This is a genomic window from Streptomyces spiramyceticus, assembly GCF_028807635.1.
GTDB lineage: Bacteria > Actinomycetota > Actinomycetes > Streptomycetales > Streptomycetaceae > Streptomyces > Streptomyces spiramyceticus.
Window position 1 is genome coordinate 2447364 of record NZ_JARBAX010000001.1, and the last position, 57671, is coordinate 2505034.

The following is a 57671-nucleotide window of genomic DNA, read 5'->3' on the forward strand; positions in this document are numbered from 1 at the left end:
CCGGGTCCTTGACCGGGTCGGAGCCGAGATTGCCTACGGTGACGACGAGTTCGCGGGTCGGCGGGGCGCCGAACCAGGTGAGGACCGAGCCGGATCCGTCGAGCCTGGCGGCCGCGAGTACGGCCAGTCTGCCGCCGGCGCCGGGCTGCGGCAGCGGTTCTACGGGGTGGCCCGCCACGTCGAATACGGCGTCCACGGTGGCTTGTTCGCCGGTGACCGTCGCGACATGCACTACGCAGGGGCACGCCTTGGGCGGTTCGGCCACCGGCATCTTCTTGCTGAAGGCGCCCTTCGCGTCGGTGGTCACTGCGCGGCCGTCCGAGTTTGCGCAGGCGTTGGTGCCGCCGATTACGCCGCCGGCCGGGGTGGCCTGGCCGCAGATCAGCATCATGAGGAGGGCTTTGGGGCGCCAGCCGTTGCCTTTGACCGTGATGTCGCCGCCCTTGCCCGCCTCCGTTTTGGAGAGGGTTACTTGGGGTTCTGGGTCGGCTGCTGTTGCTGTGGGGAGTGGGGTAAGGCTCAGGGCCAGGGCGAGGGTCAGCGCTGCCAGCCATTCGGCGGGGGTGCGGTGCGGTGGCGCCGGGGTCGGTGCCGTTCCGGGGCGGCCTTTTTTGGATGCCGCGCGGGGGTGCGGTGCCTTCGGGGTCGGTGCCGTTCCGGGGCGTCTCCTCGGGTGCCGAACGGGCGGGGGGGTGCTTTTGTACGCCGCCCACTCTGTGTTCGACACCCTGCGGGGAGCGCCCCTGCACGTCCCCTCCCGCAACCCCGCTTGCCTGGCGGCGTGGGGCTCGTCGTTCTCGGGGGCGGGGTTGCCGGCGGTCACGTTGCTGCTCCTGCCTTCGCCAAGTGCCGTTCGGGGGTTGCCGTTTCGGTGGTCGGGTATGCGGGGCTGCGGCGTACGAAACGCACTGCTGCGGCGCCTGCCAGCAGCGCCGTAAGAGTTACCGGGGTCCAGGGGACGAAGGTTGCGGAGGCTGTCGACGCGGCGGGTGCGGCGCCCGGGGCGGTCGCGGTCAGGCGTACGTCCACCGAGTCCAGCGCCGGGGCGTCCGGCCAGGATTCCGTGAGCTCTACGCGCCGGCCGGGGAGCAGATTCAGCCGGAGGGTGCGGGCCTTGCGGTGCAGTACCTCGCCGAAGAGGCCGTCGGCGTGGACGGTGAGGCTCGGGGTGAGTGCGGTGTTGCCCCGGTTCACTAGTGCGTAGTGGATGGTTTGCTCGCTGATCGTGATGTCCTCCACCGTGAGCGCCGCCAGCCTCGGGCCGCTGACGCGCAGATGGACTCGTACGCCGGCCTCGCGGCCTCCGCCCGACGCGACGATCGTGCCCGGGTGGTCGCCGGGCGTCGCGCTCTGCGGCACGGTGACCGTGAAGGGGACCTCCGCCCGGGTGCGGGGCGGGATCTTCACCTCGTCCGCCGCGAGTGCGATCCACGCTCCGGTCCGGGTGTTGTGCGCGCCTCGGAGTTTGAGGGTGCGGGGCTTGCTGCTGGAGTTGGTCAGCGACAGCTTGTCCTCCAGTACGGTGCCGGCCGCGCCCTCCAGGTAGAAGTACGGCCTGCCGTCACCGCTCGGAGCCACCTTCCACCCCTCCGCCGCGGCATGGGCAGGGGTGGCCAGGACGGCGGCGCACAGCAGTGCGGCGGTGAGGAGGCGGACGGCACAGTGCGGCGACGGCATGGGCGGCTCCCGAGTACGGCGGCTTACGGGCGTACGGCCGGGGCGGCTCAGCCCGTGGGCCGCTGTCCGCGCCGGGTCAGCCACAGCGCACCTGCCGCCCCGGCCAGCAGCACGGTGCCGCCGAGCGTGCCGAGTGCCAGGGCGGAGTCGAGGGGTCCGGTCTTCGGCAGCTCGCCGGGCGCGTCCTGCGAGGTGCCGCCCGAGCCCTTGACGTCCAGTTCCAGTGACGGCTCGGGGCTGTTGGAGGGGGTGCAGGTGGTGGTCGTACCCAGAGCCTTGATGGTCAGCACGGACGCCGTGAAGGTGACCTTTCCGGTCTTCCTGGGCGTGTACGTACCGGTCAAGTCGGTTATTTTGATGGGGGTGTTGGCCGGGACGGCAGCAGGGTTCGGTGGGCCCGACACCTGCACTGTGCCGCTCTCCGCGCCGCCCAGCTTGATGACCGCGCTCGGCTTCATCGCTCCCTTGCCCAGCTCCACGGGGCTGGACGAGACGCCCTTCTGGAAGGACATGGTGAGCTTGTAGCCGCTGCCGCTCTTGACGCCCTTGATGTCGATCGGGGAGACGGCTCCCTTGTTCCCGATCGGCGTCTTGCACTGGTAGTTGACGTCGACGACGTCGGCATGGGCCGCGGGGGCGCCCAGCAGCACCGCCGAGCCCGCAACCGCTGCCGCCAGCGCGAGAGTTGTCCGCTTCTGGTACGACACCTCGTGTTCCCCTTATGCCGGAAGTTACTGACGACACATCAGATTGGGCGTCAAGGTACGCCTGGGGCCTTGCCGAGGGAAGACAAAGTGCACGCCGGATCGGCGTGCACTTCCGATGATTGCGAACCGCCGGTAACCCCGTGCGGGAACTGGGGTTCGGAGTCGGCGGGGCTAAATGGGAGCGGCGAGTTCCGCCCAGACCGTCTTGCCCGTGGCCTCCGGCTCCCGTACGACACCCCAGTCCAGGCACAGCCGCTGCACTATGAACATCCCGTGCCCGCCGGGCCGTCCGGCCCGGTGCGGCGTACGGGGCGCAGGCTGACCGGCGCCGCGGTCGATGACTTCGAGCCGCAGCACCTTGCCGTCGCACGTGACGCGCAGTTCCTCCGGCCCTTCGGCGTGCAGGCAGGCGTTGGTGACCAGTTCGGAGACAACCAGCAGGACATCCTCGGCAGCGGCACGCCGCTCGGCCGTCTCGGCGGGGAGCCAGCCCCACTCGTACAGCGCCTGGCGGGTGAAGTCTCGGGCGAGCGGCACAATGCCGCTGGCACTGCCCAGTGCCAGGGAACGCACCTGACCGGCGGCGGACACGGCTGAGGCAGAGCCGTGGCTCGCCGACTCTGGGCCGAGGTCGCCCGGCCGAGGCTGCCGGGTGGTGCTCATCAGCGCTTCACCTCACCGATTCGCCAATTCATCAATTCATCGCTGCAAGGACATGGGGGCCTTCGGGGCCCCCAGGGGTAGACGGAGTCAGAGTCCTCCTGCCCGACCGAACGGTGAGAACACCCACTTTTTCGGTACGGACGACGTGACACGGATTACTCAACCGGCCGGAAGTCAGTCTTCCATCGCGGCTTCGAGCGATTCATGCACGGTGAAGACGGCCTCTGCCCCGGTAATTTCGAAGACCCTGGCCACTACCGGCTGCATGCCGGCCAGATGGACTCCTCCCCCGGCCGCTTCGGCCTTGAGGCGGGCGCCGAGCAGCACATTCAGCCCGGTCGAATCACAGAACTCGAGTGACGAGCAGTCGATGACCAGGCGCGTACGCCCGGCCTCGAGCGCACTCTCCAGAGGCTCACGCAGCAATTCGGCGGTGTGGTGATCAAGCTCACCCGCCGGTGTGACGATTTCGCTCCGGCCCTCGGTCCGAACTGCGACCCGGAGTCGACCCCGGTTCGCGCTGCCGACCGTCCCGCGCTCCATGCCCGTCTCGTCTCTCTTCGCAGTCGTGACTGTCATTGACGTGCCAGAACCCTACGCCTTCTGCACGCCGACCGGTACTCGAAGTACCACACAACCCCTACCAATACGGACATATGGGACTTGCAAGTCCTGGGTAAGAGCGGGTAGGCCTAGTAGGGACACAACCAACACGACCGGCTTTGGAGGCGCCGCACACCGCACGCACATGTATCGGCATCGGCAGCCATATGCCGAGAACGATGGAGGAGACCATGTCACCCCGGCTCGACGAATCGCGAACGCCGCTCCCTGTGCAGCCGCCCGCGCCGTCGACAACCCCGCCCGAGCAGATCGAGACCGGAATCGAGGGGCTCGAAGGGCTCCCCGAGATCCCGCCGTACGACGAGGTGGGGCCGCTGGATGCCAGGGCCCTGTCGAAGACGCTCTTTGGGCGCCTCGAATCCCTCGAAGAGGGAACGCACGAGCATGCGTACGTACGCAACACACTCGTCGAACTGAACTTGGCCCTGGTCAAGTTCGCCGCTTCCCGGTTCCGCTCCCGCAGCGAACCGATGGAGGACATCATCCAGGTCGGAACGATCGGCCTGATCAAGGCGATCGACCGCTTCGAGCTCAGCAGGGGCGTCGAATTCCCGACCTTCGCGATGCCGACCATTGTCGGCGAGATCAAGCGCTTCTTCCGCGACACCTCCTGGTCGGTCCGCGTCCCGCGGCGCCTCCAGGAACTGCGTCTCGACCTCGCCAAGGCCGGTGACGAACTCGCCCAGCAGCTCGACCGCGCCCCCACCGTGGGCGAGCTGGCGAAGCGCCTCGACCTCACCAATGACGAGGTCGTGGAGGGCATGGCCGCGAGCAACGCGTACACCGCGAGCTCGCTGGACGCCCAGCCCGAGGAGGACGACTCGGAGGGTGCGCTGGCCGACCGTATCGGCTACGAGGACCATGGCCTCGAAGGCATCGAGTACGTCGAATCGCTGAAGCCCTTGATCGCCGAACTGCCTTCGCGCGATCGCAAGATCCTCTCGCTGCGCTTTGTCGCGAATATGACGCAGTCGGAGATCGGCGAGGAGCTGGGCATCTCGCAGATGCATGTGTCACGACTGCTCTCGCGCACGCTGAACAAGCTGCGGAAGGGCCTGACGGTCGTGGAATAGGCACGCGTGCGGTATGCGGAATACCGAACGCTGAATGAGGGCCTGCCCCGGGCGATATCCGGGGCAGGCCCTCTTTCATGGCTCGCCTACCCCGTTCCGCGTCGCCCAGTGCTCTTGTGCCCTAGGGCTTGCGGGCGCCGTGCTGCCAGACCGCGGTCACCAGGGGTACGCCCGGGCGGTAGGCGAGGTGGACATGGCTCGGGGCGTCGAGCAGCGCCAGGTCGGCGCGGGCGCCGGGGGCGACGCGGCCGACGTCGGTACGGCGCAGGGCCTGGGCACCGCCCGCTGTGGCCGACCAGAGGGCCTCGTCCGGGGTCATCCCCATGTCGCGTACCGCCAGTGCAATGCAGAACGGCATGGAGCTGGTGAAGGACGAGCCCGGGTTGCAGTCGGTGGACAGTGCGACGGTCGCGCCCGCGTCGATGAGGCGGCGGGCGTCGGGCCAGGCGGCTCGGGTGGAGAACTCCGCTCCGGGGAGGAGGGTGGCGACCGTACTGCCGTTCGCGAGGGCGTCGACGTCCGCGTCGGTGAGGTGTGTGCAGTGGTCGGCGGAGGCGGCGTCGAGCTCGACCGCGAGCTGGACGCCGGGGCCGTAGCTGAGCTGGTTGGCGTGGACCCGGGGGGTCAGGCCCTTGGCCTGGCCGGCGGTGAGGATGGCGCGGGCCTGGTCGCCGTCGAAGGCTCCCTTCTCGCAGAAGACATCCACCCAGCGGGCGTACGGGGCGCAGGCGTCGAGCATCTCGCCGGTGACCAGGGCGACGTACGCCGCCGGGTCGTCGGCGTAGTCGGGCGGGACGATGTGGGCGCCGAGGTAGGTGACCTCGTCGGTGTGCTGCGCCGCGATGCGCAAGGCGCGGGCCTCGTCCTCGACGGTCAGCCCGTACCCGGACTTGGTTTCGAGGGTGGTCGTGCCCTGGCTGAGGGCCTCGGCCAGGTACTTGGCGACGTTGGCGCTCAGCTCCGCGTCGGTGGCGGCGCGGGTGGCGGCGACGGTGGTACGGATGCCGCCGGCGGAGTAGGCGCGGCCCGACATACGGGCGTTGAACTCCTCGGTGCGGTCGCCCGCGAAGACGAGGTGCGAGTGCGAATCGACGAAGCCGGGGATGGCGGCGCGACCCTGTGCGTCGTACACGTCGTCGGCGGCGGGGGCACCCGCGGCGGGGCCGACCCAGGCGATGCGGTCGCCGTCCATGACGACGGCGGCGTCCTGGAGGAGGCCGAGGGGGGTGTCGCCGAGGGCGGGGTCGTTGGTGACGAGGGTGCGGATGTTGGTGACGAGGGTGGTGCGGGTGGTCATGGTGCGTCTCCTGTCCTGACGATTGATACTGGGCGGCCGGCGCCGTGCGCGGTGTCGGGCGATGGGGGGATCCGCTGCGCGGGGCGGCTGTCCCCTGCCTGCCCCTTCCCGACCCTGGGGCGAGGCCGCGGGCCCCGGAGGATGCGCACGGGCGCGGCGCCCATGCCATAAGCGGGGCGGGTGCCCCCACTTCCGACGGCCTGGGGGCCGACGGGCGTGCCCACGCCCTGGGGCGGCGAGGTCGGCACGGGACCTCTGACGCCCAAGGGCGGATGAACGCAGCACCCACCCGGTGTGGCCAGCGGCCGACGGGCGCAGCGCCCGCAGCCTCTGGGCCCCGGGGCCATAGGGGCGCGGGCCCCACAGCTGTGGGGTTCGCCCGGCAGCCGGTGGCCGCGTCGGGCCTGTGGGGGCCATTGGTGGGCGGTTGGCCGCCGGAGTCGTGAACTTCCGCGGCCCTCCCCCCGTGGGTGGGCCGGGTCGGGCAAGGCCTGGCGCGCAGCGCCGGGGGTGTGTTCCTCCCCGCCGCGCGCAAGGTCATCCGTGCACTGCTGCGATCGCCTTTGCCAGGGCCGCCGGGACCGAGTCGATCATCGTGTGCGCCCCGTCCCGCACCACGTGCCGGCCGCCCACCACCGTGTGCCGTACGTCCGCCGCCGACGCCGCGAACACCGCCGTCTCCGCGCCCAGCCGTGGCAGCGGGCCCGCCGTCCTCACCGTGTCCAGGGCGATCGTCGTCAGGTCCGCCAGCGCCCCCGGCTCGATCGTGCCCGCGTCGTGCCAGCCCAGCGCCGCGTATCCGTCGGCGGAGGCCGCGCGGATCAGGGCCGCAGCCGTCCAGTGGCCCCGGGTGCGCGAGCGCAGGCGTTCGTTCAGTTCCATCGCCCTCGCCTCTTCGAGGAGGTCGATCACCGCATGGCTGTCGCTGCCCAGGGACAGCTTGGAGCCCGCCTTCTGCAGGCGCGTCGCCGGGCCGATGCCGTCCGCCAGGTCGCGTTCCGTCGTGGGGCACATGCACGTGCCCGTGGAGGTGGAGCCCAGCAGCGCGATGTCCTCGTCCGACAGGTGCGTGTTGTGGACACCTGTCGTACGCGGGCCCAGCACCCCGTGGTCCGCCAGCAGACGGGTGGGGGTCAGGCCGTGAGCCACCAGGCAGGCGTCGTTCTCGGCCGTCTGCTCCGAGAGGTGGACGTGCAGCGGGGCTTCCCTGGACTGCGCCCAGGACGCGACCGTCGAGAGCTGGTCGGCGGGTACGGCGCGTACCGAGTGGATCGCCGCGCCGATCCTGACGTGGTCGCTCTCCTTGAGCAGCGAGGCCCGCTCGGCCCACCCCTCGGCGGTGCCGTCCGAGAAACGCTGCTGGTGGCGGTTGGGCGCCACACCGAAGCCCGACGAAAGGTACGCCGTGTCGAGGAGCGTGATGCGGATGCCCGCCTCACCGGCCGCCGCGATCAGCGCCTCCCCCATCGCGTTCGGCTCGGCGTACGGCGTACCGCCGCTGCCGTGGTGCAGGTAGTGGAACTCGCCCACCGCCGTGATCCCGGCCAGCGCCATCTCGGCGTACACGGCACGGGCGAGCTCGAAGTACGACTCCGGGGTGAGGCGGCACGCCACGCGGTACATCACCTCGCGCCAGGTCCAGAAGGTCCCGGAGCCGACCTGGACGGTGGAGCGCAGTGCCCGGTGGAAGGCGTGCGAGTGGGCGTTGGCCAGACCCGGGATCGTCAGGCCCCGCAGGACCGTCGCGCCGGGCGGCGGCGCGGGAACGTCCTTGCGGACGGCCGTGATCCGGCCGTCCGTGAGGTCCAGGGCCACGCCCGGCTCGACAAAGGGGTCGAGCCAGGCGTGTTCCAGCCAGTAGGTCACGTGCACGCGAGCCCCTCCAGTACGTCGGCGAGTGCGATGACCCCTGCGACGCAGTCGTCCTCGGCGGCGTACTCGGCCGGGGAGTGCGAGATGCCCGTGGGGTTCCGTACGAACAGCATGGCGGTCGGGACTGAAGCGGACAAAATACCCGCATCGTGTCCCGCGCCGGTGCCCAGAACGGGGATGTCGCGGCCGAGGATGCGCGCGAGCTCGTCGCGCAGGGCGTGTTCGAATTCGACCACCGGGGTGAACGACTCACGCGTGATGCGCAGGTCGATGCCCGCCCGGGCGGCTTCTGCCTTTGCCGCCTGTTCGATGGCCGCGATCACCTGGTCGAGAGTTGCCTGGTCAGCGGCGCGGGAGTCGAGCCAGCCCCGGACCAGGGAGGGGATGGCGTTGACCCCGTTCGGCTCGACGGAGACCTTGCCGAAGGTGGCCAGGGCGCCGGTGAGCTGCGCCTCGCGGCGGGCGGCGATGACCGTCTCGGCGTACGTCAGCATCGGGTCACGGCGGTCCTCCAGGCGGGTGGTGCCCGCGTGGTTGGCCTCGCCGTGGAAGTCGAACCGCCAGCGGCCGTGGGGCCAGATGGCGGATGCGATGCCGACGGGGTGGTCGGTGCCCGCGGCGGAGCCGCTGTCAGACACGGCCAGGGCTCGGCCCTGTTCCACGTGCAGCTCGATGAACGCGCCGATACGGGAGAGGCGCTCCGGGTCCGGGCCGATGGTGGACGCGTCGTAGCCCGCGGCCTCCATGGCCTGGGGGAGGCTGATTCCGTCCGCGTCGCGGAGCTCGTGGGCCTTTTCGGGCGTGAGCTGCCCGGCTGCGAGGCGGGAGCCCACACAGGCCAGGCCGAAGCGTGCGCCCTCCTCGTCGCCGAAGTTGGTGATGGCGAGGGGCTTGGTGAACTCCGCTCCCCTGCGGCGGAGTTCGTCGAGGGCGGCGAAGGACGATACGACGCCCAGGGGGCCGTCGAAGGCGCCGCCGTCGGGGACGGAGTCGAGGTGGGAGCCGGTGACTACCGCGTCGCCTGCGAGGGGGTCGCCCTGCCAGGCCCACTGGTTGCCGTTGCGGTCTACCTCGTAGGTCAGGCCTCGGGATTCGGCCTGGGCGCGGAACCAGGTGCGGCAGTCTTTGTCGGCCTCCGTCCAGGCGTAGCGGCGGTAGCCGTTGGAGGTGGCGTTGCGGCCGATTGGGCGCAGCTCCGCCCACATTTCGTGGAACGAGGTGGAAGATCCCCCAGCCCCACCCCTTCCCGAAACCGGGGGCACCCCGGGCCCCGTGGGACGTGCGGGCACCGTTGTGCCCACCCGTTCCGCCCCAGCGGAACGACTGCCCACAACAGGGTGGTTCGGAGTCACTCGCCCTCCCGCATCGGGATGCGTACGCCCTGCGCGTCCGCCGTGTTTTCCGCGATGTCGTAGCCCGCGTCCACGTGGCGGATTACGCCCATGCCCGGGTCGTTCGTCAGTACGCGGCGGATCTTCTCGCCCGCAAGCTTCGTGCCGTCCGCGACCGAGACCTGGCCCGCGTGGATCGAGCGGCCCATGCCTACGCCGCCGCCGTGGTGGATCGAGACCCAGGACGCGCCGGACGCGACGTTCACCATGGCGTTGAGCAGCGGCCAGTCGGCGATCGCGTCGGAGCCGTCGAGCATGGCCTCCGTCTCGCGGTACGGGGAGGCCACCGAGCCGCAGTCCAGGTGGTCGCGGCCGATGGCCAGCGGGGCGGCGAGGGTGCCGTCGGCGACCATGTCGTTGAAGAGCGCACCGGCCTTGTCGCGCTCGCCCTGGCCGAGCCAGCAGATGCGCGCGGGCAGGCCCTGGAAGTGGACGCGCTCGCCGGCCATCTTGATCCAGCGGTGCAGGGATTCGTTCTCCGGGAAGAGGTCCAGGAGCGCCTTGTCCGTCTTGTGGATGTCGGACGCCTCGCCGGACAGCGCCGCCCAGCGGAACGGGCCCTTGCCCTCGCAGAAGAGCGGCCGGATGTACGCCGGCACGAAGCCGGGGAAGTCGAACGCCCGTGAATAGCCCGCCAGTTGCGCCTCGCCGCGGATCGAGTTTCCGTAGTCGAAGACCTCGGCCCCCGCGTCCATGAAGCCGACCATCGCCTCCACGTGACGCGCCATCGACTCCCTCGCGCGCAGCGTGAAGTCGGCCGGCTTCTCGGCGGCGTACGACGCCATGTCGTCGAAGTCGACACCGAGCGGCAGGTACGCCAGCGGGTCGTGCGCCGAGGTCTGGTCGGTCACGATGTCGATCGGGGCGCCCTCGGCCAGCATCCGCGGCAGCAGGTCCGCCGCGTTGCCCAGCAGGCCGATCGAGAGCGGCTTGCGGGCGTCACGCGCCTCCACCGCCAGCTGGAGCGCGTGCTCCAGGCTGTTCGCCTTCACGTCCAGGTAGCGGTGCTCGATGCGGCGCTCGATCGCGCGCGGGTCGACGTCGATGCAGATCGCGACGCCGTCGTTCATCGTCACGGCGAGCGGCTGGGCGCCGCCCATGCCGCCGAGACCGGCGGTCAGGGTGATCGTGCCCGCGAGGCTGCCGCCGACCCCTTTACCAATTGAATGCAGCTTGGCCGCGACCGCCGCGAAGGTCTCGTACGTGCCCTGCAGGATTCCCTGCGTACCGATGTAGATCCACGACCCGGCCGTCATCTGGCCGTACATGGTCAGGCCCAGCGCCTCCAGGCGCCGGAACTCCTCCCAGTTCGCCCAGTCGCCGACCAGGTTGGAGTTGGCGATCAGGACCCGCGGGGCCCATTCGTGCGTCTGCATCACGCCGACCGGACGCCCGGACTGGACGAGCATCGTCTCGTCCTGCTTCAGGGTCTTCAGCGTGCGCACCATCGCGTCGAAGGAACGCCAGTCGCGCGCCGCCTTGCCCGTGCCGCCGTAGACCACGAGCTTGTCGGGGTGCTCGGCGACCTCGGGGTCGAGGTTGTTCTGGAGCATGCGCAGGGCGGCTTCCTGCTGCCATCCCAGGGCGCTCAGCTCCGTACCGCGCGGCGCCCGTACGGGTCGGGGTCCTGACATGGTGTGCCTCCTCGATCACGAGTGTTGCATCGTCTATTCACATCCTGTCCAGATGAATAGAACTAGTCAATACGTCGGAGCGCTCTGCGCCGGATCACACCGGGTGATTGGCTGAGACACATGCCTTCGGACATCAGCGGCCCCGCCCGCCGAGAGCAGGCCGTACGCGCCGCCGTCGAACAGGGAGTCGTCGGCCTCGACCACCCCATCGTCGGCCTCTTCGACATCACCGGCATCCGCGCGTCCGCCGCCGCCCTGCGCGCGGCGTTCGCCGAGGTCACCCCCACCGGCACCCCCGTCCTGCACGCCTTCGCCGTCAAGGCGACGCCACTCGTGCCCGTCCTCAGGCTGCTGTACGAGCACGAGGCCATCGGCGCCGAAGTCGCGAGCCCCGGCGAGCTCGCCCTGGCCCAGGCCGCCGGCGTCCCCCCGGACCGCACCGTCCTCGACTCCCCCGCCAAGACCACCGCCGAGCTGCGCCAGGCACTGGCACTGGGCATCGCGGTCAACGCCGACAACGCCCAGGAACTGGCCCGTATCGACTCCCTGATCGCATCGGGCCCCGCCTCCCTCTCCCCCATCGGCCTGCGCGTGAACCCGCAGATCGGCGGCGGCTCCATCGGCGCGCTCTCCACCGCCACCGCCACCTCCAAATTCGGCGTGGCGCTCCGCGACCCCGGCACCCGCGACTGGGTCGTACGGACCTACCTCGAACGGCCCTGGCTGACCCGGGTCCACACCCATTCCGGGTCGCAGGGCCTCTCCCTGGAGCTGATGGCCCAGGGCGTGTCGGCGGCCTACGACCTCGCCGAGGAGATCAACGCGGCGGCCGGCCGGCAGCAGGTCGACACCGTAGACATCGGCGGCGGCCTGCCGGTCGAATTCACCTCCGACGCCGAGACCCCGACGTACGCCGATTACGCCCGCCTCCTCAAGCAGCAGGTGCCCGGCCTGTTCGACGGGCGCTACGGCCTGGTCACCGAATTCGGCCGCTCCCTGCTCGCCAAGCACGGCACGGTCCTCGCCCGTGTCGAGTACGCGAAGACCTCGGGGGCCCGCTCCATCGCCGTCACCCATGCGGGTGTCCAGATCGCCACCCGCGCCGTGTACGCGCCCGAATCCTGGCCGCTGCGCATCGCGGCGTACGACGCGAAGGGCCACCCCAAGCCGGGCCCGGCCGTCGCGCAGGACGTCGCGGGACCGGCGTGCTTCGCGGGCGACCTGCTCGCCGAGAACCGCTCGCTGCCGCTCCTCGAACAGGGCGACTACGCTGCGGTGCTGGACACCGGCGCGTACTTCATGGCCGCGCACTACGCGTACAACAGCCTTGCCAGACCCGGCCTTTACGGCTTCACGACCACCCGCGAGGGGACGCGCTTCAGCGTCGTACGACCGCCGCAGAGCCTCGACGAGATCGTCGCCGAGTCGGGGGGCGCGCACGCCGACGCGCTGCTGAACCCGTAGTCGGCCACGCATCACCCGAGCCACGTGGGGAAGAACCTGCCCAACCCACCCGGGGAGGTCCACTTGTCCACATCCGCCGCTACACCACCACCGGCATCAGCACCACCAGACGACGAGACACCCCTCAAACGCGCCCTCGGTCCCAAGCTGCTGATCCTGTTCGTGATCGGCGACATCCTGGGCACCGGCATCTACGCCACCACCGGCAAAGTCGCGGGGAAGGTGGGCGGCGCGCTGTGGCTGCCGTTCGCGATCGGCTTCGTCGTGGCGATCCTGACGGCGGCGTCGTACGTCGAACTCGTCGGCAAGTATCCGAAGGCGGCCGGCGCCGCGCTCTACACCCAAAAGGCCTTCAAGGTCCCGTTCTTCACCTTCATCGTCGCCTTCATGGTGATGTGCTCGGGCCTCTCGTCCGCGAGCGCCGCCGCCCGCGCCTTCAGCGGCGACTATCTGGCGGAATTCACGGACGCCGTGCCGCCGACGCTCATCGCGATCCTGTTCATCCTGGCGCTCGCCGCGCTCAATCTGCGCGGCGTCTCCGAGTCGGTGAAGACGAACGTGGTGCTGACGCTCGTCGAACTGACCGGCCTGACAGTGATCCTCGTGATCGGCGCGTACGCCGTGATGACGGGCGGCGGAGAGCCTTCGCGGCTCGGCGAGTTCGAGGCCAGCGGCACCGGTTACGCGCTGCTCACCAGCGTGCTCGGCGCCACCGCACTCGGCTTCTTCGCCTTCGTCGGCTTCGAGGACTCCGTCAACATGGCGGAGGAGACGAAGGATCCGCACCGCACCTTCCCGAAGGCGATCTTCATCGGGGTGGCGGTCACCGGCACCATCTACGTCCTGGTCGCGCTCATCTCGTCGCTGCTCGTCGACTACACGGTGCTGGAGAAATCCAGCGGCCCGCTCCTCGAAGTGGTGAAGGCGGGCGGTGTCGACTTCCCGCCCAGACTCTTCGCGCTGATCGCGCTGTTCGCCGTGACCAACTCCGCGCTGATCAACATCATGATGGCCTCGCGCCTCTGCTACGGCATGGCGAACGAACGCATCCTGCCGCGCGGCATGGGCCGGGTCCTGGCCAGGCGGCGTACACCGGTCGTCGGCATCGTCTTCGTCTCGCTGCTCGCCGTCGGCCTGGTGTCCACGGGCGAGATCGAGGGTCTGGGCGACACCACGGCGTTCCTGCTGCTGTGCGTCTTCGCCGTGGTGAACGTCGCCGTGCTGGTCCTGCGCAAGGACCGGGTCGAGCACGAACATTTCCGTACGCCGACGGTCCTGCCCGTGCTGGGCGCGATCACCGCGATCATCCTGGCCAGCCCGCTGGCGGACCGCCCGGCGGACGTCTACATCCGGGCGGGCGTGCTGCTGCTGATCGGCATCGGTCTGTGGGGGCTCAACAAGGTGGTTATAAAGGCACGCGGGGAGGAGTGAGGGGGCTGAGGTAGGGGCCTGCGGCGCTTTGTTCCTCTACCCGCCCCTTCCCGATGCTCCAGACTGACACTTCTGGAGTGATCAGCCCATGGTGGCATCCTCGCGGTCCATTGGTGGCTCCTTCGTCAGGGGGACGGTGCAGTCCATTTCGGCCCGCCGCAGACGTCGTCCACCGGCCAACTTGTTCAGTCGCACGATCTGTCGGGGGCCCTAGCCCAATGGCAGTCCGAGACCTTCGACGGCGCGCCGCTGCGGACCCATTCAGCGCGCAAATAGTGCAGCGTCACCGTGATGGCCGCCGCGGCGGCCACCCTGCCGATGGTCACCATCCGGCAGCCGCATATCCAAGCCGCCGTAACAGCGCCGAATGCGGCGACGGAGCCGGTGCGCATCAGCGGTCGCCCGCCGATGGGGCGGGCGACCGCTCTCATCCTTCTCGCCGTCGAGCGGCCGCCCGGCGGACGACTCCGTTACGCGGAGGGGATCACTCGTCTCAGTTCAATCACCCGTCCTGGGTGGGTAAGCCACACTTCCTGACCGCGCGGACTGACGGTCAGTCCGAATGCGTCAGCGGTCGGCGAGCCGAGACCCACGTAATCCTGGTACGCCGTCTCGATGTCCCACCACAGGTCTCGCTCGCCGTACTGCCACGCCTCGCCGGCCTCGGCACAGGCGCCCGAACCTGCCTGGTCCATCAGCCACACGGTGATCGTGCCGTCCTCTTCGGCGTGGACCATCGAGACGCCGGGCACCCGAGCGCCCGCGTAGATGGAGAAGCCGACGGTGAGCAGGAGCCGAGGGTCAATGTTGGTGTCACTGCGGCGGCCCGGTCCTTCGGCCAGCGGTGGGCGTGCGGGGGCTCGGTGAGATCTCATCGGCATGTACGACACACCGCCCCGGAATGGGCCTGACGCGATGCCTCCCTCCTGGATCGACAGCTGGACGATCGCGCCGCTCCAGAACTCCCCTGTCGTAGGCGCGACCAGAACGCCGCCCGGTTTCACCTGCCGCACCAACTCATGCGGTACGCGGCGCAGTGCGCACGTGGAGATGAGCCGGTCGTACGGCGCTTCGTCCGCATAGCCGTGCTCGCCGTCGGCCACCACCACCGTGGGCGCATAGCCCAGGGCCGCCAGGTTGTCCTTCGCCTGGTGAGCCAGAGGCGGGTCGATCTCCAGGCTGAAGACGTGCTCGTCGCCCAGGCGCTCGGAGAGAAGCGCCGCGACGTAACCGGTAGCGGTGCCGATCGCCAGCACCTTGGTGCCGTCCTCCACATTCAGGTGCTGAAGCATGGTGGCGACCATCCCGGGGTGGCTGTTGGAGGACGTGGCCACCCCGGGACCGTCGGCCGCCCCGTCGTCGATCTGGGTCACCACCGGCTCGTTGCTGTAGACGAGCTGCCACCACTCAGCCTCCGTGCTGACCGGCTCGCACCGCTCCGGCTCCTGGCGCCAGACCGTCGGTGGGATGAAGCGGTGGCGAGGGACTCGCTCCCAGACCTCGCGCCAACGCTCGGACAAGAGGCCCTGCTTGGCCAGTAACTCGACGAGCGCGGCGTGCTGTGGGTGCACCTGCACGGTGCTGCCCACCGTCAGTCCCCCGCCTGGCTGGTGACCTTGGGCGGCGGTCCGTCAGGGGACGGCGGAGGGGGCGGTGGGGTCCATGGTTTGTCGGAGGGCGGGCCAGCGTGCTTACCGTCATCGGACATGTGACTCTCCCGGTTCGATGTGATGGGTGAAGAGGCCTGCCTCGTCCGTCGACCTATCCAGGGCGTGGCAGCCGAGGCAGGAGTCAGGTGGCTCAGCTCGCAGGACTGCGGCCTGCCTCGCCGATCGGATTGTCGAGAGCCGGGGTGACACGCCAGAACGACGTCTGCACGGCCCGATAGCCGCGATGCCCTGGATTTAGGCCGGTGTGCTTGAGTGCCCAGATCTCAGCCGGCAGCCGCGAGCCGACAACACAAGCCGGGCTCTCCCCGCACGTCGTGCACTCCACGTCGTGCAACGGCTGCTGCGGTGCTCCGTCCTCCGTATCAGCGCCGAGGGTCCAGTCCGCGGCTCGAATGATCGCCTTGACGGTCACCGCGCCCCCTCGACGAGTCGCCGGTGGCCAAGGTCGATCAGCTCGGACACGGCATGAGGTGAGCACAGATCGCCGGCGCTCTTCAGGGGGACCGACCAATACGGGTCGCTCGTCTCCAGCGTGGTGCGGTCTGTACGCGGTACGCCGAGCCACGCCCCACCCCCTAGGCACCTGGCGAAGGGCGAGCGCCACGCCTCTGTAGTCCTTGGCGGCACCAGTGCGTAGAACCAGCGGTGCGGATCATGGATAACCGGGCCGTCGAGGACCTCTCCGAGGAATCCATCGATCACCGCCCAGTCGTTGCTACGTGCTGCGGCGCGCACCACCTCGGAAGGAATGCGCACGGCGTCGAACAGGCCGCCCACCCGAAGCATCGCGGGGGCGCCCGTGTCCCACTCCAACTGAGCTTCCTCCGGCGAGGGCAGTGTGCAAGCAAGCCAGTCGGCGGCACGCGTTCTCACCCCTTCCGTGCTCACGGTCGGCCCCCCAGGAGGCGTGAGGTGGCCCCGAGGGTGATGGCGCTCGGAAGACTGTCGAGCAATCGCGTCAACGTCGCGTGCAGACCGCGAGCTTCGACGAGGGAGAGGACAAGGTCGACGTCACCCTGCGGCTGGTCGAGGCGAAATAGAGCAAGCGGTAGCCGAACCTCGCCCGTTCCGCTGTCACTTGTCGCGGTTGCGGCTCGGCGCGGGGATGCGTGCCAGGCTTGGACGGTCATACGGCCCCCGATCGGCGGACTTTGATGGGCCGTCACCGTAGAGCCGTATCCGCCTGAGCAGGGGGACAGCCTGTCCCCCTGCCCCCAACGGACCCCCTACACGGCGGCTCTGATGCCGACCTTCTCGGCCAGTTGGTCGGCCGCAGGGCGCAGCGCGCGAGGAGCTGTCCGCCAAAGCTCGGCCGCCACCGTCCTCGCCGACGGGGTGTAGGCCACGGTTTCCTCGCCGATCTTGTGAGCGATCTCCATTACATGCAGAGCAGCGGTGCAGTCACCGCGCTGAAGATGACCGCGGGCGACCTCAACCCACAGCCGGGCGCGGCGCTCTGTCGACGGCATGATGTCCGGGTCGAGATCGTCAGCGAGAGCCAGTGCTTTGCCGGACGCGCGCAGATCCGTTGCCACCGAGATCGCGTGGAAGTCGACGTTGGCGCGGCCGAAGACTGTTGAGGGATGGACGTACGCGGACGGCAGGGACTTCGCGACCTGGTCGCCCGCATCCCAGTACCGCCAAGCGTCGCCCTCTCGGCCGTCGCGGGCGCAGGTGACGGCGGCGTGCAGCTGCAGGGCGCCGTAGATACCGCGCCAGTCGTTCGGAGCGCCGTCGAGGTGTGGCCGTATCAGGGCCGCCGCGTCCATGACCACCCTGAGCGCCTCTTCGGGATAGTCCGTTTCGCGGAGGATGTTGCCCATGTTCCAGGCGGCGGCCGCAATGGCGGCGGGCTGGTCCGCCTGCTGCGCTGCAGCCAGCGCCCGGTCAGCAACCACCCACGCGAGTTCGGCCGGCGCCACGTATGCGGTGGCTTGCCCGGTGAGGCGGTAGACGTCGGCGAGGGTGACCAGGGCGGCGCGGCGTTCGTCCCCTTCGAGCGTGCGGGCGGCGGCCTCGGCGTCGCGGATCAGGTCCGGGAGAAGGGCTCCCACCTCGGTACGGTTGTGCTTCGACGTGTGCCACAGCTTCCAGGTCTGATCGACGCGTCCCTGGAGAGATGCGATGGCCATCGGCTCCGGACGGTTGGCCGACAGACTGCGGCCCATGACGGCAGACCAAATACCGGGCATGGCAGGGTGGTTGAGCCGACCGAGCGGCACAGGCTGCGTCACCTGCGAGGAGCCGCCGGTGATGATCGACAAGTCCGAGACCTGAAGGGCTGCGGCCAGTCGCATCAGTAGGCCGTGGGAGCGGAGCGGCCGATCGCCTGACTCGATCTTCTTGAGCCAGTCAGGGCCGCGACCGCACAGACCCGCGAGGACAGGGCGCGACATGCCTCGGGACTCTCGCAGTAGTCGGATGCGCTCGCCGGTGCTGAGGTCGGTGGGGATGTCCACAGGTGCCCCTTCGTCTGGCCGGTGCCGTCTCGGCCAGCGTACGGCCGCCAGGTGTGCAGAAGGGAGCGTGGCGATGCGCTCCCCGCAGAAGCCAGCCGACGCGGGTGCGTGAAGAGGATCAAACATCTTCGTCGTCGTCTTCGTCTGACACTCTCTGACTCTGGGTGACAACGACGGTGCGGGTGACTGTCCCGCCTTGATTCTCGTGGGGCGGCTTCTGTTCCATGACCCTGAGCCCCCGAGCCCGTCGCGAATCCGCGGTCCACCCCGTGGACGAGCCCGACCAAAGAAGAGTCCCGAGCGCTGCGCATCTGAGGAACCGGGTCACGGCTCGTGTCGGTGTACACACGCACCGGGGGACGCCGACAGGAAGGCCACGGTGTGGTGTCCTGCTTACTTCCAGTCTGCGACCTCGTAGGAGGCCTTCGCATTGTGGGAGTTGCCCGGGATGTTCGCCCAGGCGAGGCGGTCGGCCTTTGCGTAGATGACGCTGAAGCCTTCTTCAGCGCCGACTCGCCACAGCTTCCCGGACTCGAACTCGTACACGTACTGGCCTGCGTCCCCGGCGGCGCTGCCGTTGCCCCACACGAGGTGATCGTCGGTGGAGCGCAGGAACATCGTGGATGGCCCGGCATGGCCGAGTTTGAACGTGACGGCGTTGTTGGTCTTCAAGTCGAGCGAGTAGAGCCTTGAATTTGCCTGTTCGGGGTTGGCGATGACCCAGTTCACGCGTGAGGATTTCACGGAGAGCGTGGAAACCTCCTGGCCCGCGGTGAGTGGGCCGCCTGCGACCAGCCTGTCGGTTCCGTTCGCCTCCCTCTTCCGGATCTCGAAGCGGTCCTTGGGGAAGCCGGGTGCAATGTCTGCCGAGCGGACATAGAAGAGCGTGTCACCCACCGCCCGGGGCAGCTTGGCGTGGTCAACAGCCGTTTCCAGGCCCGAACCGCCGGTCAGCTGCCGCGCCACCACCTTGACTCCGAACTTCGGTTTGCCGGAGGTCTGGTAGGTGGTGGCCCAGAACGCCTTGGACTGGCCGAGAGACACAGCGGAACTGCCTGAGGGTTCTGGCATCCCCTGCTGCCTGCCGCTGACAGAGGCGGAGTCTCCCAAGAGGGTGGTGGTCTTGGTGCCTGGATCGTAGGCAAAGACGCACCAGTCGAAGGCGTACAGATTTGTGCTGGCGGACTCGACCCAGGCAACGGTCCCGTCGCGTTCGTCGGCGTAGACGGCCTGGCGAGGAGTGTTGCGGCACGTGCCGTTCTTGGCGGCGGGGAAGGGGGAGAAGGACGTCGCGTCCTGGAGGCCAACTCGGCTCTGGCCGATGCGGACTACACCGTCAGTGCTCTTCGGTTCTGAGTTGGCGGCGGCCACCAGCCGACCGGATGCGGTGATGTCCAGGATGTTCGTCGTGAGGCCCGCACCCAGGTTGGCCTTGGGCGCGTAGCGCGGGTCGTACTGTCGGCCCGCGCTCGCCGACCGGGCAGTGTCTGTGCCGATCTCGGATGTCAGGTTGAACGATCTCCCTGCCGCAGGCTTCGTTGCCGTAGGTGCGGTGGGCCGGGCTGAGGGGGTGTCCCCCGCCGGCGGGCGGGGACTTTCCTCACTGGTACAGGCGGTCAGCCCGACGAGCAGGATCACGATGGGCAGCGCCGGGCTGACTCGCATGTTAGTAGGCGTATCCGTTCGACTGGAGGAAGTAGCTGGTGAAGTTGCGGGTGTTGTACGCGAACGTCTTGCTCACGCCGTTCCACACCGTTGTCGAGGGATCTGCCCACTTACTGCTTGAGCCGTTGGAGGTGTAGCCGTAGGCGGTTATCCAGTGACCGATCGTCTTGTTGACCGGATGGCCGTTGTAGTGCCGCCCGTTCGCGAACTCGACGGTGTCCGCAGCGATCGGCATACCGTTGCCGCCGATGCTGTGGAGCATCGTCTTCACGGCGTTCGTGGGTGTCGGCGAAGGGACCTGCACGTACCAGTTCTGCCCCCGCCACCGGTTGATACCCGTGACGAACTTCTTGGTTCCCCAGTCGGTCACGCGCGCGTTCGCGGTGTTCATGTGAGCGCTGTTCGCCAGGTTCTGCTGGCTGAAGGCATTGTTGTTGTAGCGGCTCCTGATCGACCCGTTCACGCTCTTGATCATCATGGCTGCGGTCGCCGGCCCGCAGAAGTAGCCTGTTGCCTGACCGTAGTGCCTCAGCGACAGCGTGCGACTACTGGGCGCCGCGGTGGCGGCATAGGGCGAAGCGGCGTTGAGCTGGGCTGCGCCCTGCTTGTCCAGCCCATATTTTTGAAGGAACGTCTTCTCCCGCTCGGCGTACTCCGCCTTACTGCTGCGACCCTCGTGGGCACTGAACCACGCGTCGGTCAGCGCGATTTTCTCCTTGGCCTGCGCGGACAGCTCCTTGCCCTGCTGCGGGCGGGAAACGTCGCCGCCCGTGTAATTACCGACGATTCCGCCGTGGGGTCCTTCCTCGGCGTGCGCTGCCGGAGCGATCACCATTACCGACCCGACAGCAGTGGTAGTGCAGATGGCGGCGATAATTCCGGATCTTAATTGACGTGGGACCCTCATTAGCGCTTTCCCCCTTTGCGTAGACCTAGCGGTGCCTGTCATTCAGAGGACTGCATGAACAGAGCATCCATGTGGCCGCTCGTCGTCCAACACCCTCTGTAGACCACAACGAAGCCAACACCTCGTGCGCCTTGACCGTCAACTGCCTTTGCGCTGGTCCCGGCACACCGCAACTTCACGGAAGCAGTAAATTCGCGTCACGGGAGTTCTAACCGGAAGTTCTAATTGATGCAGGAATCGGGAGGTTGCGCGAACGAGGGAGAGGCAAAGGGAACCTGCCATCCAGTTTCTCCGGCCCACCGTCGCGCATTGGGTGGCGCAATCTTGCCCCCCGTTTATGCCTCAAAGTCCAGCATCACAAAAGGGCGAAAAATCATTAAAGGTGCATGTGGTCGGTCGCCGACAACTCCTACAACTTCTGGCCATGCCTGATGGAAGCGACCGGCGACATGGGCGATTTCCATCAACGCCCGGCTTCCGTTTTTTCCAGCTTTCACCGATGCCTGTCCCGAGGCGGAGGTCGGCGAGCAGCGAACTCAGCCCTGACGGACACTCGACTTCAGGAGTCCTTGATGCGGCGTTTCCGGCTTCGCATCGCCACATCACGAACAGGCACCTGGCCACAGGGCACGTCGTGTCCGCCATCGCCCTAAGCGCCGACTGCCTGGGGGTAGGGGAAGAGAGAAAGCTCCGCCCGGCACGTCGGCACGCCTAATCCACGAACAACCCCCGCGCCGCCGCCTTCGCGTCGAACTCCTCCAGCCGCGCCTGCGCGTCCGGCAGGTCGTCGCACATCGCTTCGAGCAGCACCCGCCCCAGCAGCATCGGCGCGCACGCCGTGTCGAAGGCCAGGCCCGTGCCGACCGCCGCCGGGATCAGCAGGTCGCTGTGCTTGGCCACCGGCGCGAAGGCGGAGTCGGCGACCGACACGACGGTCAGGCCCTGCGTCCGGGCGTACGCCAGTGCCTCCACGACCTCGCGCGGGTGGCGCGGCAGCGCGAAGCACAGCAGCGCGGTGGCTCCCGCCCGGCGCGCGGCGTCGATGCGGTCGGCGAGCATCGTGCCGCCCTCGTCGAGGAGGCGTACGTCGGGATGCACCTTGGCGGCGAAGTACGCGAAGCCGCGGGCCTGCGAGGAGGCGGCGCGCAGGCCCAGCACCGGCAGGGGGCGGGACGCGGCGAGGATGCGGCCGGCCTCCTCCACGGGGCTGGGGTCGGCGAGCAGTTCGGCGAGGTGGCGGAGGTTCTCGATCTCGGCCTGGACCGCCTGCTGGTACTCGTTGTACGCATCCTCGCCCCGCGCCGCGGCCTCGGCGGGGGCGACGTCGCGCAGGTGCTTGCGCAGCGCCGGATAGCCGTCGAAGCCGAGCGCGACGGCGAAGCGGGTGACGGACGGCTGGCTGACCCCGGCCAGTTCGGCGAGCTCGACGCTGGACAGGAACGGCACATCGGCGGCCTTGCGCACCATGCAGTGCGCGATACGCCGCTGGGTGGGCGTGAGCCGATGCCCTTCGAAGAGCTGCTGCAGTCGTGCGGCAGGGCTGTCGTTCATGCCGTCCCCCTCAGGAAGTCCACCACCACAGTCTTACCTCGGGCATTGGCATTTATTCAGCCAACCCGAGACCTGCATGACCATATACAGGCGCGGTGGTGGAGGAAACCTGCCCCTCGGGGCGGAGCATAAGAGGGAAGTCCGCGTACGTCCGGATCAATACGTCCGGATCAATGCGTCCGTATCAAGGGGCCTCGGGAGTCACCACTGACCGTGGTTGCCGCTGTCCCGCCCGCCCTGGTAACCGCCGTCGACGGACTCGCGCCAGTGCACGACGACGTTACGGACGATGAAATTGTCGATCTGACCGCCCGACGACTGGCCGTGCTGGACCTGGATCGTGTTCCGCCCCTGCCGGAGGATGCCACGTTCGATCGGGTCCATCCAGGTCTGCCAGAGGACCTGCCCTCTGGCCCCTCTGGCGATGTCGAACTCGGCCAGGTCCCTGTCGTTGACGAGAATCCGGTGGTTGTTGAAGTCCACCCCGTAGACCTGGATCACCAGGTAGCCGTCCCCCACGGGGTCCTTGTCGATCTCGAACGACTCCAACGACGTCTGGTCGCCCATGAACCGTGACGAGCCGGGATCGAAGTTGGAGGGGGGTGTGCGCGTGCCGATGCGCTGGTTGAAGCGGATCATCCTGAAGTCGGATCGCGTCTCCATACTGAGCCTTCGTCCTTCCGGTGCGGGGGAGCCAGGCTGCAGTTCTGCCGGCCCGAGTTCATCCTTGGCCAGGCCTCCACGGCCCGCCAGCCGTGGCCCCCGAAGGGGTTATGCCTGGCAGCCCCCGTGCGCGGGATCAGGCGCGGATAACTTCCACGCCCGCCTCGGCGAACCGGTCGGCCATCTCGTCGGACACCGCGGCGTCCGTGACCAGCGTGTCCACCTGCTCCGTCGCACAGATCCGGGCGAAGGCCCGCTGACCCAGCTTGGTGGAGTCGGCGGCCACGACGACGCGTCCCGCGCGCTCGCAGAGCAGCCGGTTGATGGCCGCCTCGTCCTCGTCGTGGGCCGTGGCCCCGTGGACCGCGTCGAAGGCGCCCACGCCGAGGACCGCGGTGTCCATCGTGATCTGACCGAGGACTCCGCCCGCGAGCGGGCCGATGAGTTCGTACGACTGCGGGCGCGCGACCCCGCCCGTCACCACGATCTTGAACTGCGGCCGGATGGCCAGCTCATTGGCGATGTTGAGCGCATTGGTCACCACCGTGAGGGCGGGCGATCCGGTGGCCAGATCGGGGCGCGCGGCAAGGGCGCGGGCGACCTCGGTGGTCGTGGTGCCCCCGGTGAAACCCACCGCCTCGCCGGGCGAGATGAGTGCCGCGACGGCCGTGCTGATACGCCGCTTCTCCGCCGCGCGCCGGGACGTCTTGTAGCGCAGGGGGAGTTCGTACGAGACGCCGTGAACGAGCGCCCCGCCCCGGGTACGTACCAGCATCTGCTGTTCGGCGAGCTGGTCGAAGTCGCGCCGGATGGTGGCGGCCGACACGTCGAGCGCCGTCGCCGCCTCCTCGACGTCCAGCCGGCCCTGCTCGACCAGCAGATCCAGCAGTGCTTTCCAGCGGGCGTCGCGGGACATCCGCAGCTCCATTCCTCGACCGTTCGATGTGACACTAGCGCACCGCCACATGCTTGAAGTTGCGCGAAAGATGCGTATATCTTGCAGGAACGAGCATTCGGACCAGGGTGGGAGTACGGCGTGAGTCATGTCGAGAACGAGTTGGCGAGCCAGCCGGAGTGCTGGAACCGGGCCGCTGAACTGGCCGCGAGCCTGAGCGGCACGCTCCCGGCGGCGGGAGAGCGGGTGGCGATCGTGGGCTGCGGAACCTCGCTCTTCATGGCGCAGGCCGCGGCGGCGCTGCGCGAAAGCTCCGGACACGGCGAGACGGACGCCTTCGCGGCCTCCGAGTTCCCGACCGGCCGCCGCTACGACCGGGTCGTCGCCCTCACCCGCTCGGGCACCACGACCGAGGTCGTCGAACTCCTCGCGGCACTGCGCGGGCGGATGCCTACGACTGCGGTCACCGCCGACCCGGACACGCCGGTGATGTCGGCCGCCGACGACGTGGTCGTACTCGACTTCGCGGACGAGAAGTCCGTCGTACAGACCCGGTTCGCCACCACCGCCCTCACCCTCCTGCGCGCGCACTTCGGCCTGCACTCGGAGGCCGTCGTGGACGACGCCAGGGACGCGCTCGCCGAGCCGCTGCCCGAATGGCTGGTGGGCTGCTCGCAGTTCACCTTCCTCGGCCGGGGCTGGACGGTCGGGCTCGCCTCCGAGGCCGCGCTCAAGATGCGGGAGGCCGCGCGGTCCTGGACCGAGGCGTACCCGGCCATGGAGTACCGGCACGGCCCGATCAGCATCTCCACCCGTGGCACGGCCACCTGGATGATCGGCGACGCCCCCTCGGGCCTGGCGGACGAGGTGCACGCCACCGGCGCCATGTGGGTGGCCGGCGGCCTCGACCCGCTGGCGGAGCTCGTACGGGCGCAGCGCCTCGCGGTCGCGGTCGCGGCGGCCCGCGGGCTCAACCCGGACAGGCCGCGCCACCTCACCCGTTCCGTCATCCTCGCGGGAGCCTGACGATGCCTCTGGCCGAGACCGGCGCCCTGGTCGCCGAGGCCGCCACGAACCGGCACGCGGTGGCGGCGTTCAACATCATCACGCTGGAGCACGCGGAAGCGGTCGTCGCCGGAGCGGAGGCCGCGGGCGCCCCGGTGATCCTGCAGATCAGCGAGAACGCGGTGAAGTTCCGCTACGGGCGGGTCCTGCCCCTGGCCCGCGCGGCGGCGGCCGCGGCCCGGGATGCCGGGGTGCCCGTGGCGCTCCACCTGGACCACGTCAAGAGCGGCGAGCTGCTGCGGCAGGCGGCCGACGCCGGGTTCAGCTCCGTGATGTTCGACGCGGCCCACCTTCCGTACGAGGAGAATCTCGCCGCCACCCGGTCCGCCGCCGCATGGGCGCACAGCAACGGCCTGTGGATCGAGGCCGAGCTGGGCGAAGTCGGCGGCAAGGACGGCGCGGAGCCCCTGGACGCACACTCGCCCGGGGCGCGCACGGACCCGGAGGAGGCCCGCGCCTTCATCGAGGCGTCGGGCGTCGACGCGCTGGCCGTCGCGATCGGCAGCTCGCACGCCATGACGTCCCGTACGGCGGCACTGGACCACGCACTGCTGGCCAGGCTGGCCGACGCTCTCGAAGTGCCGCTGGTTCTGCACGGCTCTTCGGGCGTGCCGGACGGCGAACTCTCGGCGGCGGTCGCCGGAGGAATAGCGAAGGTCAACATCGGTACGGCCCTGAACATCGCGATGACCGGGGCGATTCGCGCGTACCTGGCCGCCAATCCGAAGGCGGTCGACTCCCGTACGTACCTCTCGGTCGGCCGGAGGGCGATGACGGCCACGGCCACCGAGCTGATCGGCGTACTGCGGGCGGGCTGACGGGGACCTGCGCATCCGGGTGAAGACAGGGCCAAGATCTTTCGGGCAGGTCGTCGGCGGATACGACATGGTGCACCGGCTCGTGGCAGCTGCCTGTGAAGCGATGCCGGACCTGCTCCGAGAGGACTCGACCATGCCCGTACCGTCCGCGATCGACCATCACGCCGACTCGTACAGCCTGGCCCACGCCTACTGGCTGGCCCAGGCGTCGGATCTGGCCTACAAGAGCGAGGCCGCCATCGAGGAGCGCGCCGGGAGCTGGGGCTTCGACCGGGTGCGTCATCACCACACCCGGTTTACGCCGCCGTTCCCGCTTCAGGACACGCAGGCGTTCACGATGGCCAGCGACCACATGATCATCACCGCGTTCCGCGGTACGGAGCCGGCGCAGATCCGGGACTGGCTCTCGGATGCCACGACGCCGCCCTGGCCCGGGCCGGGCAAGACGGGTTACATCCACTACGGCTTCGGGGAGGCGCTCGAATCCGTCATCCCGGACGTGAAGGACACCCTCGCGGAGCTCCGTACCAACGGGCAGAGCGTGTGGTTCACCGGCCACAGCCTCGGCGGCGCCCTGGCCATGCTCGCCGGGGCGCGGATGTATCTGGAGGAGCCGCGGCTGCACGCGGACGGCGTCTACACCTTCGGCCAGCCGCGCACCTGCGACCGGCTGCTTGCGGCCGCGTACAACAAGGGCTTCAAGCAACGCATGTACCGCTTCGTCAACAACAACGACATCGTGCCGCAGTTGCCCCCGGAGCCCGCGTACACCCACGTCGACCACCTGCGGTACATCGACTCCAGCGGCAGGATCCGCGAGTCCATGACCGTGCTGGGCGGGCTGGCCGACCGGGCCAAGGGCATGACCGCCGACCCCTTCGCCCCGGCCGCCGACGGCCTCCGTGACCACTCGATCCACCAGTACATCCGGGCGCTGGAGAAGAACCTCACCTGATCCGGGAGCACGGCCGTTCGGCTTCCCCCCGGGAAGAAAGGGGGGGTAGCCCCACTGCCACGCGCCGCGCCCGCTCCGTAAATTGGGTGCATGGAAGCCCGCGACCCTGAGCTCAAGAAGGAACTCGACGCCACCTTGCACGCGCGCAAGGAGCTCGGGCCGGACTACGAGTCCGCACTCATCGAATCGTTCCTGGAGAAGGTCGACCAACGCCTCGACGGTACGGTCGACCGCCGCGTACGCCGTCAGCTGGCCGAGCAGCAGATGGTCGTCGCCAGGGGCAGCACCAAGCCGGCGCAGAGCGGGGAGTCGAGCTTCGGGGAGCGCTTCGGCTTCGGCGCGATCTCGCTGGTTCTGGCCATCCCGCTGTCGGCGATCGGTGTCGTGAACGCGGACCTCAAGGGCCTGATCGTCGCCTGGGCCGGCATCGTCGGCGTCAACGCGGTCCACGCGGCGCGGGGCTGGCCGTGGATACGGCGGACCCGGGAGAAGTCCGACTGGGAGGACTAGGACACGCCCTGGTGTCCCGCCGGGGCGGGGCGGGGCGGGGCGGGGCGGGGCGGGTCAAAAAATACCGCGGGGACCGCCGCACCCCCGGTTGCCCAGGGGGCGGGACGACGGCGGTCCCCGCGGGACACGGTCCGGGTCAGGGCCGGTCTCCGCGTCCAGGCGTCCATGGAGGTCCGGGAGCCGCTCCGGTTGTCCTTGACGCCGACAACAACCAATGTGCAGGACGCGTGTTAAGCCGGTGCTGCGCGGACGTGTCGCGCTCGTACCACTTTTGCGAAGCTACGCCCTCACCGCGCCGTCGCTGCGGCCTCGTTGAGGTTCGCCACGGCCTCGCACGGTTCGCTACGGCTTCGCCAGGAAGGCCAGCAGGTCCTGCCTGCTCACCACACCCGTCGGCTTGCCCTCGACCAGCACGATGGCAGCGTCGTGCTGCCCCTTGCCGCCCAGTACGGACATCAGGTCCTCCACCGGCTCGCCCGAGCCGACCTGCGGCAGCGGCGCGCTCATGTGCTTCTCCAGCGGGTCGTTCAGCGACGCGCGCTGCGCGAACAGGGCGTCGAGCAGGTCCCGTTCGACGACCGAGCCGATGACCTCCGCGGCCATGACGTCGGGGTGGCCCGCGCCCGGCTTCACGATCGGCATCTGCGACACGCCGTACTCGCGGAGCACCTCGATCGCCTCGCCGACCGTCTCCTCCGGGTGCATGTGCACCAGCTTCGGGATGTCGCCCTCCTTGTGCTGCAGGACGTCGGCGACGCTCGCGTGCTGGCCCGACTCCTCAAGGAAGCCGTAGTCCGCCATCCACTCGTCGTTGAAGATCTTGCTCAGGTAGCCGCGGCCGCTGTCCGGCAGCAGTACGACGACCACGTCGTCCGGTCCGAGCCGCTCCGCGACGCGCAGTGCGCCCACGACCGCCATGCCGCAGGAGCCGCCGACCAGCAGGCCCTCCTCCTTGGCGAGACGGCGCGTCATCTGGAACGAGTCCTTGTCCGACACGGCGACGATCTCGTCCGTCACGGTCCGGTCGTACGCCGAAGGCCAGAAGTCCTCACCGACGCCCTCGACGAGGTACGGCCGTCCCGAGCCGCCCGAGTACACGGAACCCTCGGGGTCGGCCCCGATGACCTTGACCTTGCCGCCGCTGACCTCCTTCAGGTAGCGGCCGGTGCCGGAGATCGTGCCTCCGGTGCCGACGCCCGCGACGAAGTGGGTGATCTTCCCGTCCGTCTGGTCCCACAGCTCGGGACCGGTGGTCTCGTAGTGCGAGCGCGGGTTGTTCGGGTTGCTGTACTGGTCGGGCTTCCAGGCGCCCGGCGTCTCTCTGACCAGACGGTCGGAGACGTTGTAGTACGAGTCGGGGTGCTCGGGGTCGACCGCCGTGGGGCATACGACGACCTCCGCGCCGTACGCGCGCAGCACATTGATCTTGTCCGTGGACACCTTGTCCGGGCAGACGAAGATGCACTTGTAACCCTTCTGCTGCGCCACTATGGCGAGCCCGACACCGGTGTTTCCACTGGTGGGCTCGACAATGGTGCCGCCTGGCTGGAGCTCGCCGCTCTGCTCCGCCGCCTCGATCATGCGCAGGGCGATCCGGTCCTTCACGGACCCGCCAGGATTGAAGTACTCGACCTTGGCCAGGACTGTTGCCTGGATGCCGGCCGTCACGCTGCCCAGCCTCACAAGCGGGGTATTGCCGACGAGGGTGATCATCGAGTCGTGAAATTGCACGGTGGTCTCCGGGGTCTCCGTGATGGTGATGCCAGCGTATGCGGCTCACGACCCTCGGTTCACCTCAAGGCGAGATTGAAGAACGCCCACTACCGGGCAGTAAGCACTTGTGCGGGAGGCTCGAAGGCTTCGAGGAGGTGGCTGCGACTGTGTCGAGAGCGAGGGTGGCACGGCGGATCGCCGCTGGCGCGGCGTACGGAGGCGGCGGCATCGGCCTGGTCGGTGCCGCCGCGGTGGGGATCTTCCTCGCGGAGGTCCAGCTGGCGAAGCGATCGGTGGGGGGCGGGCGGGCGCCGGTTCCGCCACCGGCGGACGGGATCTACGGCATGCCCCCGCCTGGGCCCGGGCAGTCCGCGGATCCGCCGCTGCGGCTGGCCATGCTCGGCGACTCGACGGCGGTGGGCCAGGGCGTGCGGCGGGCCGGACAGACGCCGGGGGCGCTGCTGGCCTCGGGGCTCGCGGCGGTGGCGGAGCGGCCGGTCGAGATGCGCAATGTCGCGCAGCCGGGGGCACAGTCCGACGACCTGGAGCGCCAGGTCACGGCGCTGCTGACGGATCCGGCGCGGCGGCCCGACGTCTGCGTGATCATGGTTGGCGCGAATGACGTCACGCACCGGATGCCGGCCACGCAGTCGGTCCGTTACCTCGTTTCGGCGGTACGCCGCCTTCGCGCGGCGGGGGCGGAAGTAGTCGTCGGGACCTGCCCCGACCTGGGCACGATCGAGCCGGTCTACCAGCCGCTGCGGTGGCTCGCCCGGCGGGTGTCGCGGCAGCTCGCGGCGGCGCAGACGATCGGCGCGGTGGAGCAGGGCGGGCGTACGGTGTCGCTGGGCGACCTGCTGGGCCCGGAGTTCCAGGCGAACCCGCGTGAGCTGTTCGGACCGGACAATTACCACCCCTCGGCGGAGGGTTACGCGACGGCGGCGATGGCCGTCCTGCCCACGCTGTGCGCGGCGCTGGGCCTGTGGCCGGAGACGGACCGCCTGGACGCCACGCGCGACGAGGGCATCCTGCCGGTTGCGAAGGCGGCGGCGGAGGCGGCGTCGGCGGCCGGCACGGAGGTCACGGCGGCCCGAGCCCCCTGGGCCCTCCTGAAACACCGCCGCCGCAGGCGCCTGCCGGCCCGGACGGAGCCCACGGAACCGGCGACACCGGACGCGGCGCGGGGGTGAGGGGCGGGGGTGCGGTGTGGCGGGTGCGGTGCGGTGCGGCCGGGGTCGGCGGGTGCGGGTTGCCTGCGGCGCAGTTCCCCCTACCTGCCCCTTCCCGAAACTGGGGGCAAGCCCCCAGACCCCGTTTGTCCTCAAACGCTGGACGGGCTGAACATTTACCAGAAACTGAGCGGGCGCTTAGAAAAGAGGTCCGCATCACATGGTCCGGGCGGTGACCCGGGCCATACGTGCGGGTAACTTCCCAGACAGCCCTGCATACTCGCCCCCTCATGGAGCCGTGATGACCGAAGCCGTGATCGTCTCTGCCGCCCGTTCGCCCATCGGCCGCGCCTTCAAGGGTTCGCTGAAGGACCTGCGGCCCGACGACCTGACCGCCACCATCGTTCAGGCCGCCCTCGCCAAGGTGCCCGAGCTCGACCCGCGCGACATCGACGACCTGATGCTCGGCTGCGGCCTCCCCGGCGGCGAGCAGGGGCACAACCTGGGGCGGATCATCGCCGTACAGATGGGGATGGACCACCTTCCCGGCTGTACGGTCACCCGCTACTGCTCCTCCTCCCTCCAGACCTCCCGCATGGCGCTGCACGCCATCAAGGCCGGCGAGGGCGACGTCTTCATCTCCGCCGGTGTCGAGATGGTGTCCCGCTCCGTCAAGGGCAGCTCCGACGGCATGCCCGACACCCACAACCCGCTCTTCGCCGACGCGGAGGCCCGTACCGCCGCCGTCGCGCAGAGCGAGGGCTCGGACTGGCACGACCCGCGCGAGGACGGGCTGGTCCCGGACGCGTACATCGCAATGGGGCAGACCGCCGAGAACCTCGCCCGCCTCAAGGGCATCACGCGCGCGGAGATGGACGAGTTCGGCGTACGTTCGCAGAACCTCGCCGAGCAGGCCATCAAGAACGGCTTCTGGGAGCGCGAGATCACCCCCGTCACGACCCCCGACGGGACCGTCGTGTCGCAGGACGACGGCCCGCGCGCCGGCGTCACCCTCGAAGGCGTCCAGGGCCTCAAGCCCGTCTTCCGCCCCGACGGCCGCGTCACCGCCGCCAACTGCTGCCCGCTGAACGACGGCGCAGCCGCCCTCGTGATCATGAGCGACACCAAGGCGCGCGAGCTCGGCCTGACGCCGCTCGCGCGGATCGTCTCGACCGGCGTCTCCGGCCTGTCCCCCGAGATCATGGGCTACGGCCCCGTCGAGGCCAGCAAGCAGGCACTGAAGCGCGCCGGGCTGACCATCGGCGACATCGACCTCGCCGAGATCAACGAGGCCTTCGCCGCCCAGGTCATCCCGTCCTACCGGGACCTCGGCCTCGACCTGGACAAGGTCAACATCAACGGTGGCGCCATCGCCGTCGGCCACCCCTTCGGCATGACGGGCGCCCGCATCACCGGCACGCTGATCAACAGCCTCCAGTTCCACGACAAGCAGTTCGGCCTGGAGACGATGTGCGTGGGCGGCGGCCAGGGCATGGCGATGGTCATCGAGCGCCTCAGCTGATCACGCGGCCCCCCGTCGGGCGCCTCGTCGCACCCGGTTCGTAACCCAATCTCCCCCAGGATGTGATCTATCTCCTGGGGGAGAGGCATATTCCCAGGTCAGCGCCCATTCGGGGCTAAACAGCCAACCAAAAGACCTGTCCAATTCGTGACGTAATGCACTGACAGGTGGCGCAGGCCCACGGCAAGCTGCTGTAGGAAGTCGGGGGATCGATGAAACCGGGAGTAAGTCAGTGAGCGCCATGTCTATTGCCCTGCTGCTGACCACGGCCGCTGCCACGGCCGTGGGCGCCGCTGCCCTGCACGCTGTCCACGGACTGCGCAGGCAGGTCACCGCCCTGCGCACCGAGCTGACGGCCGCCGCGTTCGGCCGTGCCGGAGCCGCCGTCCCCCAGCAGACCCGTGCCGCCGAGGCCGACGGCATACGGGCCGCGGTCGCCGAAGCACTCGCCGAGGAACGTGAGCGCGAGCTCGCCGAGGCGCGTGCCTTCTGGGCCGCGCAGGAAGCCCGCGACGCCGCGGACGCCCCCTCGCTGCTCGGCGGCCTGACCGGGCTCGGCGACGACAGCCCGCCGTTCTTCGTGCCGCGCCAGGCCGACTTCGCGGGCCTTGAGGCCTTCGACGCGTACGAGGCCCTGGAGGCACTCGACGGCCCCGACGGTCCCGACGACCTGGAGCCGGCCGACGCGTACCCCGAGGACTCCGCCGAGCTGGCCGCCGCCCGCCGCCGCCACCCCTCGCACCCCGACTTCGTCCCGGTCCAGACGCCGGTCGTCACCGACCACGAGCGCACCGTGACCCGCCTCGAAGAGCTCGCGGCCGCCCGCACCGAGCTCGCCGACGTACGCCCGGGACCGCTCGGCACCCTCGACGTGTACGTCTTCACGGACGGTACGACGCTCTGTATGACGCCGGGACACCGCGAGACCGCCGAGCGCCTCGCCGAGGCCCTGCGTGACGGCGAGACGCCGATACTGCTGGGCGGCTCCGGCATCTCCGGCGCGTACGCGCTGACCTTCGCCTGCGGCGAGGACAGCGTCTACATCCTGGCCGACCGGGTCATCGCCTCGATCTAGAGCGACGCCTCGGAGCCACGCCTCACCACCCCGGCCACAGGCCACGCCTCGCGGCCGCGCCCGCGCCGCCGCGATCTAGAGCTGCGCCCGCGCCGCCGCGGCTCTCACCAGACTCACGGCCTCGTCCAGCTCCTGCTCCGACGGGGCCGTTTGCAATGCCACGGCCAAATCATGGCCTGCCACCGCCAATTGATCAGCCACCGCGAACGCACCCGCGTCCGGCATGATCCGCGGCTCGCTCTCCGGCTCCTCCAGCCGCTGTGCCCGTACGGCCAATTCCCTGGCCAGAGCAAGACCTTCGGCGGCGGCGCCGCGCTGCAGGCGGCTCTGCGGGGCGGCCCGCAGCCGGTCGGCGAATCGGTCCACGGCGGCCGTCAGAGGCGTTGTATCGAGCACTCCGCGACCCTACGCGCCCGCCCTGGACTGTTGCCAACGGGCGAACGCTCAGGCACGGTGGCGTGAAGGAGCACTCGCGCAATGCGTCCGGAGGCGCCGAATGTCCCAAGTCTTCTCCGAAGAGACCCATCGAAATCTGCTCTCCCGTATCCCCCACTGCACCGGTCGTGAAATCTCCGACTGGCTCCGCACCGTAGATGACGGCCCAGCCCTCTTCCGCTTCGACGAGAAGGTGAGCTGGCTCCGGAGCGAACACAACCTCGCCTACGGTCACGCGAAAGCAATCGTCCACGAGTACGACTTGAGGCGGGCCGCGCGCCGCCTGCTCTAGCGGACAGCGGTCGGCAACGCGGAAGGGCCCGCCCGGCACACGCCGGACGGGCCCTTCCTCATTGCCTGGGACTGCTAGTCGTCGCCGCTGAAGATGGCGACAAGGCGCAGCATCTCCAGGTAGATCCACACCAGCGACATCGTCAGACCGAACGCCGCCAGCCAGGACTCCTCACGCGGAGCACCGTAGGCGACGCCGTCCTCGATCTGCTTGAAGTCCAGCGTCAGGAAGAACGCGCCGAGCAGGATCGCGATGATGCCGACGACCGCGCCGAGCGGACCCATGCTGCGCAGGCCGCCGTCCTCGACTCCGCCGAAGACCACGAGCAGCAGATTGACCGCCATCACGAGAATGAAGCCGATGGCGATGGCCATGCCGATACGGGCATACCTGGCGGTGACCCGGATCCAGCGCTGCTTGTAGGCGAACAGCGTTCCGGCCGCGACCGCCATCGTGCCGAGGACCGCCTGGAACGGGGCTCCCGACCAGCGCTCGTTGAACATCTCGCTGATGACGCCGAGGAAAACGCCCTCGAAAGCCGCGTAACTCAGAATCAGCGCGGGAGACGCCTTGCGCTTGAACGACTGGACGATGGCCAGTACGAAGGCCACCAGCGCGGCACCGACGGCCAGACCGTAACTGGTCGGCGTGGTCGGCAGCAGCGCCCAGGCGAGCGTGGCGCCGACGACGACGGTGCCGAGCGTCATGGCCGTACGGGTCACGACGTCGTCGAGCGTCATCACGTCGGTGCGCGCGGGCGCCTGCGGGGCGCCGTACTGCGTGTCCTGCTGGGCGTACGGGTTGGTCGCGTACGGGTTCGTGGCGCCCTGGGCATAAGGGTTGCCCTGCGTCGCACCGACGGCGGGGCCCCCGGCCTGCGGTGCCGCGTTGAAGCCCGCGTAGCCGTTGTCGCGGCTGAAGCCCCGTCGCGAGAAGACCGGGTTGCTGCTCCTCATCTCACTCCTCCATGGCCACCGTGTGTGGTCTCTGGACAAGAGTAATGGGAAAGCAAAAGGAACACCCTAGTGCCAGAGGAGGATCTTTCGAGGATCCCGCCTCTACGGCGAAAGGTGCCCGGAGCCGGACTCGAACCGGCACGCCCGCGAGGGCAGCGAGGTTTAAGCTCGCCGTGTCTGCGTTCCACCATCCGGGCCAGGTGCGCGGCTCCACAATTCGCGGGTCAGAGCCTATCCGGAGGCTTCCCCCGAACAGCGGAACGCCTGGCCGATGTTGTCTTATTTTATTGACGCTTGAGGGCCCGTCAGCGCCTGTAAAGGGCCGTCGGCACATGCCGGGCGCGGTAGGCGGCCGCAAGGGCCGGCGTACGGGAATGACGGAAACTCGCCTGCGCGCGCCTCTTTTCACGCACGCCCTCTGCCCTGCTTCGTCCCTCCCCCGGTCTCAGGGGCGACGTCATACCAAAGGAGGACGGGCGAGGGCGCCGATGCGACTCAAGAGGGCCCCGGGAACGGGCTCGGGGGCTGATCCGTGGGGGCCGAACGGACGGGACGATGAATCCGTTCCCGTAATCGTCCGCGACAGGAGTCCCACTCGTGACCACCACCACCGCTCACCGCGCCACCGCGGTGGCAGCACGCGCCACGGAGCTTTCCAAGGTCTACGGACAGGGCGAGACCCAGGTGGTCGCCCTGGACCGGGTCACCGTGGACTTCCGGCAGGGTGAGTTCACCGCGATCATGGGCCCGTCGGGATCCGGCAAGTCGACGCTGATGCACTGCGTCGCGGGCCTCGACTCGTTCAGCTCCGGCTCCGTACGGATCGGCGAGACCGAGCTGGGCACCCTGAAGGACAAGCAGCTCACGCAGCTGCGCCGGGACAAGATCGGCTTCATCTTCCAGGCGTTCAACCTGCTGCCGACGCTCACCGCCGCCGAGAACATCACGCTGCCGATGGACATAGCGGGCCGTAAGCCCGACAAGCAGTGGCTGGAGAAGGTCATCGGCATGGTCGGCCTCTCCGACCGGCTGAGCCACCGGCCCACCGAGCTCTCCGGCGGCCAGCAGCAGCGTGTCGCCGTGGCCCGCGCGCTGGCGAGCCGCCCCGAGATCGTCTTCGGTGACGAGCCGACCGGAAACCTGGACTCGCGCTCCGGCGCCGAGGTGCTCGGCTTCCTGCGGAACTCCGTGCGGGAACTGGGCCAGACCGTCGTCATGGTGACGCACGACCCGGTGGCCGCCTCGTACGCGGACCGTGTGATCTTCCTCGCCGACGGCCGGATCGTCGACGAGATGCTGAACCCGACCGCGGACGGCGTACTCGACCGGATGAAGGAGTTCGACTCCAAGGGCCGCACCAGCTGATCATCCCGGCCCGCAGCCCGCCCGGCCTCCCGGCCGCCCCACCCCAGGACTGACAGAAACATGTTCCGTACCGCCCTGCGCAATGTGCTCGCGCACAAGGCCCGACTGCTGATGACCGTGCTCGCGGTCATGCTCGGCGTGGCCTTCGTCTCCGGCACCCTCGTCTTCTCCGACACCATCGGCAACGCCTACAAGAACAAGTCGGCGAAGAGCTTCGACCATGTGTCGGTCGCCATCCAGCCCGACCGTTCCTCCGAACCCTCCGGTGAGACAGGCCAGGGAGCCAAGCAGCAACCCCTGCTGACGGACGCTCTGCTGAAGAAGTCTCAGGACCTTCCCGGCGCCTCCTCCGTCATCGGCGACATGTCCGGTTTCACGGCGCTCGCCGACAAGAACGGCAAGCTCGTCGGCCAGAACTGGGGCACCACGGGCGCCAACTTCTACCCCGGCGCCGACGGCAAGGACTCCCGTTACGACTTCACCGCCGGGCACGCACCGCGCAAGGCCGGTGAGATCGCGCTCGACAGCCGCACCGCGGAGCGCACCGGCTACAAGGTCGGCGACACCGCCCGGCTGTCCACCGACGGACCGGTGGCTGAGCAGCGGGTCAGCGGCATCTTCGACACCTCCAACGGCAACGTGGTGGCCGGCGGCAGCCTGGTGCTGTTCGACAACGACACCGCGCGCAAGATGCTCGGCAAGACCGAGTACGACCAGATCGACATCAAGGCGGCGGCCGGCACCTCCCAGGCCGCCCTCAAGAGCGCGGCCGAGAAGATCCTGCCGAAGGACACGATGGCCGTCACCGGTGACACGCTCGCCGACGACCAGGACCGGATGATCGCCGCGCAGACCAGCGCGCTGAGCCAGACGCTGCTCTACTTCGCCGCCATCTCGCTCTTCGTCGGCATCTTCATCATCGCCAACACCTTCACGATGCTGGTCGCCCAACGCACCAAGGAACTGGCGCTGATGCGCGCCATCGGCGCCTCCCGCCGCCAGGTGACGCATTCCGTACTGACCGAGGCGTTCCTCGTCGGCCTCATCGCCGCGGTGACCGGCTTCGCCCTGGGCATCGGCGTGGCGGTCGGCCTGCGGTCCCTGGTCAACTCCATCGGCGCCTCGCTGCCGGAAGGACCCCTGGTCATCGCCCCGACGACCGGCGTCGTCGCGCTCGTCATCGGTGTGGTCGTCACCATGCTCGCCGCCTGGCTGCCGGGCCGCCGGGCCGCGAAGATCCCGCCGGTCGCCGCGATGAACAGCGTGCACGCCACCCCGACCGTGCGCGGTCTGGTCGTACGCAACACCATCGGGTCGGTCATCGCCGCCCTCGGTCTCGGCGCCCTCTTCATGGGCGTCTCCGCCGGCAAGGACGGCATGCCGTACATGGCGCTGGGCGCCGGGCTGATGCTCATCGGCGTCATCGTGCTCACGCCGCTGCTCTCCCGCCCGTTCATCGCCGCCGCCACTCCGCTTCTGAAGCCGTTCGGAGTGACCGGCAAGCTGGCCCGGCAGAACTCGCTGCGCAATCCGCGCCGTACGGCCTCCACCGCTGCCGCGCTGATGATCGGCCTCACCCTCATCACGGCGATGACCGTGATCGCGACCTCCATGCAGACCGCGATCAACAAGATGGCGGCGGACTCCCTGAAGTCCGACTACACCGTCTCCATGGCCAACTACCAGCCGCTGTCGCCCGAGGTGAACAAGAAGCTGGCGGCCCTCCCCGACGTCGAGGCGAGCAGCCCGATGCGCGTCGCCTACGGAGAGGCCGACGGTACGTTCACGAGGATCGCCGGCGTCGACCAGAAGCACATCGGTGACCTGCTGAACCTCGACTTCACCAGCGGCTCGCTGGACGGCCTGACCGGCAACTCGACGATCATGGATCACGACACCGCCGACCGGAAGGGTCTGAAGGCGGGCGACACCACCTCGGTGAAGTTCGACGACGGCAAGACGGCCGAGCTGAAGGTCACCGGCGTCTACCGCGAGAACGACATGCTCAATGGGCTCTTCACGCCGACCGCCGTGGTCGACCCGCACCTGGAGAAGACCGCCGACGAACAGGTCCTGCTCAAGATGAAGAACGGCCCCTCCGACCGGGCCGAGGACTCCATCGTCAAGGCCCTCGGCGAGAACCCCGCCATCAAGATCCAGGACAAGCAGGACATCAGCGACGAGGTCGGCGGCGCCATCAACCTCATTCTCAACATGCTGTACGGCCTGCTGGCGATGGCCGTCCTGATCGCGGTGCTCGGTGTCATCAACACGCTGGCCATGTCGGTGTTCGAGCGCAAGCACGAGATCGGGATGCTGCGGGCGATCGGCCTCGACCGGTCGAAGGTCAAGCAGATGGTGCGCCTGGAGTCGGTCATCATCTCGCTGTTCGGCGCGGCGCTCGGCATCGGCCTCGGGATCTTCCTGGGCTGGGCCGCGGGCAGTGGCATCAGCGACTCGGTGAAGACGTACGCCATGGAAATCCCCATCGCCCGGATCGGGGTCTTCCTCGCCATCGCCGCCCTGGTGGGCGTGCTCGCCGCCATGTGGCCGGCACGCAGCGCGGCGCGGCTGAACCCGCTGGCGGCGATCAAGGCGGAGTAGCCGACGGAGTGGAGCGGTACGCAGACGGCGAAGGGCCGGCCCACGGGGGGTCGGCCCTTCGCCGTCTGCTTGCCGGGGGTGCGTATCAACGACCTCCGGAATTCCTCCAGTCACGCGACCGCAACGGCATGCCGGACGTGCCGCCCTCCCCGGACCGTACGGCGAGTACCTGATTGACGCCGATCTTGTTGTGCTCGAAGGAGAGCGCGGAGGCCGCCATGTAGAGCTGCCAGACGCGGGCCCGCCCCTGCGAGGTCGCCCGTACCGCCGCCTCCCAGTTGTCCTCCAGGTTGGAGACCCACTGGCGCAGCGTCAGGGCGTAGTGCTCACGGAGCGACTCGACGTCGCGCACCTCGAAGCCGGCCTCCTCCAGCGTCGCGACGGTGCGGCCGACCGGCGCCAGCTCGCCGTCGGGGAAGACGTACGCGTCGATGAACTCGTCGACGTGGTACGACTCTTCGTCCGGTTCGGGGCGGCGGGCGATCTGGTGGTTGAGCAGCCGGCCGCCCGGCTTGAGCAGCGAGAACAGCGTGCCGGCGTACTCCCGGTAGAGCGCCGAGCCGACGTGCTCGGCCATGCCGATCGACGAGATCGCGTCGTACGGACCGTCCCTGACGTCCCGGTAGTCCTGGACCCGGATCTCGATGCGGTCGGTCAGGCCCTCCTCGGCGATGCGCTTGCGGGCGAACGCCGCCTGCTCGGTGGAGAGCGTGACACCGGTGACCTGGGCGCCGTACTCGCGCGCCGCGTGGATGGCCATGGAGCCCCAGCCGCAGCCGACGTCGAGCAGCCGGACGCCCTCCTTGAGGCCGAGCTTGCGGCTGATCAGGTCCAGCTTGTCGCGCTGGGCCTCTTCGAGGGTGAGCCCTTCATCGAAGTACGCGCACGAGTAGACCATCGACCGGCCGAGCACCAGGGCGTAGAAGTCGTTGCCCACGTCGTAGTGGTGGCTGATCGCTTGCTTGTCGCGGCGCTTGGTGTGCAGCGGGCCGCTGCGCCGCCTGACCTCTTCGCGGGGCGGGGGAGGCGGCGGCCACAGGCCCACCAGGCCGATCAGGCCGCGGGCGGCGGCGCGCAGGCGGGGGTCGCGCACGGGATGGATGGGGGACTTGGTCTCGGCGCCGCGTTCCCAGAGCAGCCCCGCGAGGCGGTCCAGGGCCTCGTACAGATCGCCCCGTACCGAGATCTCGCCCGCCACCCAGGCCCGGGCGAGGCCGAGTTCGCCGGGCTTCCAGAGCAGGCGGCGCAGGGCACGGCGGTGGTGGATGACGAGGGTCGGCGCGTCGGGCGGGCCGGACTCGCTGCCGTCCCAGGCCCGGATGCGGACCGGTAGTGGTTGCCCGAGGAGTTCCTCGGCAAGCGTGGTCAGCCGCAGGGCGGCGTCGGCCATGGTGCACACCTCCGTGACAGTGGAGCCCGGATGCCTTGGCGACATTCATTCCACATAACACCGGGCGCCACCCCGCAACATCCCGGTAGCGGGGTACCGAGTACCGGGAAGTGCGGGAATGCCGAAGGGGCCGCCCGCACCACGGATGGCGGGCGGCCCCCTCGGGCTGCGACGTACTGGCTGTACTAGGAGGCCTTGGCCTTCTCGCCGTCGGCGGGCGCGGCGGCCTTGGCGGCCGGAGCCGGTGCCGGTGCCGGCTTGGCGGCCTCGTAGAACTCCTCGCGGGGAGTCTCCATGGCGCCGAGCGAGACGACCTCGCGCTTGAGGAACATCGCGAGGGTCCAGTCGGCGAGGACGCGGATCTTGCGGTTCCAGGTCGGGACGGCCATGCCGTGGTAGCCACGGTGCATGTACCAGGCGAGACGGCCCTTGAGCTTGATCTTCACCTTGCCCATGACGATCATCGCGACGCCCTTGTGCAGGCCGAGACCGGCGACCGCACCCTTGTTGGCGTGGCTGTACTCCTTCTGGGGGAAGCCCCTCATGCCGGAGATCACGTTGTCGCCGAGGACCTTCGCCTGACGGAGCGCGTGCTGGGCGTTCGGCGGGCACCAGGCATTCTCGACGCCGGCCCTGCGGGCGGCCATGTCCGGGACCTGGGCGTTGTCGCCCGCGGCCCAGATGTAGTCGCTGCCCTGCACCTGGAGGGTGGCGGCGGTGTCCACGTGGCCGCGCGGGCCGAGCGGCAGGCCGTAGCGGGCCAGCGCCGGGTTCGGCTTCACACCGGCGGTCCACACGATGGTGTTGGAGTCCACTTCGAGGCCGTTGTTGAGCACCACGTGGCCGTCGACGCAGGAGTCCATGCCGGTCTTGAGGTAGACCTCGACGCCGCGGCTCTCCAGGTGCTCCTTGCCGTACGCGCCGAGCTTCGGCCCGACCTCGGGAAGGATCTTGTCGGCCACGTCGACGAGCAGGAAACGCATGTCTTCGCGCTTGACGCTCGTGTAGTACTTCGCGGCGTCGCGGGCCATGTCCTCGACCTCGCCGATGGTCTCCGCACCCGCGAAGCCACCGCCGACGAAGACGAAGGTGAGCGCCTTGCGGCGGACGTCCTCGTCGGTCGTGGAGTCTGCCTTGTCCAGCTGCTCAAGGACGTGGTTGCGCAGGCCGATGGCCTCCTCGACGCCCTTCATGCCGATGCCCTGTTCGGCCAGGCCGGGGATCGGGAAGGTGCGGGAGACCGCGCCGAGCGCGATGACCAGGTAGTCGAAGGGCAGCTCGTAGGCCTCGCCGACGAGCGGCGCGACGGTGGCGACCTTGCGGTCCTGATCGATGGTCGTGACCCGACCGGTGAGCACCTCGGCCTTGGGCAGGACGCGTCGCAGCGGTACGACAACGTGCCTCGGCGAGATGCTGCCGGCGGCAGCTTCGGGGAGGAAGGGCTGGTACGTCATGTACGAGCGCGGGTCGACGACCGTGACGGTCGCTTCCGCATAACGCATCTTCTTGAGAATGCGTCGTGCTGCGTACAGGCCTACGTACCCACCGCCTACTACGAGGATCCTGGGACGCTCCGTGGTGCTCATGCCATCGAGTATCCACCCCACCGAAGGGGGTGGCTCGTGAGCCCCTTCACAAGCTCCTTGGGGCACTCTGCTACACTCCGCCGCCCACGTGACACAGGTCATGGCGCGGCGGGGGAACCAGGGTGTAGGGCGGCACGTTGAAAACCCCCCGTGAGCTGGCCCCTCGGCCTATATCCGGGGGTGGACCACCGCCCCGGTCCACCCGGACATGACGCGTCCGGAACGGTCCGAAATGGGACCGCAGGACGCGAGTTGGGCCCCCGACCGCCCCGCAGGGGGCAGATCGGGGGCCCAGAGACCCCAATTCCTTGTGAAGAACTTCACGAAGTTCGTCGGCGGGTGCCTCTCAGGCGATGGACCAGCCGATTCCATCAAGAATGTCGTGCTCGCTGACGACGACCTCCGAGGCCCCGGTCCGCTCCATGATCTCCAGCAGTACGAGCGCTCCCGCCGCGATGACATCCACCCGGCCGGGGTGCATGACGGGGATCGCGGTCCGCTCCGCGTGCGTCGAGATGAGCAGCTCGCCGGTGATCCGCTTGACCGACTCGTACGTGACGCGCGAGTGGTGGATCAGCGCCGAGTCGTACGCGTGGAGCCCCAGCGCGATGGCGCCCACGGTCGTCACCGAACCCGCGAGCCCGACCAGGGTGTGCGCCTCGCGGAGCGGCACCGTCTCCTCCGCGAGGTCGAGGGCGGCGCGGATGTCGGCTCGTATGGCCGTGATCTGGCCGAGGGTGGGCGGGTCGGAGACGACGCCGTCGCGCATGAGGTGGCGCTCGGTCATCCGTACGCAGCCGATGTCGACGGAGCGGGCGGCCCGTACGTGGTCGTCGCCCACGACGAACTCCGTGGAGCCGCCGCCGATGTCGACCACCAGGTAGGGCCTGGGCAGGTCGGCGCGTCCCGCGAGCTCCTTGGTGGCGCCGGTGAAGGAGAACTCGGCCTCCTGGTCACCGGTGATCACCTCGGGCTCGACGCCGAGGATGTCGACGACGCCGCGGACGAATTCCTCGCGGTTCTCGGCGTCGCGCGATGCGGAGGTCGCCACGAAGCGGATCTTCTCGGCGCCGTGCGCCTTGATGACATCGGCGTACTGGCGACAGGCGGCGAAGGTACGCTCCAGCGCCTCCGGGGCGAGGCGGCCGGTGCGGTCGACGTCCTGGCCGAGGCGCACGATCTCCATGCGCCGGTCGAGATCGACGATCTCGCCCGTCCCGGGGTCGGCGTCGGCGACGAGCAGCCGGATGGAGTTCGTACCGCAGTCGATGGCGGCAACACGGGTCACTTGTCTTCCTCCTGGCCGGTCTTGTCGGCGCACGGCGTCACGCACGGGCCCTTCGCCCACCACTCGGGCAGCAGCGCGAGCGCTTCGTCGCCGAACGGGTTCACCCCCGGCCCGGCCGCCAGCGAGTGGCCGACCAGGACGTGCAGGCACTTCACGCGGTCCGGCATGCCGCCCGCGCTCGGGAAGCCCTGGAGCACCTCGATCGCGTCGCGGCGCTGGATGTAGTCCTCGTGGGCCGCGCGGTAGGCGGCGGCCAGCTCCGGGTCGTCGGCGAGCCGGTCCTGCATCTCCTTCATCAGTCCTGAGCCCTCAAGGGTGCCGATGGCGCCGGCCGCGCGGGGGCAGGTGAGGTAGTACAGCGTCGGGAACGGCGTGCCGTCCTCCAGACGCGGGGCCGTCTCGACCACGTCCGGCTGTCCGCACGGGCAGCGGTGCGCGATGGCGCGCAGGCCGCGCGGCGGGCGGCCCAGCTGCAGCTTGAACGCGGCGATGTCCACCTCGGTGGGCTCGGTGCGCGGGGTGGTCGGGGGTGCGGCGTCCATGCGTGCGTTCGTGCCTTCGTGTTGTGTTGGCTTGCTGATTACCACGTGCTGATTACTGCTTGCTGCTTGCTGATCACTACTGCTGGTCCGGGCGGTCGGCGTTGTCGACGCCGTCCCAGAGGTTGGAGTACCAGGGCCGGTCCGCGGCGCCCTGGTCGTCGCGGCGCTTGTCGCGCGCGTCCGGGTCGAAGACCGTGAAGCCCGTCTCGCCGGGGCGTACGAGATGGAGGTGCTCACGGGCCAGGCGCTCGATGTACGCGTCGTCCTTGAGCCGGGCCTTCTCGTCGCGCAGCTGCTCGACCCGGGCGCCGGCTTCCTGCATCTTCCGCTGCTCGTCGGCGATCTCACCGCGCTGCGACACGTACTGCCGCATTGGATAGGCGAGCGCCACGATGAGCGAGCAGAGCACCAGGACGAGCAGCGCCGCCCGGCCGGTGAGCCGGGAGCGGCGGGCCTGACGGCGGGTCTGGGACCGGTAGACGCGGGCGGCGGTCTGCTCACCGAGCAGCCTCAGCCTGGTCGCAGTGGAGAACCGGTCCCGGTTCTTCGCGGCCATGTCTCCCGCCTCCCCTTATACGCGCGTACGTCCCCGCACACGGTACGGGACCGTGGGCGGGGACGTAGGGAGGCTGGGGCCTTCAGCCCTTGCTGTGCTTAACCCTTGCCGCGCTTATCCCTTGAAGCGGGGGAACGCGCTGCGGCCCGCGTACACCGCCGCGTCGTCGAGGATCTCCTCGATGCGCAGCAGCTGGTTGTACTTGGCGACGCGCTCGGAGCGGGCCGGGGCGCCGGTCTTGATCTGGCCGCAGTTGGTGGCGACGGCGAGGTCGGCGATGGTGACGTCCTCGGTCTCACCGGAGCGGTGCGACATCATGCACTTGAAGCCGTTGCGCTGGGCCAGCTCGACGGCGTCCAGGGTCTCGGTCAGCGAACCGATCTGGTTGACCTTGACGAGCAGCGAGTTGGCGGCGCCTTCCTCGATACCGCGGGCCAGGCGCTCCGGGTTGGTGACGAAGAGGTCGTCGCCGACGATCTGGACCTTGGTGCCCAGCTTGTCGGTGAGGACCTTCCAGCCGGCCCAGTCGTCCTCGAAGAGCGGGTCCTCGATGGAGACGAGCGGGTACGCCGCCACGAGCTCCTCGTAGTACTCCGTCATCTCGGCGGCCGAGCGGGACTTGCCCTCGAACTCGTACGCGCCGTCCTTGTAGAACTCGGACGCGGCGACGTCGAGCGCGAGCGCGATCTGCTCGCCCGGGATGTAACCGGCCTGCTGGATGGCCTCGAGGATGAGGTCGAGCGCGGCGCGGTTGGAGTCCAGGTTCGGGGCGAAGCCGCCCTCGTCGCCGAGGCCGGTGGACAGGCCCTTGGTCTTCAGGACGGACTTGAGGGTGTGGTAGACCTCCGTGCCCCAGCGCAGGGCCTCGGAGAACGACTCGGCGCCGATCGGCGCGATCATGAACTCCTGGATGTCGACGTTGGAGTCGGCGTGCGACCCACCGTTGAGGATGTTCATCATCGGAACGGGCAGCAGGTGCGCGTTCGGGCCGCCGAGGTAGCGGAAGAGCGGCAGGTCGGACGCCTCGGAGGCGGCGTGCGCGACGGCAAGCGAGACGCCGAGGATGGCGTTGGCGCCGAGGGAGGCCTTGTTCTCGGTGGCGTCCAGGTCGAACATCGCCTGGTCGATCAGGCGCTGCTCGGTGGCGTCGTAACCGACGAGCTCCGGGCCGATCTGCTCGATGACGGCGAGGACGGCCTTCTCGACACCCTTGCCCTGATAGCGGTCGGGGTCACCGTCGCGAAGCTCAATGGCCTCGAACGCTCCGGTGGAGGCACCGGACGGAACAGCAGCACGACCGGTGCTGCCGTCGTCGAGGCCGACCTCGACCTCGACCGTGGGGTTGCCTCGGGAGTCCAGGATTTCCCGGGCTACGACGACGTCGATGGACGGCACGAGCATCTCCTTCTGGGATGTGACGCTTGGGTGCAGGGTCGCTTTGGCCTTGCGGCAAGAGCCTATCCGGCCCGGGCGCATCGGCCAGCCGATGGCCCGCCCCGTGGGACGAGAAGGCGCCCGAATACCCCCAGGACGGTACGAAACTCCTGGCCGGAAGTCGCGACGTACTGGGCAGTAACGACAAAACCCCGGCCCGGCGCGTACGGGGGAAGACACGCCGGGCCGGGGAGCTTTGTGGGGTCGTCAGGCTCAGCCGAGGTGCAGCTGCTGGCCCGGGAAGATCACGTCGGCGTCGCTGATGATGTCCTTGTTCAGCTCGAAGATCTTCTTCCAGCCGCCCTCGACGTCCTCCGCCTCGGCGATCTTGCCGAGGGTGTCGCCGGACTTCACCTTGTACTCGCCGTCGCCCTTCTTCACCGCCTTGCGGCCCTCGCCGCGGGAGGCCGCCTGGGCGTCGCCGGAGCTGCGCTCGGCCTTGGGCTCGGCCTTCGGCTGGGCCGCCTCGGGCTGGGCCTGCTCGGCGGAGCCACTGTCGTACGCGGCGCCGGACAGGCCCACGCCGCAGTTCGGCCACGCGCCCTTGCCCTGGCCGGCCAGGACCTTCTCGGCTATCTCGATCTGCTGCGCCTTGGAGGCCTGGTCGGCGGTGCCGGCGTACGCGGTGCCGCCGTACGCGGCCCAGGTGGACGCCGAGAACTGCAGGCCACCGTGGTAGCCGTTGCCGGTGTTGATGGACCAGTTGCCGCCGGACTCGCACTGCGCGACCTTGTCCCACTCCCCGGCGCTGGCGGCCGAGGCGGACGTGGCACCCATCAGCGGGGCGGCGACGGCGACACCGGTGATACCGGCGAACGCGGCGAACCGGACGGCCTTGGACGGGCGACGGTGCTTGGCCTTGCTGGAAAACAGCATGCGACATCTCCTCACCGACGCCTACGAGGTGAGCTGTCGGGTTCGGGCCATGTGAGTTGCCCGGCCGCGCGACCTGGTGCGATCTGTCGCGCGGCTTCACCCCAAGCCGGTTCCGGTGCGTCCTTCGACGTTCGCCTTTCGGCGTTCGCCCTTCGACGGCCGGGCCCGGCACTTACCTGGTTCCCCCGCTCCTGCCTACGGCGCTTTACGCGTCAGCTACTCCCCCGACCGACGGCAGGATTCGGCGTGACGGTCGACGGGGCCCGCGGTGGCGAGCGATCCGACCGTAAACACATGACTCCCCGATGTTCAAAGACGCACATCGAGGAGAAATCGCCCCTACTTGCCTTCGCATAACCGGCATTCACGCAGGTCAGAGGCGAAACGGGTGGAGCGTCCGGACCGACCGCGCCAGTTGAGGCAAAGAGACCCTTGTCTCACTGGCTCCAATTCGGACATAGCAGCCCGAACTGCCCCTGTTTTCAGCTCAGATCAAGGCGCTGGCCAGGAAGGATGAGGTCCGCGTCGGACCCGATGGCCTTCTCGTTGGCCTCGTAGAGCGCGGGCCAGCCGCCGGGGACGTCGTGCGCGTCGGCGATGGCCCAGAGGTTGTCACCGGTTCGCACGGTGTACTCACCGCCATCCGCATTGCGTGCCTTGTCCGCACTGCCCGCGTTCGCCGCATCGCGTGACGATCCGTCACCTCGGGAGGCGTGGCGGCCCGATTCATGCTTGTTGCCCGAATCGCCTGCTGCGGCGTCGGTGCGGTTCTCCTCGCGGGCTTCCTCGCCGCGGTGCTTGCCCGAGGGGGCGCTCTTCTCGGGGGCGGGCGGAGTGGTCTCGTCCGCGGGGGTGGCGTCGGGGGCCTTGGCGGGCTCGGAGGCGTCCGACCCGGCAGGCTCCTCACTCACGTCGGCCTTGTCGGCCTCGTCGGCCTTCTTTGTCCTGTCGGCCTCGGAGTCGGAGCCCACGATGTCCTCAAGGGGCTCGGACCGTTCCGAAGTGTCCGGGCTATCCGGAGCCTCCGACGGCGTCGGCTCGGCGGGCGTGCCGACGCCCGGCGGGGTGTCGTCACCCTCCACCAGGCCGGAGATCGTCGCGCAGCTGGGCCACGCCTTCGGCCCCTGGTCGGCCAGGACCTTCTCCGCTATCTGGATCTGCTGGGAGCGGCTGGCGAGGTCGGCGCGCGGCGCGTACGCCGTACCGCCGTTGCTCTCCCAGGCCTCCTGCGAGAACTGCAGTCCGCCGTAGTAGCCGTTGCCGAGGTCGGCACTCCACATGCCTCCGCTCTCGCACTCGGCGACCCGGTCCCAGGTCGTGGCCTCGGCAGCGTTCGCGCCGGTCGCGCCGAGGAGCGGGATGGCGATGGCCGATCCGGCGACGCCTGCCGCGACGACGAGAGCTGGGGCCTGACGCGGGCGTCGGTGTCGACCGTTCCCGGAGCGCATGCGGTTGCCTTTCGAGTGACGGCTGAGGTTGACGGTGAACGTAGCCGTACTCGAACGCTTGTCACAAGTCGATGCAGCAGAGATCACGTGAAGGTCTCATACTTGACGTACCGTCAAATTTTTCCGGCGTCGAACTCCACAGGAAGCGTGCGCAGTCCGCGCATAATGAGGCCCCCACGCCACCGCAAATCGTCATGTTCCACCGCAAGTCGCAGATCGGGAAGGCGTCGAAGCAGCGTCGCGATCGCCGCCTGCCCTTCCAGCCGGGCCAACGGTGCACCGAGGCAGTAATGGATGCCGTGCCCGTACCCCAGGTGCGGGTTGTCGCGGCGCGAGAGGTCGAGCATGTCCGGATCGCGGAAGCGCTCGGGGTCCCGGTCGGCGGCGGCGAGCACGACGAGTACGGGGTCGCCGGCCGCGATGTCCTGGCCGCCGAGGGTCAACGGCTCGGTGGCGTACCGCCATGTCGCGAGCTCCACCGGCCCGTCGTAGCGCAGGAGTTCCTCGACTCCGGTGGCGAGCAGCTGCGTATCCCCCTCGGCGAGTGCGCGCTGGAGCCGCTCGCGCTGCTCCGGGTTGCGCAGGAGCGCGTACACACCATTTCCGATCAGATTGACCGTCGTCTCGAAGCCGGCGAAGAGCAGGATGAAGGCCATCGCGGCGGCTTCGTTCTCGGTGAGGTGCTCGCCGTGGTCGCTGGCGCGGATGAGGCCCGAGATGAGGTCGTCGCCCGGTTCTTCCCTTTTGCGGTGGATGAGTTCGGCGAGGTAGTTGCGCATCTTTTTCACCGAACGGGCAACGCCACCGCGCGGACCGCCTCCATGCCGAATCATCATCCCGGCCCAGTCGCGGAAGTCGTCCTGGTCCTCGCGCGGTACGCCGAGAAGGTCGCAAATGGCATAGATGGGGAGCGGGAAGGCGAACTCGTGGATGAGGTCGGCGCTCCCCTTCTGCGCGAAGCCGTCGATCAGCTGGTCTGTCAGCTCTTGCACGCGCGGTGCGAACTCGGCGACCGTGCGTGGCGTGAAGGCCTTCGACACCAGCCGCCGCAGCCGGGTGTGGTCGGGCGGGTCGATGTTCAGCAGATGCGTCATGAGCTCGGCCTTGCGCTCACCCGGAATGCCGGTCCTGCGCTTGGCGTGCGCGGACCCGGCGTGGTGCGCCGGATCCTTGGAAAGCCGCTGGTCGGCCAGCGCCTGCCGGGCATCCCCGTACCGCGTCACCAGCCATGCGTCGACCCCGCTGGGCAGTGTGGTCCGGTGCACGGGCGAGTGCTCGCGCAGCCAGGCGTACGCGGGGTAGGGGTCGGTGGCGAACTCCCAGGTGAAGAGCGCGGGAGTGGGGCCGGAGGCGTGCTGGTCGGGCATGCGTCGACACTAGCTGCGGGCGGTGCCGGGTGCGCTGGGCCGTCCCCTGCGCTCCCGTTCCAGCTGTGACATTTTGCGGCTGCCGCCGCGTGAGGGGCTCCGCGCCGGACCCGCGCCTACCGCCGCCCCGCCGCCTCCGTTGCGCGGATCGCGTCGCGGTATGTCCTGCCCGCTGCTCGCAGTGCCGCCTCCGGGTCTACACCGGCCGCCTCTGCCCGTACCGCCAGGGCCAGCAGTTCGTAGCCGATGCCTTCGCCCGTCGGGAGTGGGACTTCCAGGCCTGCCGTTCGTACGCGGGAGGCCAGTTTTGCCGCCAGGGCCAGGCCCGGCTGGCCCAGGGGGACGCCGTCGGTCAGTGAGTCGCGCTGCTTTTCGGCCGCCTTCGTGCGGAGCCAGTGCTCCTTGACCTCCTCTGGCGTCTCGGCCTTCTCGTCGCCGAAGACGTGCGGGTGGCGGTGGATCAGCTTCTCGACGATCGTGCCTGCGACGTCGTCGATCGAGAACGGCTCGTCCTCGTCCTCCTGCGCGATGCGCGCGTGGAAGACGACTTGGAGGAGTACGTCGCCGAGCTCCTCGCGGAGTTCGTCGCGGTCGCCGTCCTCGATGGCCTCGACGAGTTCGTACGCCTCCTCGATGCCGTACTTCGCGAGGCCCTTGTGGGTCTGCTGCGACGACCACGGGCATTCGAGGCGGATGCGGTCCATGACCTGGATCAGGTCGAGCAGGCGCGCGCCCGGCAGGTCGTACGAGCCGGGGAGCAGCTCCAGGTCGGGCATCTGGACGCGACCGGACCCGGCCAGCCTGGCGAGGCCGTCGGTCAGGGCCTTGTCGCCCTCGCCCGAGGGGATGACGACGACGGTGCGGTCGCCCTCGCACGCGTCGAGCAGCTCCTGCGCGGTCGGGGCCGCGTGCTCGACGGTGATGCCCGCCTCGCGCAGGTACGGCAGCTGCGGGTGGCCCGCGTCGGCGCACAGCACCTGGTCGGCGGCCCGCAGCGTCTGCCAGGCGGGCCAGGACAGCAGGCCGGGCGCGACGCGGTGGCTGGCGGTGAGGAGGACGATGCGGCCGGGGTCGGCGGGTGCGGGTGCGGAGGCTTCGCTGGTCACCTCTCGAACGTACCTCGCCCCTGTGACAACGCCGCTACACGCCCTCGGGGGCGGCCGCCTCCTTGGTGACCTGCGTGATCCACGGGGCCTTGTAGTCGCCGAGCTGCATCTTCTCGTCGTCCCAGGTGCCGTAGCGCGGGTTCACGTCGATGCGCAGTGCCTTCGACGCCGCGATGAACGCCTCGTTCACCTTCTTCTGGCCGGCGGGGGTGTTCGTCGCGCCGATCGCCGCCGCGAGCTTGCCGACCAGGACGTCCCTGCGGATGGCGTTGTCGATCTGGTCCGGGGCGACGCCGCGCTGCTGGAGATACATCGCGGCGAGCTGCTCCTCGCCGCCCGCCTGCCGCACCGCGTCCGCCTTCGCGGTCTGGATCTCCTTGCGGCTCACGCTCACACCGGCATCGTCGGCGGCCCGCTGCACGATCCGGTCGACGATCAGGTCGTAGAGCTTGGCGCGGCCGAGCTGCCCGGTCGAGCCGACCAGCTGGGCGGCCTGCGGGGAGGACTGCTGGGCCTGGCGTACGTCCTTGACCTGGTCCTGGAGCGCAGCCACCTCGATACGACCGCCGCCCACGACGGCCGCCGCTCCTGGATGCGCCTCATTGCCGCAGGCCGCGAGGAACGGTGCCGCGACGAGGAGCGCGGCGGAGACGGAGAGCGCGGTGCGACGGCGGCGGTGCAAAGGGTGCCTCCCGGCGGTGATCGTGCGGCATAGCAACGAAAGTGCGACGAACGACCTTGCGGTGATCGATGTTAGGCAGTCGGAGTGGTCCGGGCCACTGATTCGCCCAACGATTCGTTCGCGTTCGGGGATGCGCTGTCCCCGGAGTCCCTGGAGGGACCGCCGAGCATGATCGTGCGGGAGACCACGAAAGTGATCGGGATCGCGGCGGACGCGGCGATCAGGGGGGCGTACGTGCTGGTGAAGTGCAGGACGTCCACCAGGAGGTAGACGCCGCTCGTGGTGATCACGAAGTTGGCGGCGTTGGTGAGCGGGAAGAGCAGGAACTTCCGCCAGGTGGGGCGCGTGTTGTAGGTGAAGCGGCAGTTGAGGAAGAAGGAGCCGGTCATGCTGACGGCGAAGGCCACGACGTGCGCGGCGACATACGGCAGCCAGGGCAGGAGCAGCAGGTAGCAGGCGTAGTACGTGCCGGTGTTCACCACGCCCACGAGGGCGAACCTGACCAGCTGACGGCGGATCATCGGCGGACGAGCTCCCTGCCCTGCGGCTGCTGGGTCGCGACGGCCGCTGTCTCCACATTCGTCGCCTGAACCAGGAAGTGCGGGCGCCTTTTCACCTCGTAATAGATGCGGCCGACGTATTCGCCCACAACACCGATCATCATCATCTGCACGCCGGCGAGTGCCGTGAGGGCGACGAGCAGCGTCACATATCCCGGGGTTTCCACTCCGTTCACGACGGCGTCACCGACAATCCACGCCGAATACGCCATCGCGACGGCGAGAAGCAGCAGGCCGAGATAGAGCGCGGCCCGCAGTGGCTTGTCATTGAACGAGAGAAGTCCGTCGAGCCCGTAGTTGAGCAGCTTCGAGAAGCTCCATTTCGAGCCGCCCTCCTCGCGGACGGCATTCTCGTACTCGAAGGTGACCTTGGAGAATCCGACCCAGGCGAACAGGCCTTTGGAGAAGCGGTTGTACTCGGTGAGTTCGAGTACGGCGTCGACGCCGCGGCGCGACAGCATGCGGAAGTCGCCGACGCCGTCGACGAGCTCGACGTCGACCAGACGGTTGATGAGCCGGTAGTACGCACGGGCGGCAAGCGTACGCGTGACCCTGTCGCCCTTCCTGGTGCGGCGGGCAATGACCTGGTCGAAGCCCTGCTCGTGCAGCGCCACCATGCGGTGGACCAGCTCCGGCGGGTGCTGGAGGTCGGCGTCCATGATGACGACGGCGTCGCCGGACGCGTTGCGCAGGCCTGCCAGCATCGCCGCCTCCTTGCCGAAGTTCCGGCTGAAGGAGACATAGCGCGTACGCGGATCCGATTCCGCGATCTCCTGGAGGATCGCGAGCGTACGGTCGCTGCTTCCGTCGTCGACATAGACGAGTTCGACGGGGTGGCCGAGGCTGCCGAGCTCCTCGGTCACGCGCTGGTGGAAGCGGCCGATGATCTCCTCTTCGTTGAAGCACGGCACAACAATTGAGATGAGCACGGCTCTCCCCGGTGGGCACTCGGTTGAGGCAGGCGGTCAGCGAAGAACAGCCCCCGGATATGGCGGAGGTCGACGCTCCACATGACGCTGGGGCATCCAATAAGTGAACTCGCCAGATTATGACCGCTTTTAGCCGGAGCCGGTGTCATTGACATCTCTTTTGCCTTCACATGCTGGCTTATTCGGTATGACACACAGTAGAACGATCATTATGTCGACTACGGATTCGGTCAGAGGCCGCGCCATGGCGCTCTCCGCGCTGATCACCGCCGTTTCCGTGTGCGCGGGGGACGCCCTCGCCCGTAGCCACCCCTTCGGCCCGCGCACCCGCAGCGTGAACGACCTCGGCAACCAGTTCGTGCCGTACCACGCCCGTCTGTGGGACCTGCTGCACGGGCGGGCGGACGGCGGGGCGCTGGTCAACTGGCAGTCCGGGTACGGCACGAGCTTCCTGCCCGACATCGGCACATACGTCAGCAGTCCCTTCGCGCTGCTCGTCGGACTCTTCCCGCGCGACGAGATCGACCTCGCCGTGTACGTCGTCACGGTGCTCAAGATGGCCGCGGCCGCCGCCGCCATGACGCTCCTGCTGCTCGCCCTGCGCGAAGGCGGCAGCCGGTGGTGGGCAGCGGCGGTGCTCGGGTCCTCGTACGCACTGTGCGGGTGGGCGGTCACGGAGGCCGTCTACAACCCGATGTGGATGGACGGCCTGATCGCCTTCCCGCTGCTGTGCCTGGTGGGCGAGTGGGCGCGTACGGGCAGCCGTCGCGTCCTTGGTCCGGTGGTCGTGGCCGTCGCGTGGACCGCGAACTTCTACACGGCGTACATGGCCACCCTCGGGGCCGGTCTCGTCCTGCTGCTCCGGTTGCTGACCGAAGAGCCTGTCGTACGGGCACGGGTTCGGGCCATGCTGCGTGCCGCCCTCACCACGTTGCTCGGCATCGGTCTCGCGGCCCCCGTCCTGGCCGTTGTCTTCCTCGGGGCGAAGCACGCCTACCCCGGCTGGACGAAGGATTTCGCGCCCGCCGGGTGGAGTGATGTGTTCGCCCGCGCCCTCCCGGCGACGTACAGCTTCTTCACGCCTGCCGTCTTCCTCGGCACCGGCGCACTGCTGCTCGCCTGCACGCTGCCGTTCAACCGGGCGGCACGGCGGCGCGAGCGGGTCGGCTGGACCCTGCTGGCCGTCGCCGTCGCGGTGTCGATGCAGTGGGGGCCGACGCACCTGGTGTGGCACGTCTTCGCGACGCCCAACGGCAGCCCCTACCGGCAGACGTTCGTCCTCAGCGGGATCCTGGTGATCGCTGCCTGGCTGTCGGTCTCGTACGGCTGGCCCGGGCGGCGCGCGCTGCTCGGCGGGACGGGCGTGGTCGCGCTCATGGCCCTGGGCGCGGTGACAAGCCCCCGGATCACCGCCTGGACGTACCCGCTCTTCGCGGCCGGGGTGGCGGCGGCGGTGGGCGGGGTGGTGCTGGCCCGGCGGGGCCGGGTGCTCGGGGTGGCCGCCGCACTGCTGCTGATCTGCGCGCAGGTCGGGCAGGCCGCCGTCACCACCGCTCACGCCGACCGGCAGCGCCTCAACAGGCTCGACGACTACGCGCCGTGGGGAGCACGGCAGGAGGCCCAGGCGGACGCGGTGGCGGAAGCGGACGGGTGGCCGGCCTTCCGTACCGAACCGGGGCGTGAACAGACCACGGCCAACGACCCGCTGACCGTCGGCGGCCAGGGCGCGTCGTACTACAGCAGCCACACCCCTGACGTCCTCACCCGCACGCTCGCCGCGCTCGGCACCGGCTGGACGTCCAACGGCCGGTCCGTACAGAGCATCGACAATCCTGTGACGGACGCCCTGTTCTCCGTCGGCGCACGCGTGCACATGCCGCGCGATCGGCACCAGCGCTGGGCGCGGCCCGACGACCGCAAGGTGACGGTGACGCGGGCCGCCGTGCCGCAGCTGGTCACTGTGCGCCCACCCGGTACGGAGCCGCGCTTCGGCGTCTCGCCCTTCCGTAACCAGGAGAAACTGCTGGGCACGTCCGTCTATACGCTCCCGGCCACCGCACTGCGGTCGTCCGGGACGCTGACCGCCACCTGTCCGGCCGGCAGTGAAGTCTTCCTCTGGGCACCCGATTTCTTCGGTACAGCGCGCCTCCAAGGCGGCGGTACAGAGGCCGACATACGCGGCGGGCTCCCCGCGCGGCGTGCGGCCGTGCAGCCGCTGGGCACCGTACCGGCCGACGGCCGCGTATCGATCACCCTCAAGGGAGGGCCGGCCAAGGGGCTCCCCCGCCAGAGCGTCGGCTGCCTGGACCGGGACCGGCTGGCCGACGCCGTGGACGGCCTCAGGGCGGGCGGCGCGACCGCTGTGCATGTCACGGACAGCGGCGTACGGGCGGTCGTCCCGCCGGGCGCGAAGGGAACGGCTGTCTTCGCCATGCCCCGCATCGCGGGCTGGAGCTGCGCCACCGACGGCGGAAAGGCCCGGCCCGCCGGCTCCTACCTGGGCCTGGTCGCCGTCCCCCTGGAGGGTGACGGCCGGGCCGTCACCCTTGCGTGTGAATTCAGCCCGCCGGGCCTGCGCATCGGCGTGCTCGTGGGCGGTCTTTCGCTGCTCGTGCTCCTGGCGGTGGCCGCCGTTCCACGGTTTCAGGACCGCCGCAGGAGCGCCATGAAGACTTCACCCCAGGACCATCGGCCCGTGGCCCACGCGGCATGAGCCCAGGCATACGGTCGGGCACCTGCCCCCCACCCACAGGACCGAAGCCAGAGGCGAATCCGCATGCCATCTCTGCTGAGCAACCGGCTGACGAAGTGGGCCCTGCGCCCTGTCGCCGCGCTCGTCGACCAGCGCATCTCACGCAGCACCGCCGGACTCCGCAAGGAAGTCACCGAGCTCCGGCGCAGGCAGCACGGCATCAGCATGCTGCTCGACCGCACCGGGCGCGGCCAGCACCGCATGCCGACACCCGATCAGATCAGCACGCTCGTGAGCGAGGTCGGGGCCGCGACGGACGAGAGTGAGCGCGCCCGCCGCAATGTCACCGTCGCCTACCGCAATGTGGTCGCCATCGAGGCGCTGGGCGTCGGCCGCATGGCGGGCGGTACGTCCAATGTGTGCGGCAAGCTCGCCACCATCCCGCTGCTGGCGCCGCGCAACGGCAATGATCTCGAAGTCCTCGAAATCGGCACGCTGCACGGCCTGTTCGCGGCCGCCCTGATGCGCATGCTGCACCGTACGGGCATCGAGGCGACGCTGACGATCGTGGACCCGCTGGCGGGCTCCCAGCTTCAGCCGGGCACATCGGACTACGAGGAGCCGACGGGCACTCCGGTCCGCGAGGACGTCGTACGGGCCAACCTGGCGCTCGGCGGCGGCCGTCCGGGCGTCGAGGCGCGCATCAGGCAGGGCTTCTCCGGCGATCCCGACGTACGGGCGGAGATCTCCGACCGGAAGTACGGCGTGATCGTGGTGGACGGGGACCACTCCTTCGAGGGGGTGCGCGCCGACCTGGAGTGGGTCGAGCTGATCGCCGCACAGGGCGGGATCGTGGTCCTCGACGACTACGGCGACGGGCGCTGGCCCGGGGTGAAGGACGCCCTGGACAAGCACCTGGCGGGCGGCGACAGCCGGCTCCAGATGGTGGGCCGGGTGGCCACGTCCGCGTTCCTGCGGGCGCACTGACCAACCGGCACCTGTATCGGGCGCCGCTGCCGCCCTGTATCAGGCGCCGCTACGGCGGCCCGTAACAGGCGCCCTGCATCCGGCGGCCCGCATCAGGCGCCCCGCATCCTCTGGTGCCGGTCGAGGGCGCGGCGCACCTCGGCCGGCAGTGGGTGGTACGCCCCGTACGCGCGCTCAGCGTCGTACAGCAGGCCCTGCAACTGGCCGTGCGCGGCGGCATGGTCGCCCATCGCGAGCAGCAGGTTCGCTATGCGGTGCCGGATGTCGAAGGCGCGGGCGGTGGCGTCGGCTGTGGCGGACGAGGCGGCCGCCCCCTGCCCGTACTGGTTCTCGTAGTACGGGAGCAGGCCGCGGTACTCGGCGAGCGCCGCGGCCGGTTCGCCGAGCTGCTCCAGGCACTGCGCCGCGTCGTAACGGAACTGGAGCGCCTGCGGGTCGGCCAGGCCCGACTCGGCCGCACGGTCGTCGGCGAGGCGGCGCAGCTCGGGCAGGGCGCGGCGGTACTGCCCGTCGTCCAGCAGCGTCGCGGCGTACTGCTTGCGCAGGATGCGGACGACCGGGGAGCGCTCACCGTGCTGCGCGGCGGCCGCGGGGAGGATGCCGCCGAGGATGTCGACGGCCTGCGTGATGCGCCCTTCGCCGAGGAGCTGCTTGACCTCGTCGACCGCGGCCGCGACGTCCGGCTGCGCCTCGGTGGGCGTCGGCTGGGCGACGGGCGGGGTGGTGGCGCGGTCGGGCCAGGGGGCGTGCGGGCGCAGGAAGGGGCGGGTCGGGTCGAGCGGGCCCGACGGCACACCACCGTGCGCCGGCAGCAGCGGGACCAGGGCCTCGTAGACCTCCTGAGCGGAGGAGGGTCGGTGCTGGGGATCCTTGGCGAGCAGCCGCAGAACGAGCGCTTCGAGCGGCTCGGGGATGTCCTGGCGGAGCTGGCGCACCGGGAGGGGCGGCTCGTACAGGTGTCGGTGGAGGACCCCCAGGACGGTGGATCCGGCGAACGGGACATTGCCGCTGAGGAGTTCGTGCAGGAGGACGCCGAGTGCGTAGAGGTCGGTGTACGGGCCGACCGCGCCGCCCATCGCCTGTTCGGGCGCCATGTAGGCGGGGCTTCCGATGGGTGACCCGGTGTGGGTGAGGCGGGTGGTGTCGGTGTCGAGGACGGAGGCGACGCCGAGGTCGAGGACGGTGACTGTGCCGTCGGGCTTGACCATGACGTTCCGCGGCTTGAGGTCGCGGTGGACGATCGGCACGGCGTGTACGGCGGAGAGCACGGCGCATAGCTGGGCGGCCACGGAGACGGCCCACGGCCAGGGGTACGGGTCGTGCTCGGCGAGGTGGTCCGCGAGGTCGGCGCCCTTGACGTACTGCATGACGAGGTAGAGGTCGTCGTCGTCGCTGCCCGCGTCGTGGACGGTGACGAGACCGGGGTGGTCGACCTGCGCGGTGACACGGCACTCGCGCACGAAGCGGCGGCGCATGTCCTCGGCGGCGGTGGCGGCGGCCATGCGGTCGGGGCGCAGCAGCTTCACGGCTACGCGGCGGTCGAGGCGCTGGTCGTATGCGTTCCAGACCTGGCCCATGCCGCCCTGCCCGATGACGGTGGCCAGCTCATAACGCCCGGCGATGATCCGTCCGTTCACCGGTCCTGGTCACCCCGCTGGTCCTTGCGCAGGAGGTCGCTCAGTTCGTCGAGCTCGGCGCGGACCTGGTCCATGCGGTGGGGTGGTTGCTGCTGTGGCGGCTGAGGCTGCTGCACCGGGGCCGGATTGGTCGCCGGGGTGTTCGCGTACGGGTTCGGGTAGCCGTAGTGCGGCGGGGCGGCTGCCGGGGCTGCGTACGGCCCGTAGGGGACGCGCGGGGCGGGGGGCGTGTACGGGGCGCCCGTCGCCTGGAGCCGTGCGTAGTACCGGATGTCGAACGTCAGGAAGTACCCGGCGCTCGCGGCTCCGAGGAGCAGGATGCAGGCCAGCGCGATGTCGGTCCTGACGTCGCCCTCGGGCAGCGTGCCGACGACGGCGAAGCCCGCGATCGCGACCGGCAGGCTCAGCCAGGCGAGGGCCCAGTCGAACCGTCGCCCCCGCAGGATGGCGATACGGAACAGCGGCACGC

The 57671-nt window shown here is 69.5% G+C and carries 51 protein-coding genes, 1 tRNA gene and 1 riboswitch (2 of these 53 cut by a window edge); of the genes, 15 read left to right on the forward strand and 37 right to left on the reverse strand.

What is annotated here, in order from left to right; all coding sequences use genetic code 11:
- The 5 genes from PXH83_RS10950 to PXH83_RS10970 all read right to left on the reverse strand — a co-directional run.
- Positions 1-550, reverse strand: the 5' portion of a protein-coding gene (locus tag PXH83_RS10950; RefSeq protein WP_274562773.1) for a hypothetical protein. It extends 473 nt beyond the left edge of the window; the window shows 550 of its 1023 coding nt (coding positions 1-550); the start codon lies at positions 548-550; the stop codon falls past the left edge of the window.
- A gap of 269 nt (positions 551-819) precedes the next feature.
- Positions 820-1677 (reverse strand): COG1470 family protein, encoded by an 858-nt coding sequence (locus PXH83_RS10955; RefSeq protein WP_274559286.1) that lies wholly within the window; start codon positions 1675-1677, stop codon positions 820-822.
- A gap of 47 nt (positions 1678-1724) precedes the next feature.
- Entirely contained in the window at positions 1725-2384 is a 660-nt protein-coding gene (locus PXH83_RS10960) for a peptidase (protein ID WP_274559288.1), read from the reverse strand.
- A gap of 171 nt (positions 2385-2555) precedes the next feature.
- On the reverse strand, positions 2556-3047 hold the full coding sequence (locus tag PXH83_RS10965) for an ATP-binding protein (protein ID WP_274559290.1): 492 nt from the start codon (positions 3045-3047) through the stop codon (positions 2556-2558).
- Between the two features lie 174 nt (positions 3048-3221).
- The gene (locus PXH83_RS10970) at positions 3222-3590 is read right to left on the reverse strand and encodes an STAS domain-containing protein (RefSeq protein ID WP_214921626.1); all 369 of its coding nucleotides are present in this window, start codon (positions 3588-3590) and stop codon (positions 3222-3224) included.
- Positions 3591-3841: 251 nt separating this feature from the next.
- Here PXH83_RS10970 and PXH83_RS10975 point away from each other — a divergent pair, with 251 nt between their 5' ends.
- A complete protein-coding gene (locus PXH83_RS10975) occupies positions 3842-4744 on the forward strand; it encodes an RNA polymerase sigma factor SigF (RefSeq protein ID WP_274567647.1) in 903 nt (300 codons plus the stop codon).
- Between the two features lie 121 nt (positions 4745-4865).
- On the opposite strand, the gene hutI is transcribed toward PXH83_RS10975, so the two are convergent.
- The 4 genes from hutI to hutU form a co-directional block, all read right to left on the reverse strand.
- Positions 4866-6041: an imidazolonepropionase gene (gene hutI, locus PXH83_RS10980; protein WP_274559298.1), complete on the reverse strand. Its 1176-nt coding sequence runs from the start codon at positions 6039-6041 to the stop codon at positions 4866-4868.
- Between the two features lie 537 nt (positions 6042-6578).
- On the reverse strand, positions 6579-7913 hold the full coding sequence (locus PXH83_RS10985) for a formimidoylglutamate deiminase (protein WP_274559300.1): 1335 nt from the start codon (positions 7911-7913) through the stop codon (positions 6579-6581).
- Positions 7904-9118, reverse strand: a complete 1215-nt coding sequence (locus PXH83_RS10990) for an allantoate amidohydrolase (protein ID WP_274559302.1) — start codon at positions 9116-9118, stop codon at positions 7904-7906. The genes PXH83_RS10985 and PXH83_RS10990 overlap by 10 nt, the downstream gene beginning before the upstream one ends.
- Before the next feature lie 143 nt (positions 9119-9261).
- A complete protein-coding gene (gene hutU, locus PXH83_RS10995) occupies positions 9262-10938 on the reverse strand; it encodes a urocanate hydratase (protein WP_274559304.1) in 1677 nt (558 codons plus the stop codon).
- 120 nt (positions 10939-11058) lie between these two features.
- Between hutU and PXH83_RS11000 the strand changes: the two genes are divergently transcribed.
- The gene (locus tag PXH83_RS11000; RefSeq protein WP_274559306.1) at positions 11059-12402 is read left to right on the forward strand and encodes a type III PLP-dependent enzyme domain-containing protein; all 1344 of its coding nucleotides are present in this window, start codon (positions 11059-11061) and stop codon (positions 12400-12402) included.
- 63 nt (positions 12403-12465) lie between these two features.
- Positions 12466-13833, forward strand: a complete 1368-nt coding sequence (locus PXH83_RS11005; protein ID WP_274559308.1) for an APC family permease — start codon at positions 12466-12468, stop codon at positions 13831-13833.
- Positions 13834-14303: 470 nt separating this feature from the next.
- Here PXH83_RS11005 and PXH83_RS11010 read toward each other — a convergent pair whose 3' ends face one another.
- The 9 genes from PXH83_RS11010 to PXH83_RS11050 all read right to left on the reverse strand — a co-directional run bounded on the left by PXH83_RS11010 (position 14304) and on the right by PXH83_RS11050 (position 23664).
- Complete coding sequence (locus tag PXH83_RS11010) at positions 14304-15422, reverse strand: methyltransferase domain-containing protein (protein ID WP_274559310.1); 1119 nt, start codon at positions 15420-15422, stop codon at positions 14304-14306.
- A 211-nt stretch (positions 15423-15633) separates the two neighbouring features.
- Positions 15634-15915 carry a DUF7848 domain-containing protein gene (locus tag PXH83_RS11015; protein ID WP_274559312.1) on the reverse strand — a complete coding sequence of 94 codons (282 nt, stop codon included), beginning with the start codon at positions 15913-15915 and terminating at the stop codon, positions 15634-15636.
- A complete protein-coding gene (locus tag PXH83_RS11020) occupies positions 15912-16316 on the reverse strand; it encodes a hypothetical protein (RefSeq protein ID WP_274559314.1) in 405 nt (134 codons plus the stop codon). The genes PXH83_RS11015 and PXH83_RS11020 overlap by 4 nt, the downstream gene beginning before the upstream one ends.
- A gap of 413 nt (positions 16317-16729) precedes the next feature.
- Complete coding sequence (locus tag PXH83_RS11025) at positions 16730-17962, reverse strand: helix-turn-helix domain-containing protein (RefSeq protein WP_274559315.1); 1233 nt, start codon at positions 17960-17962, stop codon at positions 16730-16732.
- A gap of 393 nt (positions 17963-18355) precedes the next feature.
- Positions 18356-19627: a hypothetical protein gene (locus PXH83_RS11030; protein WP_274559317.1), complete on the reverse strand. Its 1272-nt coding sequence runs from the start codon at positions 19625-19627 to the stop codon at positions 18356-18358.
- A gap of 1 nt (position 19628) precedes the next feature.
- On the reverse strand, positions 19629-20462 hold the full coding sequence (locus PXH83_RS11035) for a C39 family peptidase (RefSeq protein WP_274559319.1): 834 nt from the start codon (positions 20460-20462) through the stop codon (positions 19629-19631).
- Between the two features lie 783 nt (positions 20463-21245).
- Positions 21246-22085 (reverse strand): MurR/RpiR family transcriptional regulator, encoded by an 840-nt coding sequence (locus PXH83_RS11040; RefSeq protein WP_214919667.1) that lies wholly within the window; start codon positions 22083-22085, stop codon positions 21246-21248.
- Between the two features lie 201 nt (positions 22086-22286).
- Positions 22287-22748 carry a DUF7383 domain-containing protein gene (locus PXH83_RS11045; RefSeq protein ID WP_274559325.1) on the reverse strand — a complete coding sequence of 154 codons (462 nt, stop codon included), beginning with the start codon at positions 22746-22748 and terminating at the stop codon, positions 22287-22289.
- Between the two features lie 136 nt (positions 22749-22884).
- The gene (locus PXH83_RS11050) at positions 22885-23664 is read right to left on the reverse strand and encodes a DeoR/GlpR family DNA-binding transcription regulator (protein WP_274559327.1); all 780 of its coding nucleotides are present in this window, start codon (positions 23662-23664) and stop codon (positions 22885-22887) included.
- A 120-nt stretch (positions 23665-23784) separates the two neighbouring features.
- Here PXH83_RS11050 and PXH83_RS11055 point away from each other — a divergent pair, with 120 nt between their 5' ends.
- The 4 genes from PXH83_RS11055 (at position 23785) to PXH83_RS11070 (ending at position 26991) form a co-directional block, all read left to right on the forward strand.
- Positions 23785-24669, forward strand: coding sequence for an SIS domain-containing protein (locus PXH83_RS11055; RefSeq protein ID WP_274559329.1), 885 nt, complete (start codon positions 23785-23787; stop codon positions 24667-24669).
- Positions 24670-24671: 2 nt separating this feature from the next.
- Positions 24672-25526 (forward strand): class II fructose-bisphosphate aldolase, encoded by an 855-nt coding sequence (locus tag PXH83_RS11060; protein WP_274559332.1) that lies wholly within the window; start codon positions 24672-24674, stop codon positions 25524-25526.
- A 133-nt stretch (positions 25527-25659) separates the two neighbouring features.
- Positions 25660-26481 (forward strand): lipase family protein, encoded by an 822-nt coding sequence (locus PXH83_RS11065; RefSeq protein WP_274559334.1) that lies wholly within the window; start codon positions 25660-25662, stop codon positions 26479-26481.
- Positions 26482-26571: 90 nt separating this feature from the next.
- A complete protein-coding gene (locus tag PXH83_RS11070; RefSeq protein WP_274559336.1) occupies positions 26572-26991 on the forward strand; it encodes a hypothetical protein in 420 nt (139 codons plus the stop codon).
- A 342-nt stretch (positions 26992-27333) separates the two neighbouring features.
- On the opposite strand, the gene PXH83_RS11075 is transcribed toward PXH83_RS11070, so the two are convergent.
- Entirely contained in the window at positions 27334-28722 is a 1389-nt protein-coding gene (locus tag PXH83_RS11075; protein WP_274559338.1) for a cystathionine beta-synthase, read from the reverse strand.
- 164 nt (positions 28723-28886) lie between these two features.
- Between PXH83_RS11075 and PXH83_RS11080 the strand changes: the two genes are divergently transcribed.
- From PXH83_RS11080 to PXH83_RS11090, 3 genes are all read left to right on the forward strand, one after another.
- The gene (locus PXH83_RS11080) at positions 28887-29894 is read left to right on the forward strand and encodes an SGNH/GDSL hydrolase family protein (protein ID WP_274562774.1); all 1008 of its coding nucleotides are present in this window, start codon (positions 28887-28889) and stop codon (positions 29892-29894) included.
- A gap of 280 nt (positions 29895-30174) precedes the next feature.
- Positions 30175-31395 (forward strand): acetyl-CoA C-acetyltransferase, encoded by a 1221-nt coding sequence (locus PXH83_RS11085; protein ID WP_274559340.1) that lies wholly within the window; start codon positions 30175-30177, stop codon positions 31393-31395.
- Between the two features lie 241 nt (positions 31396-31636).
- The gene (locus PXH83_RS11090; RefSeq protein ID WP_274559342.1) at positions 31637-32470 is read left to right on the forward strand and encodes a hypothetical protein; all 834 of its coding nucleotides are present in this window, start codon (positions 31637-31639) and stop codon (positions 32468-32470) included.
- A gap of 75 nt (positions 32471-32545) precedes the next feature.
- Here the strand turns inward: PXH83_RS11090 and PXH83_RS11095 are convergent, their stop codons facing one another.
- Entirely contained in the window at positions 32546-32866 is a 321-nt protein-coding gene (locus PXH83_RS11095; RefSeq protein WP_274559344.1) for a hypothetical protein, read from the reverse strand.
- A gap of 100 nt (positions 32867-32966) precedes the next feature.
- On the opposite strand from PXH83_RS11095, the gene PXH83_RS11100 reads away from it, so the two are divergent.
- Positions 32967-33197 carry a DUF4287 domain-containing protein gene (locus PXH83_RS11100; RefSeq protein WP_274559346.1) on the forward strand — a complete coding sequence of 77 codons (231 nt, stop codon included), beginning with the start codon at positions 32967-32969 and terminating at the stop codon, positions 33195-33197.
- A gap of 74 nt (positions 33198-33271) precedes the next feature.
- Here the strand turns inward: PXH83_RS11100 and PXH83_RS11105 are convergent, their stop codons facing one another.
- Positions 33272-34153: a Bax inhibitor-1/YccA family protein gene (locus PXH83_RS11105; RefSeq protein ID WP_274559348.1), complete on the reverse strand. Its 882-nt coding sequence runs from the start codon at positions 34151-34153 to the stop codon at positions 33272-33274.
- 115 nt (positions 34154-34268) lie between these two features.
- Positions 34269-34350 (reverse strand) — tRNA-Leu (locus PXH83_RS11110).
- Positions 34351-34750: 400 nt separating this feature from the next.
- On the opposite strand from PXH83_RS11110, the gene PXH83_RS11115 reads away from it, so the two are divergent.
- Together PXH83_RS11115 and PXH83_RS11120 are read left to right on the forward strand one after the other, a co-directional pair.
- A complete protein-coding gene (locus PXH83_RS11115) occupies positions 34751-35518 on the forward strand; it encodes an ABC transporter ATP-binding protein (RefSeq protein WP_274559350.1) in 768 nt (255 codons plus the stop codon).
- Positions 35519-35578: 60 nt separating this feature from the next.
- Positions 35579-38122 carry an ABC transporter permease gene (locus tag PXH83_RS11120; protein WP_274559352.1) on the forward strand — a complete coding sequence of 848 codons (2544 nt, stop codon included), beginning with the start codon at positions 35579-35581 and terminating at the stop codon, positions 38120-38122.
- A gap of 85 nt (positions 38123-38207) precedes the next feature.
- On the opposite strand, the gene PXH83_RS11125 is transcribed toward PXH83_RS11120, so the two are convergent.
- The 13 genes from PXH83_RS11125 to PXH83_RS11185 all read right to left on the reverse strand — a co-directional run bounded on the left by PXH83_RS11125 (position 38208) and on the right by PXH83_RS11185 (position 51886).
- Positions 38208-39512 (reverse strand): SAM-dependent methyltransferase, encoded by a 1305-nt coding sequence (locus tag PXH83_RS11125; RefSeq protein ID WP_274559355.1) that lies wholly within the window; start codon positions 39510-39512, stop codon positions 38208-38210.
- 185 nt (positions 39513-39697) lie between these two features.
- A complete protein-coding gene (locus PXH83_RS11130) occupies positions 39698-41098 on the reverse strand; it encodes an NAD(P)/FAD-dependent oxidoreductase (protein WP_274559357.1) in 1401 nt (466 codons plus the stop codon).
- 346 nt (positions 41099-41444) lie between these two features.
- Positions 41445-42386: a Ppx/GppA phosphatase family protein gene (locus PXH83_RS11135; RefSeq protein ID WP_274559359.1), complete on the reverse strand. Its 942-nt coding sequence runs from the start codon at positions 42384-42386 to the stop codon at positions 41445-41447.
- Positions 42383-42928: a DUF501 domain-containing protein gene (locus PXH83_RS11140; RefSeq protein WP_274559362.1), complete on the reverse strand. Its 546-nt coding sequence runs from the start codon at positions 42926-42928 to the stop codon at positions 42383-42385. Before PXH83_RS11140 ends, PXH83_RS11135 begins: the two co-directional genes overlap by 4 nt.
- 76 nt (positions 42929-43004) lie before the next feature.
- Entirely contained in the window at positions 43005-43484 is a 480-nt protein-coding gene (locus PXH83_RS11145; protein ID WP_214919649.1) for an FtsB family cell division protein, read from the reverse strand.
- A gap of 114 nt (positions 43485-43598) precedes the next feature.
- Entirely contained in the window at positions 43599-44885 is a 1287-nt protein-coding gene (gene eno, locus PXH83_RS11150) for a phosphopyruvate hydratase (protein WP_214919648.1), read from the reverse strand.
- A gap of 246 nt (positions 44886-45131) precedes the next feature.
- Positions 45132-45794, reverse strand: a complete 663-nt coding sequence (locus tag PXH83_RS11155; RefSeq protein ID WP_274559365.1) for a transglycosylase family protein — start codon at positions 45792-45794, stop codon at positions 45132-45134.
- Between the two features lie 3 nt (positions 45795-45797).
- Positions 45798-45948, reverse strand: a riboswitch (cyclic di-AMP (ydaO/yuaA leader).
- A gap of 328 nt (positions 45949-46276) precedes the next feature.
- Entirely contained in the window at positions 46277-47242 is a 966-nt protein-coding gene (locus PXH83_RS11160; protein ID WP_274559366.1) for a transglycosylase family protein, read from the reverse strand.
- Positions 47243-47355: 113 nt separating this feature from the next.
- Positions 47356-48609, reverse strand: a complete 1254-nt coding sequence (locus PXH83_RS11165; protein WP_274559368.1) for a cytochrome P450 family protein — start codon at positions 48607-48609, stop codon at positions 47356-47358.
- Between the two features lie 116 nt (positions 48610-48725).
- Entirely contained in the window at positions 48726-49715 is a 990-nt protein-coding gene (locus PXH83_RS11170; protein ID WP_274559370.1) for a nucleoside triphosphate pyrophosphohydrolase, read from the reverse strand.
- A 34-nt stretch (positions 49716-49749) separates the two neighbouring features.
- Positions 49750-50397, reverse strand: a complete 648-nt coding sequence (locus tag PXH83_RS11175; protein WP_274559372.1) for a SurA N-terminal domain-containing protein — start codon at positions 50395-50397, stop codon at positions 49750-49752.
- 71 nt (positions 50398-50468) lie between these two features.
- Positions 50469-50918 (reverse strand): GtrA family protein, encoded by a 450-nt coding sequence (locus PXH83_RS11180; protein WP_274559374.1) that lies wholly within the window; start codon positions 50916-50918, stop codon positions 50469-50471.
- Positions 50915-51886 carry a glycosyltransferase family 2 protein gene (locus tag PXH83_RS11185; RefSeq protein ID WP_274559376.1) on the reverse strand — a complete coding sequence of 324 codons (972 nt, stop codon included), beginning with the start codon at positions 51884-51886 and terminating at the stop codon, positions 50915-50917. The genes PXH83_RS11180 and PXH83_RS11185 overlap by 4 nt, the downstream gene beginning before the upstream one ends.
- A 211-nt stretch (positions 51887-52097) precedes the next feature.
- Here PXH83_RS11185 and PXH83_RS11190 point away from each other — a divergent pair, with 211 nt between their 5' ends.
- Both PXH83_RS11190 and PXH83_RS11195 read left to right on the forward strand, forming a co-directional pair.
- Positions 52098-54599 carry a YfhO family protein gene (locus tag PXH83_RS11190; protein WP_274559378.1) on the forward strand — a complete coding sequence of 834 codons (2502 nt, stop codon included), beginning with the start codon at positions 52098-52100 and terminating at the stop codon, positions 54597-54599.
- Positions 54600-54662: 63 nt separating this feature from the next.
- Positions 54663-55565, forward strand: coding sequence for a class I SAM-dependent methyltransferase (locus PXH83_RS11195; RefSeq protein ID WP_274559380.1), 903 nt, complete (start codon positions 54663-54665; stop codon positions 55563-55565).
- A 92-nt stretch (positions 55566-55657) separates the two neighbouring features.
- On the opposite strand, the gene PXH83_RS11200 is transcribed toward PXH83_RS11195, so the two are convergent.
- Positions 55658-57202 carry a serine/threonine-protein kinase gene (locus PXH83_RS11200; RefSeq protein WP_274559382.1) on the reverse strand — a complete coding sequence of 515 codons (1545 nt, stop codon included), beginning with the start codon at positions 57200-57202 and terminating at the stop codon, positions 55658-55660.
- A protein-coding gene (locus tag PXH83_RS11205; protein WP_274559384.1) for a hypothetical protein crosses the window boundary here: on the reverse strand, positions 57199-57671 show its 3' portion. 106 nt of this gene lie beyond the right edge of the window; the window shows 473 of its 579 coding nt (coding positions 107-579); its start codon lies off the right edge, out of view — the gene reads right to left on this strand; the stop codon is at positions 57199-57201. Before PXH83_RS11205 ends, PXH83_RS11200 begins: the two co-directional genes overlap by 4 nt.

What these genes read in the sequence shown, in the direction of transcription:
- PXH83_RS10990 (WP_274559302.1), bottom strand. Translation starts at nt 9,118, where the DNA reads ATGTGGGCGGAGCTGCGCCCAATCGGCCGCAACGCCACCTCCAACGGC.
- PXH83_RS11045 (WP_274559325.1), bottom strand. Translation starts at nt 22,748, where the DNA reads ATGGAGACGCGATCCGACTTCAGGATGATCCGCTTCAACCAGCGCATC.
- PXH83_RS11165 (WP_274559368.1), bottom strand. Translation starts at nt 48,609, where the DNA reads ATGCCCGACCAGCACGCCTCCGGCCCCACTCCCGCGCTCTTCACCTGG.
- PXH83_RS11050 (WP_274559327.1), bottom strand. Translation starts at nt 23,664, where the DNA reads ATGTCCCGCGACGCCCGCTGGAAAGCACTGCTGGATCTGCTGGTCGAG.
- PXH83_RS11090 (WP_274559342.1), top strand. Translation starts at nt 31,637, where the DNA reads ATGTCTATTGCCCTGCTGCTGACCACGGCCGCTGCCACGGCCGTGGGC.
- PXH83_RS11065 (WP_274559334.1), top strand. Translation starts at nt 25,660, where the DNA reads ATGCCCGTACCGTCCGCGATCGACCATCACGCCGACTCGTACAGCCTG.
- PXH83_RS11120 (WP_274559352.1), top strand. Translation starts at nt 35,579, where the DNA reads ATGTTCCGTACCGCCCTGCGCAATGTGCTCGCGCACAAGGCCCGACTG.
- PXH83_RS11085 (WP_274559340.1), top strand. Translation starts at nt 30,175, where the DNA reads ATGACCGAAGCCGTGATCGTCTCTGCCGCCCGTTCGCCCATCGGCCGC.
- PXH83_RS11030 (WP_274559317.1), bottom strand. Translation starts at nt 19,627, where the DNA reads ATGCGAGTCAGCCCGGCGCTGCCCATCGTGATCCTGCTCGTCGGGCTG.
- PXH83_RS11160 (WP_274559366.1), bottom strand. Translation starts at nt 47,242, where the DNA reads ATGCGCTCCGGGAACGGTCGACACCGACGCCCGCGTCAGGCCCCAGCT.
- PXH83_RS11155 (WP_274559365.1), bottom strand. Translation starts at nt 45,794, where the DNA reads ATGCTGTTTTCCAGCAAGGCCAAGCACCGTCGCCCGTCCAAGGCCGTC.
- PXH83_RS11100 (WP_274559346.1), top strand. Translation starts at nt 32,967, where the DNA reads ATGTCCCAAGTCTTCTCCGAAGAGACCCATCGAAATCTGCTCTCCCGT.
- PXH83_RS11130 (WP_274559357.1), bottom strand. Translation starts at nt 41,098, where the DNA reads ATGAGCACCACGGAGCGTCCCAGGATCCTCGTAGTAGGCGGTGGGTAC.
- PXH83_RS11000 (WP_274559306.1), top strand. Translation starts at nt 11,059, where the DNA reads ATGCCTTCGGACATCAGCGGCCCCGCCCGCCGAGAGCAGGCCGTACGC.
- PXH83_RS11180 (WP_274559374.1), bottom strand. Translation starts at nt 50,918, where the DNA reads ATGATCCGCCGTCAGCTGGTCAGGTTCGCCCTCGTGGGCGTGGTGAAC.
- PXH83_RS10975 (WP_274567647.1), top strand. Translation starts at nt 3,842, where the DNA reads ATGTCACCCCGGCTCGACGAATCGCGAACGCCGCTCCCTGTGCAGCCG.
- PXH83_RS10970 (WP_214921626.1), bottom strand. Translation starts at nt 3,590, where the DNA reads ATGGAGCGCGGGACGGTCGGCAGCGCGAACCGGGGTCGACTCCGGGTC.
- PXH83_RS11190 (WP_274559378.1), top strand. Translation starts at nt 52,098, where the DNA reads ATGTCGACTACGGATTCGGTCAGAGGCCGCGCCATGGCGCTCTCCGCG.
- PXH83_RS11060 (WP_274559332.1), top strand. Translation starts at nt 24,672, where the DNA reads ATGCCTCTGGCCGAGACCGGCGCCCTGGTCGCCGAGGCCGCCACGAAC.
- PXH83_RS11145 (WP_214919649.1), bottom strand. Translation starts at nt 43,484, where the DNA reads ATGGCCGCGAAGAACCGGGACCGGTTCTCCACTGCGACCAGGCTGAGG.
- hutU (WP_274559304.1), bottom strand. Translation starts at nt 10,938, where the DNA reads ATGTCAGGACCCCGACCCGTACGGGCGCCGCGCGGTACGGAGCTGAGC.
- hutI (WP_274559298.1), bottom strand. Translation starts at nt 6,041, where the DNA reads ATGACCACCCGCACCACCCTCGTCACCAACATCCGCACCCTCGTCACC.
- PXH83_RS10955 (WP_274559286.1), bottom strand. Translation starts at nt 1,677, where the DNA reads ATGCCGTCGCCGCACTGTGCCGTCCGCCTCCTCACCGCCGCACTGCTG.
- PXH83_RS11105 (WP_274559348.1), bottom strand. Translation starts at nt 34,153, where the DNA reads ATGAGGAGCAGCAACCCGGTCTTCTCGCGACGGGGCTTCAGCCGCGAC.
- PXH83_RS11125 (WP_274559355.1), bottom strand. Translation starts at nt 39,512, where the DNA reads ATGGCCGACGCCGCCCTGCGGCTGACCACGCTTGCCGAGGAACTCCTC.
- PXH83_RS11140 (WP_274559362.1), bottom strand. Translation starts at nt 42,928, where the DNA reads ATGGACGCCGCACCCCCGACCACCCCGCGCACCGAGCCCACCGAGGTG.
- eno (WP_214919648.1), bottom strand. Translation starts at nt 44,885, where the DNA reads ATGCTCGTGCCGTCCATCGACGTCGTCGTAGCCCGGGAAATCCTGGAC.
- PXH83_RS11035 (WP_274559319.1), bottom strand. Translation starts at nt 20,462, where the DNA reads ATGGTGATCGCTCCGGCAGCGCACGCCGAGGAAGGACCCCACGGCGGA.
- PXH83_RS10965 (WP_274559290.1), bottom strand. Translation starts at nt 3,047, where the DNA reads ATGAGCACCACCCGGCAGCCTCGGCCGGGCGACCTCGGCCCAGAGTCG.
- PXH83_RS11040 (WP_214919667.1), bottom strand. Translation starts at nt 22,085, where the DNA reads ATGAACGACAGCCCTGCCGCACGACTGCAGCAGCTCTTCGAAGGGCAT.
- PXH83_RS11070 (WP_274559336.1), top strand. Translation starts at nt 26,572, where the DNA reads ATGGAAGCCCGCGACCCTGAGCTCAAGAAGGAACTCGACGCCACCTTG.
- PXH83_RS11195 (WP_274559380.1), top strand. Translation starts at nt 54,663, where the DNA reads ATGCCATCTCTGCTGAGCAACCGGCTGACGAAGTGGGCCCTGCGCCCT.